At 55.3% G+C, this 57,671-nt stretch carries 51 protein-coding genes, 1 riboswitch and 1 other annotated feature (1 of these 53 running past the window's edge); of the genes, 31 read left to right on the forward strand and 20 right to left on the reverse strand.

What is annotated here, in order from left to right:
- Window positions 1–144: 144 nt before the first annotated feature.
- The 4 genes from ACI7RC_RS19995 to ACI7RC_RS20010 all read right to left on the reverse strand — a co-directional run bounded on the left by ACI7RC_RS19995 (window position 145) and on the right by ACI7RC_RS20010 (window position 4,486).
- The gene (locus ACI7RC_RS19995) at window positions 145–378 is read right to left on the reverse strand and encodes a S1C family serine protease (protein WP_408109970.1); all 234 of its coding nucleotides are present in this window, start codon (window positions 376–378) and stop codon (window positions 145–147) included.
- A gap of 62 nt (window positions 379–440) precedes the next feature.
- Window positions 441–2,048, reverse strand: coding sequence for a recombinase family protein (locus tag ACI7RC_RS20000; protein WP_408109971.1), 1,608 nt, complete (start codon window positions 2,046–2,048; stop codon window positions 441–443).
- A gap of 164 nt (window positions 2,049–2,212) precedes the next feature.
- A complete protein-coding gene (locus ACI7RC_RS20005) occupies window positions 2,213–3,184 on the reverse strand; it encodes a C40 family peptidase (RefSeq protein WP_408109972.1) in 972 nt (323 codons plus the stop codon).
- A 195-nt stretch (window positions 3,185–3,379) separates the two neighbouring features.
- Window positions 3,380–4,486 (reverse strand): YheC/YheD family endospore coat-associated protein, encoded by a 1,107-nt coding sequence (locus ACI7RC_RS20010; protein ID WP_408109973.1) that lies wholly within the window; start codon window positions 4,484–4,486, stop codon window positions 3,380–3,382.
- Window positions 4,487–4,628: 142 nt separating this feature from the next.
- Between ACI7RC_RS20010 and ACI7RC_RS20015 the strand changes: the two genes are divergently transcribed.
- Window positions 4,629–4,781, forward strand: a complete 153-nt coding sequence (locus tag ACI7RC_RS20015) for a hypothetical protein (protein WP_408109974.1) — start codon at window positions 4,629–4,631, stop codon at window positions 4,779–4,781.
- A gap of 26 nt (window positions 4,782–4,807) precedes the next feature.
- Here the strand turns inward: ACI7RC_RS20015 and ACI7RC_RS20020 are convergent, their stop codons facing one another.
- Window positions 4,808–5,305: a trypsin-like peptidase domain-containing protein gene (locus tag ACI7RC_RS20020; RefSeq protein ID WP_408109975.1), complete on the reverse strand. Its 498-nt coding sequence runs from the start codon at window positions 5,303–5,305 to the stop codon at window positions 4,808–4,810.
- A 186-nt stretch (window positions 5,306–5,491) separates the two neighbouring features.
- Between ACI7RC_RS20020 and ACI7RC_RS20025 the strand changes: the two genes are divergently transcribed.
- Complete coding sequence (locus ACI7RC_RS20025) at window positions 5,492–5,953, forward strand: MFS transporter (protein WP_408109976.1); 462 nt, start codon at window positions 5,492–5,494, stop codon at window positions 5,951–5,953.
- A gap of 28 nt (window positions 5,954–5,981) precedes the next feature.
- On the opposite strand, the gene ACI7RC_RS20030 is transcribed toward ACI7RC_RS20025, so the two are convergent.
- Window positions 5,982–7,094, reverse strand: a complete 1,113-nt coding sequence (locus tag ACI7RC_RS20030) for an aminopeptidase (RefSeq protein ID WP_408109977.1) — start codon at window positions 7,092–7,094, stop codon at window positions 5,982–5,984.
- 229 nt (window positions 7,095–7,323) lie between these two features.
- Window positions 7,324–7,572 carry a hypothetical protein gene (locus ACI7RC_RS20035; RefSeq protein ID WP_408109978.1) on the reverse strand — a complete coding sequence of 83 codons (249 nt, stop codon included), beginning with the start codon at window positions 7,570–7,572 and terminating at the stop codon, window positions 7,324–7,326.
- A gap of 266 nt (window positions 7,573–7,838) precedes the next feature.
- Between ACI7RC_RS20035 and ACI7RC_RS20040 the strand changes: the two genes are divergently transcribed.
- The 9 genes from ACI7RC_RS20040 to ACI7RC_RS20085 all read left to right on the forward strand — a co-directional run bounded on the left by ACI7RC_RS20040 (window position 7,839) and on the right by ACI7RC_RS20085 (window position 19,789).
- Window positions 7,839–8,174: a hypothetical protein gene (locus tag ACI7RC_RS20040; RefSeq protein WP_408109979.1), complete on the forward strand. Its 336-nt coding sequence runs from the start codon at window positions 7,839–7,841 to the stop codon at window positions 8,172–8,174.
- Window positions 8,175–8,554: 380 nt separating this feature from the next.
- Window positions 8,555–9,721, forward strand: coding sequence for an ROK family transcriptional regulator (locus ACI7RC_RS20050; RefSeq protein WP_408109980.1), 1,167 nt, complete (start codon window positions 8,555–8,557; stop codon window positions 9,719–9,721).
- Between the two features lie 29 nt (window positions 9,722–9,750).
- Window positions 9,751–10,854: an extracellular solute-binding protein gene (locus tag ACI7RC_RS20055; RefSeq protein ID WP_408109981.1), complete on the forward strand. Its 1,104-nt coding sequence runs from the start codon at window positions 9,751–9,753 to the stop codon at window positions 10,852–10,854.
- Window positions 10,855–10,910: 56 nt separating this feature from the next.
- Complete coding sequence (locus tag ACI7RC_RS20060) at window positions 10,911–11,993, forward strand: ABC transporter ATP-binding protein (RefSeq protein ID WP_408109982.1); 1,083 nt, start codon at window positions 10,911–10,913, stop codon at window positions 11,991–11,993.
- Window positions 11,994–12,008: 15 nt separating this feature from the next.
- Complete coding sequence (locus ACI7RC_RS20065; RefSeq protein WP_408109983.1) at window positions 12,009–13,739, forward strand: ABC transporter permease; 1,731 nt, start codon at window positions 12,009–12,011, stop codon at window positions 13,737–13,739.
- Between the two features lie 108 nt (window positions 13,740–13,847).
- Window positions 13,848–16,388, forward strand: a complete 2,541-nt coding sequence (locus ACI7RC_RS20070) for an NEW3 domain-containing protein (protein ID WP_408109984.1) — start codon at window positions 13,848–13,850, stop codon at window positions 16,386–16,388.
- A gap of 129 nt (window positions 16,389–16,517) precedes the next feature.
- The gene (gene argH / locus ACI7RC_RS20075; protein ID WP_408109985.1) at window positions 16,518–18,026 is read left to right on the forward strand and encodes an argininosuccinate lyase; all 1,509 of its coding nucleotides are present in this window, start codon (window positions 16,518–16,520) and stop codon (window positions 18,024–18,026) included.
- A complete protein-coding gene (locus tag ACI7RC_RS20080; protein WP_408109986.1) occupies window positions 18,027–19,025 on the forward strand; it encodes an N-acetylglucosamine kinase in 999 nt (332 codons plus the stop codon).
- Between the two features lie 23 nt (window positions 19,026–19,048).
- The gene (locus tag ACI7RC_RS20085) at window positions 19,049–19,789 is read left to right on the forward strand and encodes a PIG-L deacetylase family protein (protein ID WP_408109987.1); all 741 of its coding nucleotides are present in this window, start codon (window positions 19,049–19,051) and stop codon (window positions 19,787–19,789) included.
- 74 nt (window positions 19,790–19,863) lie between these two features.
- Here the strand turns inward: ACI7RC_RS20085 and ACI7RC_RS20090 are convergent, their stop codons facing one another.
- Window positions 19,864–19,959 (reverse strand): YjcZ family sporulation protein, encoded by a 96-nt coding sequence (locus ACI7RC_RS20090; RefSeq protein ID WP_408109988.1) that lies wholly within the window; start codon window positions 19,957–19,959, stop codon window positions 19,864–19,866.
- A gap of 406 nt (window positions 19,960–20,365) precedes the next feature.
- Here ACI7RC_RS20090 and ACI7RC_RS20095 point away from each other — a divergent pair, with 406 nt between their 5' ends.
- From ACI7RC_RS20095 to ytxJ, 3 genes are all read left to right on the forward strand, one after another.
- Entirely contained in the window at window positions 20,366–20,602 is a 237-nt protein-coding gene (locus tag ACI7RC_RS20095; protein ID WP_408109989.1) for a hypothetical protein, read from the forward strand.
- A 157-nt stretch (window positions 20,603–20,759) separates the two neighbouring features.
- On the forward strand, window positions 20,760–21,164 hold the full coding sequence (locus ACI7RC_RS20100; protein ID WP_408109990.1) for a hypothetical protein: 405 nt from the start codon (window positions 20,760–20,762) through the stop codon (window positions 21,162–21,164).
- Between the two features lie 141 nt (window positions 21,165–21,305).
- Window positions 21,306–21,635, forward strand: a complete 330-nt coding sequence (gene ytxJ / locus ACI7RC_RS20105; protein ID WP_408109991.1) for a bacillithiol system redox-active protein YtxJ — start codon at window positions 21,306–21,308, stop codon at window positions 21,633–21,635.
- Between the two features lie 111 nt (window positions 21,636–21,746).
- On the opposite strand, the gene ACI7RC_RS20110 is transcribed toward ytxJ, so the two are convergent.
- Entirely contained in the window at window positions 21,747–23,918 is a 2,172-nt protein-coding gene (locus ACI7RC_RS20110; protein WP_408109992.1) for a cell division FtsA domain-containing protein, read from the reverse strand.
- Between the two features lie 276 nt (window positions 23,919–24,194).
- Between ACI7RC_RS20110 and ACI7RC_RS20115 the strand changes: the two genes are divergently transcribed.
- Together ACI7RC_RS20115 and ACI7RC_RS20120 are read left to right on the forward strand one after the other, a co-directional pair.
- A complete protein-coding gene (locus tag ACI7RC_RS20115) occupies window positions 24,195–25,289 on the forward strand; it encodes a bifunctional 3-deoxy-7-phosphoheptulonate synthase/chorismate mutase (protein WP_408109993.1) in 1,095 nt (364 codons plus the stop codon).
- Window positions 25,290–25,529: 240 nt separating this feature from the next.
- A complete protein-coding gene (locus tag ACI7RC_RS20120; RefSeq protein ID WP_408109994.1) occupies window positions 25,530–26,015 on the forward strand; it encodes a SurA N-terminal domain-containing protein in 486 nt (161 codons plus the stop codon).
- 40 nt (window positions 26,016–26,055) lie between these two features.
- On the opposite strand, the gene ACI7RC_RS20125 is transcribed toward ACI7RC_RS20120, so the two are convergent.
- The 3 genes from ACI7RC_RS20125 to ACI7RC_RS20135 are packed head-to-tail and all read right to left on the reverse strand — an operon-like array spanning window position 26,056 to window position 28,927.
- On the reverse strand, window positions 26,056–26,721 hold the full coding sequence (locus ACI7RC_RS20125; RefSeq protein ID WP_019122051.1) for a YcnI family copper-binding membrane protein: 666 nt from the start codon (window positions 26,719–26,721) through the stop codon (window positions 26,056–26,058).
- Between the two features lie 26 nt (window positions 26,722–26,747).
- Window positions 26,748–28,346, reverse strand: a complete 1,599-nt coding sequence (locus ACI7RC_RS20130; protein ID WP_408109995.1) for a copper resistance CopC/CopD family protein — start codon at window positions 28,344–28,346, stop codon at window positions 26,748–26,750.
- The gene (locus tag ACI7RC_RS20135; RefSeq protein WP_245552998.1) at window positions 28,337–28,927 is read right to left on the reverse strand and encodes a DeoR family transcriptional regulator; all 591 of its coding nucleotides are present in this window, start codon (window positions 28,925–28,927) and stop codon (window positions 28,337–28,339) included. The genes ACI7RC_RS20130 and ACI7RC_RS20135 overlap by 10 nt, the downstream gene beginning before the upstream one ends.
- Before the next feature lie 287 nt (window positions 28,928–29,214).
- Here ACI7RC_RS20135 and ccpA point away from each other — a divergent pair, with 287 nt between their 5' ends.
- Window positions 29,215–30,225 carry a catabolite control protein A gene (ccpA, locus tag ACI7RC_RS20140; protein WP_019122048.1) on the forward strand — a complete coding sequence of 337 codons (1,011 nt, stop codon included), beginning with the start codon at window positions 29,215–29,217 and terminating at the stop codon, window positions 30,223–30,225.
- A gap of 20 nt (window positions 30,226–30,245) precedes the next feature.
- A complete protein-coding gene (locus tag ACI7RC_RS20145; protein ID WP_019122047.1) occupies window positions 30,246–31,190 on the forward strand; it encodes a 5'-methylthioadenosine/adenosylhomocysteine nucleosidase in 945 nt (314 codons plus the stop codon).
- A gap of 103 nt (window positions 31,191–31,293) precedes the next feature.
- Here the strand turns inward: ACI7RC_RS20145 and ACI7RC_RS20150 are convergent, their stop codons facing one another.
- From ACI7RC_RS20150 to ACI7RC_RS20165, 4 genes are all read right to left on the reverse strand, one after another.
- A complete protein-coding gene (locus ACI7RC_RS20150) occupies window positions 31,294–32,448 on the reverse strand; it encodes an acetoin utilization protein AcuC (protein WP_019122046.1) in 1,155 nt (384 codons plus the stop codon).
- Window positions 32,445–33,089: a CBS and ACT domain-containing protein gene (locus ACI7RC_RS20155; protein WP_019122045.1), complete on the reverse strand. Its 645-nt coding sequence runs from the start codon at window positions 33,087–33,089 to the stop codon at window positions 32,445–32,447. The genes ACI7RC_RS20150 and ACI7RC_RS20155 overlap by 4 nt, the downstream gene beginning before the upstream one ends.
- Before the next feature lie 17 nt (window positions 33,090–33,106).
- On the reverse strand, window positions 33,107–33,739 hold the full coding sequence (locus tag ACI7RC_RS20160; RefSeq protein WP_408109996.1) for an N-acetyltransferase: 633 nt from the start codon (window positions 33,737–33,739) through the stop codon (window positions 33,107–33,109).
- Window positions 33,740–33,890: 151 nt separating this feature from the next.
- A complete protein-coding gene (locus ACI7RC_RS20165; protein ID WP_408109997.1) occupies window positions 33,891–37,007 on the reverse strand; it encodes a PBP1A family penicillin-binding protein in 3,117 nt (1,038 codons plus the stop codon).
- 201 nt (window positions 37,008–37,208) lie between these two features.
- Window positions 37,209–37,430, forward strand: a binding site (T-box leader).
- A 58-nt stretch (window positions 37,431–37,488) separates the two neighbouring features.
- On the opposite strand from ACI7RC_RS20165, the gene tyrS reads away from it, so the two are divergent.
- From tyrS to ACI7RC_RS20190, 5 genes are all read left to right on the forward strand, one after another.
- Window positions 37,489–38,751 (forward strand): tyrosine--tRNA ligase, encoded by a 1,263-nt coding sequence (gene tyrS / locus ACI7RC_RS20170; RefSeq protein ID WP_408109998.1) that lies wholly within the window; start codon window positions 37,489–37,491, stop codon window positions 38,749–38,751.
- A gap of 78 nt (window positions 38,752–38,829) precedes the next feature.
- Window positions 38,830–38,935: riboswitch (TPP riboswitch) on the forward strand.
- Window positions 38,936–39,038: 103 nt separating this feature from the next.
- On the forward strand, window positions 39,039–39,647 hold the full coding sequence (locus tag ACI7RC_RS20175) for a YkoF family thiamine/hydroxymethylpyrimidine-binding protein (protein WP_408109999.1): 609 nt from the start codon (window positions 39,039–39,041) through the stop codon (window positions 39,645–39,647).
- 1 nt (window position 39,648) lies between these two features.
- Complete coding sequence (locus ACI7RC_RS20180; RefSeq protein WP_408110000.1) at window positions 39,649–40,248, forward strand: ECF transporter S component; 600 nt, start codon at window positions 39,649–39,651, stop codon at window positions 40,246–40,248.
- Complete coding sequence (locus tag ACI7RC_RS20185) at window positions 40,245–41,972, forward strand: ABC transporter ATP-binding protein (protein WP_408110001.1); 1,728 nt, start codon at window positions 40,245–40,247, stop codon at window positions 41,970–41,972. Before ACI7RC_RS20180 ends, ACI7RC_RS20185 begins: the two co-directional genes overlap by 4 nt.
- A complete protein-coding gene (locus tag ACI7RC_RS20190; protein ID WP_408110002.1) occupies window positions 41,953–42,738 on the forward strand; it encodes an energy-coupling factor transporter transmembrane component T family protein in 786 nt (261 codons plus the stop codon). The genes ACI7RC_RS20185 and ACI7RC_RS20190 overlap by 20 nt, the downstream gene beginning before the upstream one ends.
- A gap of 59 nt (window positions 42,739–42,797) precedes the next feature.
- Here ACI7RC_RS20190 and ACI7RC_RS20195 read toward each other — a convergent pair whose 3' ends face one another.
- The 3 genes from ACI7RC_RS20195 to ACI7RC_RS20205 form a co-directional block, all read right to left on the reverse strand.
- Entirely contained in the window at window positions 42,798–43,208 is a 411-nt protein-coding gene (locus ACI7RC_RS20195; protein WP_408110003.1) for a GNAT family N-acetyltransferase, read from the reverse strand.
- Between the two features lie 102 nt (window positions 43,209–43,310).
- Complete coding sequence (rpsD, locus tag ACI7RC_RS20200) at window positions 43,311–43,907, reverse strand: 30S ribosomal protein S4 (RefSeq protein ID WP_408110004.1); 597 nt, start codon at window positions 43,905–43,907, stop codon at window positions 43,311–43,313.
- A gap of 256 nt (window positions 43,908–44,163) precedes the next feature.
- On the reverse strand, window positions 44,164–46,446 hold the full coding sequence (locus tag ACI7RC_RS20205; protein WP_408110005.1) for a YcdB/YcdC domain-containing protein: 2,283 nt from the start codon (window positions 46,444–46,446) through the stop codon (window positions 44,164–44,166).
- A 185-nt stretch (window positions 46,447–46,631) separates the two neighbouring features.
- Here ACI7RC_RS20205 and ACI7RC_RS20210 point away from each other — a divergent pair, with 185 nt between their 5' ends.
- The 5 genes from ACI7RC_RS20210 (at window position 46,632) to ACI7RC_RS20230 (ending at window position 53,537) form a co-directional block, all read left to right on the forward strand.
- A complete protein-coding gene (locus tag ACI7RC_RS20210; protein ID WP_408110006.1) occupies window positions 46,632–47,225 on the forward strand; it encodes a histidine phosphatase family protein in 594 nt (197 codons plus the stop codon).
- Between the two features lie 43 nt (window positions 47,226–47,268).
- Window positions 47,269–49,515, forward strand: coding sequence for a GGDEF domain-containing protein (locus ACI7RC_RS20215; protein ID WP_408110007.1), 2,247 nt, complete (start codon window positions 47,269–47,271; stop codon window positions 49,513–49,515).
- An 82-nt stretch (window positions 49,516–49,597) separates the two neighbouring features.
- Window positions 49,598–50,473: a hypothetical protein gene (locus ACI7RC_RS20220; RefSeq protein WP_408110008.1), complete on the forward strand. Its 876-nt coding sequence runs from the start codon at window positions 49,598–49,600 to the stop codon at window positions 50,471–50,473.
- Between the two features lie 353 nt (window positions 50,474–50,826).
- Window positions 50,827–53,331 (forward strand): septation ring formation regulator EzrA, encoded by a 2,505-nt coding sequence (locus tag ACI7RC_RS20225; protein WP_408110009.1) that lies wholly within the window; start codon window positions 50,827–50,829, stop codon window positions 53,329–53,331.
- A complete protein-coding gene (locus tag ACI7RC_RS20230) occupies window positions 53,331–53,537 on the forward strand; it encodes a hypothetical protein (RefSeq protein WP_408110010.1) in 207 nt (68 codons plus the stop codon). Before ACI7RC_RS20225 ends, ACI7RC_RS20230 begins: the two co-directional genes overlap by 1 nt.
- Before the next feature lie 31 nt (window positions 53,538–53,568).
- Here the strand turns inward: ACI7RC_RS20230 and ACI7RC_RS20235 are convergent, their stop codons facing one another.
- The gene (locus ACI7RC_RS20235) at window positions 53,569–54,864 is read right to left on the reverse strand and encodes a BaiN/RdsA family NAD(P)/FAD-dependent oxidoreductase (RefSeq protein ID WP_408110011.1); all 1,296 of its coding nucleotides are present in this window, start codon (window positions 54,862–54,864) and stop codon (window positions 53,569–53,571) included.
- Between the two features lie 141 nt (window positions 54,865–55,005).
- Here ACI7RC_RS20235 and ACI7RC_RS20240 point away from each other — a divergent pair, with 141 nt between their 5' ends.
- The 3 genes from ACI7RC_RS20240 to ACI7RC_RS20250 all read left to right on the forward strand — a co-directional run.
- The gene (locus ACI7RC_RS20240; protein ID WP_408110012.1) at window positions 55,006–56,214 is read left to right on the forward strand and encodes a polysaccharide deacetylase family protein; all 1,209 of its coding nucleotides are present in this window, start codon (window positions 55,006–55,008) and stop codon (window positions 56,212–56,214) included.
- A 137-nt stretch (window positions 56,215–56,351) separates the two neighbouring features.
- The gene (locus tag ACI7RC_RS20245) at window positions 56,352–57,428 is read left to right on the forward strand and encodes a M42 family metallopeptidase (RefSeq protein ID WP_486303982.1); all 1,077 of its coding nucleotides are present in this window, start codon (window positions 56,352–56,354) and stop codon (window positions 57,426–57,428) included.
- Between the two features lie 14 nt (window positions 57,429–57,442).
- Window positions 57,443–57,671: the 5' end (the start) of a hypothetical protein gene (locus ACI7RC_RS20250; protein ID WP_408110013.1), read on the forward strand. The gene runs 278 nt beyond the window's last position; the window shows 229 of its 507 coding nt (coding positions 1–229); the start codon lies at window positions 57,443–57,445; the stop codon falls past the right edge of the window.

Genomic DNA, 57,671 nt, shown 5'->3' on the forward strand with positions numbered 1-57,671 from the left:
GATTGGAAATCCTTGTTAGATAATTGGTCAGTCGTAGAAAAAAAATGCTCGAGCAAAAGGCGAGCGGCGTCCAACTCGCAATCTAGACTGGACACGTGTCGAAACGCTTCCCGCGCGATCGAAGGGAAGCGTTTCAATGCTTCCTCACTCGCGAAAAAATTTGTGCAAATAAGGCTTAAGGGAATCTATGCCAATCGCAAAGCCGAGCGATTGGCTTGATTGAATAATAAACGCGTTTACCCCGATGACTTCACCGTACAGGTTGATCAAAGGTCCACCGCTGTTGCCAGGATTGATCGCCGCATCTGTCTGCAGGATTTCCTCGTAGGCGCGGCGGGAAACTTGCAGCCGGCGGTTTTTTGCACTGATAATTCCCACTGTGGCAAAGTCAACACGTACCTGCCAAAGGCAGAAGAGACTTGCCGTGCAAACAGCGGCCGCTACAAGGAGTCGCCGAATAATCCCGCCAGGCGAAAGGCGATCTCAAGCTGAAAGGCAGACGGCTTTCTCCCGCTTCCCTTTGCGGAAACACGCAGGGTGGCCGACTCGATCAATCCGCGCAGCAGTTGGTTTTTTGCTGACGCAGTATGCTGCGACTGATACAGCTCATGCAGGAAGACAGGCTTTGCTGAACGCTCCGGTTCACCACAGGCTTCCGCTGCAGCCGGGTCAACAGACTGCCGCAGCCGGGAGATCAGCTGATCGATCTGCCGGATTTGGCTGCAGACTTCCTCCCGGCGGGAGATGAATTCAGGCTCCGAATACGTGCCTGATTCGTAATTTCGGTACACAAAGGTGAGCCGTTTCTTCCACTCCGAGCGCTGCCGCAGGAGCATGCCCAACTCATCCTCAGCGGTTGCCTGGCCACCTGCCAGGTCCGGGGCGGACAGGTGCTTGCGCAGCTCGGACGGGGAAAGCGGCGGAAGCTGCTGAAGAAAACCAAAGATGGCCTCTTCAACGGCCCGGTAGGAAACATAGGTGCAGCCGACTGTCGTACACCAGAGCATCTCTTTATGGTAGCGGCTGATGGATCCATCCTTTTTTTGGTAACTGCTTTTGGCAGCCTGCTTGACCAGGCCGCGTTGGCATTTGCCGCAGCGGATCAGCCCGGACAGTTCGCTCGTCTCGCGATCAAACGGGGTAGCAGGCTTGCGAGACTGCCGGGCTTTGGCTTGTGCCCGCGCAAAGACTTCCGGGCTGACAATCGGCTCGTGGGCGGAGGTGACGATGATCTGTTCGTCTTCCGCCCTGACGGAAGGCCCGCTCTTGTGCGCGGAGCCGGTCCGGTAGCGAATCTCTCCCACGTAGACGGGATTCTGCAGGATTTTTCTCACCGTGGTCGGGTTCCAGCGGGCGTGCCCCCGCGGCGAGGGCACACCGGAACGGGTGAGAAAGGTAGCGATGGCACGGTAGCCCATCTCTTTTCCTCCCAGGCCGTTGATGTAGAGGGCAAAGATCCGCCTGACCAGTTCCGCCTCCCGGGAAGCGATCTCCAGGTGCTGTGTTTTGGGATTGAACTGGTATCCGAGGGCGGGCGTAGAGCCCATAAACTTCCCCGCCATCGCATAGGCGTATTTGGCCCCCTGCATCCGTTCGCGGATGACTTCAAACTCCTCCCGCGACAAAAACAGCTCAAAGCGGATTTGCCTGAGGTCGTTTGCGTTTCCCGGGTCGTAGAGGCGGTAAGGCGTGAGTATGTAGATCCGCCTGCTGCAAATCAGGTCGTAAACGGTGCCGTAATCCGAAAAATCCCCGCGCGTCAGACGGGAAATATCCTTGACGGCGATACTGTCGTACAGGCCGCTGCGCAAATCACGCAGCACCTGCTGAAAAATCGGCCGGGCTGCGATCTTGTCGCCGCTGCCGATCTCCACCTTCAGGTCGTACGGCAGGCCGTACTCCCGCAAGACCCGTTCCATGACTTCCCGCTGCATGGCCAGCGTGTCCTCTCCGGTACGGACTTCTCGCTCCGCATCTTCCCGTGACCTTCGCAGGTAGACGACAGGATGCTTGATGCAGGCCTGGGGACTAAACTGCCGGTTATACACGTATGCCACCTCCCACATGTGTTTCGAATCCGTCACTGGGCTGTGCCGCTTCATACTGTATCGGCCAGAACATAAAAAAGGAGATCCCTTTATGGTAAAGGTATCTCCTTTTTCTGAGAGTATTCGCAAGAGAGCGTTTTTTCCGTTTTGGCAGCCAAATTGGATCAGAAGTAGCGGGCAGCCGTTACGTAGTGGTCGTTCCACCAGCCTTTTTCAATGCTGCTGTATCTGACTCCGCCGCTTCCATACGTGTGCAGGACTTTTCCGTTGCCGGCGTAAATCCCCACATGGCCGATGCGGTTGATCGAACCAGCTGGGTACTTTTTGATGTTGTTCTCGGTGGAGAAGAAGATCAGGTCGCCGACACGCAGGTCTTTGCGGTCTACCTTTTTCCCGTCTTTAAATTGGGCGCGGGCTCCACGGCTGATCTTGATGCCGTTTTGCTGCATGACGTACTGGGTGAACGAGGAGCAGTCAAAGGAGCTGGTATTGCCTGTCTTGGCCCCGAATTTATACGGTGTCCCCAGGTACTTTTCACCCGTTTTGATAATCTTTTGCCCCAAGGTCGAGGCTTCGCTGTTCTTGTCCGGTTTTGCCACTCCGGAGTCTTTCGGCGGATCGGCTGGTTTTTCTGCCGGCGGCTGTTCTGTCTCCAGGTCTATGTATCGGCGTACACCGGCCAGTTTATCCTTCACTGTTGAGAGACTTTGCTCAATTACTTTTTGTTGGCCTACAGAAGCGTAGAGGAATGTGTCATTGCCGACGTAGATGCCGGCGTAATTCAAGAGGCTGGAGCTTGGGCTTGTCTTGATAAAGACGACATCTCCCGGCTTCAGGTTAGCGGTATTGATCTTGGTTCCCTTGTTGTACATATCGCGAATGTTGTCCGGCAGCTTCACTCCTTGTTGGGAGAAAACGTACTGGATGTAACCGGCGGTGTCGAAGGCGGAAGGCCCTTCGGCATTTTTCTTGAACGGTTTGCCGACGAGGTCGTACGCCGTCTCTACGGTGTCAGTCAAATCGGCTTTTTGGGCGGTTGCAGCGAAAACAGCTTGTCCGCCGTCAGCGAACATCAATAGGGATGCGCTCAGCATGATCGCCATCGTTGATCGTGTTACCCAATCTCGTTTTGTCATGTTGTCCCTCCTAGATGTAGGTGTTGCCCTTGCTTCTGGGCACATTCCCATCTTAAAGCAGCACTTCCAGAGAATTAAGTGCCAAAAATTTTCCATCCAGGAATTTGAACACATAGTCCCAACGAGAAAATAGCGCAAAAGGCCTATTAAAAAAGCTCTTTCCGAAGAAAGAGCAAAAGTGCCTGGAAGTTATTGTTAACCAGTGTTTTCCCGGTTCAGCGGGGGGTGTTTGGACGCCTGCAAAAGGTGCAGGGCGTACTGAAGGGGGCGTTGAATCGAGCGGCGATATAGGTCCATTCTCCCTATACGCTTGAAAATTTCCCGGCCTGGCTTGGGGTTGACTTCGATCAGCCAGACGCGGCCATTTACATCAACGCCGATATCCAAGCCGAATTCCATCATCGGGCCAAAGTGGCGTTCGATCGTATGGACGACTTGTCGGGCCAACTCGTGGCATTCCAGGAGGATGGATTTGGTTTGTTCCGGACCGAAGCGCTCTGCCATTAAGCTTTCGAAGGGGACGGCTTTGCCGCCGCCGTGCAGATTGGAGGTTGAGCTGTTTTTTCCGCCGATGCGGATGCCAAGTCCGGTGATGTCCCATTCGCCCAGCTCGTTTTTCTGGATGAGCAGGCGGATGTCGGTAGCGCGGCCCGGAACGAGTGAAAGGTCGAGGCCTTGTTGAATCATAAAGTTGCCTTCCCGGATCCGCTCGGTTTTTACCCACCGGTTCAGCCATTGAATCAGCGGCGGAAGGGTTTGAAAACGGGCAGTTTTCTTGACCAGCCTGTTGTCTCGGCCAAGCACGGTGTATCCCTCGGCCGTGCGCGTCAGCTTGAGGATGCTGCGGCCGCCTGTCCCATTGCCCGGCTTGATGTAGAGCAGGCGGTATTTTTTCAGCATTTGCCTGAGATGCTCCGGTGAATAGGCCACGGTGTCCGGCATCCAGCGCTGCACAGCATCGTCTTTCAAAAAGAGCTGTGTGGCGTTCCATTTGTTGGTGTACGTGTTGTTGGCGTAGAGGAACAACTTTTTTCTGCGAAATTGGCGATAGCCCGGCGATCCTTTGCGGCAGCGGTCAATCACCACATCCGGCCACGGAAACAGCTTGCTCTCCCAGCCCCCTTTTGCCGAGGGGGTAAAGCCGCGAATGACCCGTCTGCGCTCAAAGGCATCCTCGTGGGAGAATAAAAAGACGGTGGCGCCAAGCTTTTGTCCTTCGGATATCAGCCGCCGAAAATATCCGGGCTCTTGAAATCTGTGACCGTTGCGGTAGGTTAGAATCCCGATGTGAGGCTTCCCCATTTGTCCAACATCCTCTCTGTTCTTTCTCGAACAACTCCCTACTTGCTAATGTATAAATGATACGGGAGATTGGTGCCCCGCAGCTTGCATAGGACGAGTGCGGGGATCATAAAGTGGGGGAAAACGATGGGAGGGGAAGCACGTGGAACAAAGGCGCGTCCTCAAGGTGCTCGCAGGAAAGTACGGTGAAATCCGCATCGTTTCGCCGACGAAGCAGCCAACCCGGGAGGAAGTGGAGGAGTTTTACCGGCTGGTCGCCCGGTTGCTCGGGAAAAGCCGATCGGCAAAAACATAACGGCAGTCCCGGCCGCTTTGCTCTGATCATGTGCACTCCGCTGTGACGGAGTTTTCCAGACCCATAGGAGCACCGATGCTCAGCACCCATTCTCCTACTCTCGTCTCGGCGGAGCTGCCCAAGGGAAGGGGTTGAATCCGAGGGCCGGCGTTTATTTTCAAGACGGCATAATCCCTTGTTTCATTTGTGTAGACAGGCTTTGCTTGAAAGACACGGCCATCGCATAGCTTTACCAGGATCGTTTCACTGTTCGCTACGACGTGTTCACTGGTCAGGATATACCCTTTGGGATGGAAGATAAATCCGGAACCGAAATTGCGCTGCGTCACATCCTCCAATTCATCCCCCAGGAATTCGTGGATGAGGCGCTTCAGGTCGGACGAACTGGTTTTTCCGGCTGTAACGATTGACACGACACCGTTCTTTACCTGTTCTACCAGCGGGACAAAAAAATTCAACGGATGCAGGCTGCTGTTTGCCGGGTACACATGATTGACAAGGGTCGATAATTTCTTTCGCTTCACGTATTCATCCCCTCGCAACTAGGTATATATCAATGTATGGCACAGGGCCAGCGAAGGAACGCCCAAATCTGTACCAGTGCCTGCCGGAAATACGCGGAGGAAAAATCTTGATCTGGCTAAAAGCACCGTCCATCACCATCTCCTGACGGTTCGCTTTGCCGGATTGATCCGCTCGTCACGGCCCTGTTGATCGGAAACACTTTCGTGATGATGGCAAAAGCGATGACCATGCCTTTTTTGGCGATATACCTGAGCGATCGGACCAGGATGACTCCCGCTGTGATCGGCCTGATCATCGGAGCAGGACCGCTGGCTAGTACATGCAGCGGCTTTCTTGGGGGGACCCTGTCCGATCTCGTCGGCAGGAAAAAAGTTATGATCGGCTCTCTGCTAACCACCGCGCTCGTCTTTTTCGGCTTCGCCATTGCGGAGGAACCCCTGCTGCTGACTCTGCTCAGCGCTGCCGGAGGCGTTGCCGCGGCTTTCGGTTTTGCCCTGTCGCAAAACGCCGCTTGGCTGATCGTCTCCATGATGGTATTACGCTGGGAGCGATCCTGTTCTACTGGCAGGGTCAACAGGTGTATGTGCGGCGGCACCAAGGAAAGTCAGCGGCGATATCAAGCTGAAAGGAAGAGGGCAGATCGATAGGAGATCCGCCCTCTGTTCGTCAAACAGTTTATTTCAGGTTTTCCGGGTTGAGCGGTTCCAGCTCCGGTACGACAAAACGTCCATCCTTGCGGATCAGCCTGTCGTCGAAGTAGATTTCGCCGCCGCCCCACTCCGGACGCTGGATGCAGACCAGGTCCCAGTGAATCGACGATTTGTTGCCGTTCGGCGCCTCTTCGTAGCATTGCCCCGGGGTGAAGTGGAAGCTGCCGTCGATCTTTTCGTCGAAGAGGATGTCCTTCATCGGATTCTGGATAAACGGGTTGACCCCGATGGCAAACTCGCCGACGTAACGGGCACCTTCATCGGTGTCGAACACTTTGTTGATCTTCTCGGTGTCGTTGGCGGTCGCCTCAATAATTTTTCCATCCCGGAAGGTCAGCTTCACGTTGTCGTACGTAAAGCCGTTGTAGGGCGAAGGCGTATTGTAGGAAATCACGCCGTTGACCGAATCCTTCACCGGTGCGGTAAATACTTCGCCGTCTGGAATGTTGTTGCTGCCGGCGCACTTGATCGCCGGAATCCCCTTAATCGAGAAGGTAAGGTCGGTACCCGGACCGGTAATCCGCACCTTATCCGTCTTGTTCATGAGGGACACCAGATTTTCCATCGCTTTGGACATCTTGCTGTAGTCGAGGTTGCAGACCTTGAAGTAAAAGTCTTCGAACGCATCCGTGCTCATGTTGGCCAGCTGGGCCATGGAAGCGTTGGGATAGCGGAGGATGACCCACTTGGTTTCCGGTACGCGTACGTCGAGCACCGGGCGCTGGAACAGCCGGTTGTACATGCTCATTTTTTCGTCAGGTACGTCGGAGAGTTCATTGATGTTGTCGCCGCTGCGAATTCCTATGTAACAGTCCATTTTTTTCATGAAGCTGACGTCTGCTTCCCGCATGACCGCCAATTGCTCTTCTTTCAAGCCCAACATCAGCTCGCGGTTGATCGTCTGGTCGATCAGCTGCACGTACGGATGGCCGCCCGCTTCGTACACCTTACGGATCACTGCTCGGACCAGTTCCGGCACCTGGCCGATGGCGTAAATTAAAACGTTTTCACCCGGCTGCACACGGGTCGAGTAGTTGACCAGGTTGTCGGCAAGCTGATCAAGGCGTGGATCTTTCATCGACTGTCCCTCCATTTCATGGTTATTACGTTCATATTGTACACAAAAGCCGGGAAAAAACGAATAGCAGGAGGATCCTATAGATAAAATTTTTTTTACTAAATCCTCCGTTCGGCGAAAAAAAGAACTACTCATCGATGAGTAGCCCCAATGACGAAACGCGCTGTATAAAAACAGGATCCGGTACTATCAGTATACGCAACAGCCCGTTAAAAAGTTCCAAAAATCCTTACGGCCCGGCGTGATGAATCACGGAATGGGCTTGATGAACAGCCTCGGCGGGCACGTAGATGTGGTACGTCGTGGCAAAGCCGTATCCGCCCCCCTGGCCGCCGCCACCGCTGAATGACTCCGTTTTTACCCGAATGCCGTGATTCCTCAGCCTGCCTGTAATCTCCGCGTATGTCTGCACCTCCTGGGTCGAGTAGACGAGCTCCCATTTTTTCCGGAAGAACCTTGCAAACGGGTTACTGACCATCTCACTACCTCCAAAATGTGGTTCTTACTGATTAGTATAGGAGATCCTGATACAAAGGGACAGAGTATTGGGAAAATAACGACTAGTAATTATTCCTGTTATAAACATAATAAATCCATTAGAATGTATGGTGACTGGCACACAGACACTTATGGCTATCTGTACAGCTATTAAGCCAAATTTGACAGTTTCCATTACCTGGGAAATATGATATAATGTGTAGCAGGGTATTCGCTTTGCTACCCTTTTTTAAGGGGGGTTCTTCCATGATTGCAAAAAGAATACTTGTCATGATAGGGCTTATTCCCATAATGACATTCAACTTTTTAGGTTTGGAGTACTTTTTATATTCGATTTACATAACTAACAGCAAAATGTTTTACCTGTTTTTCATGTTATTCCTTGCTGTATTCGCTTTACTGGGTGATGCTTTAAATCGGTTCGGTTGGTACGGGAATTTGTCTAATAGGCTCATGGTATTTATTTCTGTTTTTCTCGGTATGGGCGCATTGAAAATGCTTCTCACTTATGGCGTGATAGCAGACCCGTCTGCCGTAGCTTCCACTCTCACTTTACATTTACAACAAATTTTCAATCCATGAAACCGTTAAATAACTCAATTATCGTATAAAGCGCCGTAAATGTTACGGCGTTTTTCTATTTATCTCTCTGTATCTCCAATGTTTTAGACGTTAGCACCTGGCAGTATTTCGCGTGGAGAAAACGTAGCATGATACTAATGAGTAATCACCACTTGCCCAACAAAGCTCTATCACTTAAAGCTAACGGGCTTTTATCGTTATGTCGAGTTTTCCGGAAAATTGGGACTACCGTAAAGACCCTTGCCGCTATCGGCAAGGAGCGATCGCGCTAGTAAAAGACAAAGTATTAAGAAAATATTGACTGGTTAAATATTCCTGTCTTATAATTCGAAGCAAGAACTTTGTTAGTCATTTTAACTAATAAAGGTGGTGAGCACTCTTTGCTAGGCCGCGGTCGAACCGGTAACGCCAAGTTCGTTAAGCAAATCAACAGGCAGGGGATCCTCTACCAACTGAAAAAGCGGGGCCAGATGTCACGGGCGGATTTGGCGAAGCATACCGAGTTGAGCCGCCCTTGTGTCTCTGCGCTGGTCGATGAGCTGATACAAGAAGGGCTGATCAACGAAGTCGGGGTTGGCGAGTCGAAAGGCGGGCGCAGGCCGATTTTGCTGGAGTACAATTCACAGGCCCAATTGGTGGTTGGCGCCGTATTTGACGGCAGCACGCTGCATATGGCGATCGCTGACCTGCACGGCGATCTGCTGGCCCGCTACCACACCCGGCTGGTTCAGCCGACAGACGGGGAGACGGCGACGCAAAGCCTGGAAGCGGGCCTTGCTGTGCTGCTTGCCGAAACCGGGTTTGAAAAAGACAGGCTGCTGGGAATGGGCCTCGGACTGCCGGGGATCACGCGAAAGCGGAACGGCACTGTCAGCTACGCTCCCAGTACCGGATGGATGGGACTGCCCGTGCAGCAGGAGATGGAGGCCCGCCTGGGAGTACCCGTCACGATCGACAACGACGTCAACATGATGACGCTGGGCGAGTACTACCGGGGTGTCGGCAGAGGGGTGGCCAATCTGGTCTACATGTACGTGGGGACCGGGATCGGTGCGGGAATTGTCATCGACGGCCAGTTTTACCGGGGCAGCACCGAGGCGGCAGGTGAAATCGGGTACATGATGATCGGCCCGGCCCGCAAGTGTTCTCCCGGGGGATACGGCGTCTTTGAACAAAATTACGCTGTCTCCGGGGTCCTGGACAGTGCGCTGGCGATCATGCCGGAAACGGATCCGGCGGCGAGCGTCATCAAGCAGTTGGTGCAGGCTTCGGAGACAAACGCGGCGGCACGTCGGCTGCTGGAGGATGTGTACCGGCACTGGACGCTCGGCATGGCCAACCTGGTCAGTGTGCTCGATCCGGAGCTGCTCGTCTTGAGCGGCGAGATGATCCACGTCGGCGAAGCCGGAAAGAACCGGATGGAGACGCTGCTTCGTCAGTGGGTGCCCGTCGTGCCGCAAATCACCTTCGCCACACTGGGGGAGCAGGCGGGATTGTTCGGGGCCGTATTCAGCGTTTTGGAACCGTTTCCAAAACAGGTGAGATGAACGATACGAAAAAAAGGGGGTCATTCAAAATGAGGAAATCTGCAAAATGGCTGAGCGGTTTGCTCGCCGGTTCGTTGTTTCTGCTGCTGACGGCATGCGGCGGTGCGCCAGCAGAGAAGCCGCAGGAAAATGCCGCGGGAAGCGGCCAGGAGCCGGCGGCGGAGGCGCCAAAGCCGGAATCGCAAAAGCTGGTGATCTACACGGCTCGCGACAAAAACGTCGTGGAGGAAATCGTCGGAAAGTTTAAAGCAAAATATCCGGAAATCGATGTGGAGCCGCTGACGATGGGCGCTCAGCAGATCCTGGAGCGGGTTCGCGGCGAAAAGGCCAATCCGCAGGCGGACTTCTGGTGGGGCGGAACCCAGTCCGCGCTGATGACGGCTGCTGACGAAGGGCTTTTGGAGAGCTTCAAACCCAGTTTTGGCGATAAGATTCCCGATCTGTACAAGGACGCCCAGGATCGCTGGTACGGGGAAATGCTGCTCCCGGAAGTCATCATGTACAATCCGGAGGCGCTCAAGAAAGAAGATGCGCCGAAGGATTGGGACGACCTGCTCGACCCGAAGTACAAAGACAAGGTGATCATCCGCGGCGTTCTGGCGTCGGGGACGATGCGGACGATCTACTCCGCGATGATCTACCGGCAGGGCGCGGACGATCCGCAGAAAGGGTATGAATGGCTGAAGAAGCTGGATGCCAACACGAAGGAGTACGCCCAGGATCCGACCAATCTGTACCTGAAGCTGGCCCGCCAGGAAGGTTCCCTCTCGCTGTGGAACCTTCAGGACATCATGATTCAAAAAGAACAGAAAAACCAGCCGTTCGACTACATCTATCCGGCGAGCGGCGCGCCGATCCTGGTCGATGGGGTCGGGATCGTCAAAGGGGCCAAAAACCTGGATGCCGCCAAGAAATTTTACGAGTTTTTATTTGAGGAAAACCAGGTCGTGGAATTTTCGGAGAAGCTCTTCCAGATTCCGACGCGGACCGATATCAGCAAGGATAAACTGCCCGCCTGGCTCCAGGGCGTGGAACTAAAGCCGCTGGATCTCGACTGGTCAGTGATGGCCGCAAAGGAAAAAGACTGGATGCAGTATTGGGACGAGAACATAAAAGGCAAAGGAGCCAAGTAATCATGTAGTAATTGGGCGGAGTTGACCTCCGCCCCGCACGTTAAGGAGGTAGCCCCTTGATTGATGTAACTTTAGACCACGTGAGCAAAAGATTTGGCAGCGTTACCGGGGTTGAAGACGTCCACATCCAGATCAGGCCGGGAGAGTTTTTTACCTTTCTCGGGCCGAGCGGCTGCGGCAAGACGACAACGCTGCGCATGATCGCAGGTTTTTACTACCCGAGTGCCGGACGCATCCGCTTTGGCAGTCAGGATGTGACCACCCTGCCTCCGAACAAGCGGAACACGGGCATGGTCTTTCAAAATTACGCGCTGTTTCCCCATCTGACCGTGTTTGAGAACATCGCTTTCGGCCTGCAGGTGCGGAAAAAGCCAAAAGCGGAGATCATCCAAAAAGTGGAGCGTGCACAGGAGCAAGTCCATTTGCAAGGGCTCGGAGGCCGGCGGATCGACCAGCTTTCCGGGGGACAGCAGCAGCGGGTGGCACTGGCCCGGGCGCTGGTCATCGAGCCCCGGATTCTGCTGCTGGACGAACCCCTGTCCAACCTGGACGCCAAATTGCGGGAAGAGACGAGGTTGGAAATCAAGCGGCTCCAATTGGACCTGGGCATCACGACAATATACGTCACCCATGATCAGGCGGAGGCGATGGCCATGTCAGATCGGATCATGGTCATGCAGGGGGGCGTCGTACAGCAGATCGGCAGTCCGGAGGAGATTTACAACCAGCCGGTAAACCGCTTTGTCGCATCGTTCATCGGCGAGACCAACCTGTGGGACGGCATCGTCGAAAGTGTAGACAGGGAGGAAGCAGTGGTTCGCTTTGACGGGGGTGTCGTGCTTCGCGGCTTGCGAAAAAACTGCTCACCCGGATGCGAATTGAAAGCTGGATCGGCGGTAACCACATCGATCCGTCCGGAATCGGTTCGTCTGATCGCCAGTGAAGGACAGCCGGATCACAATGTGCTCGCGGGAAAGGTGGCCTTGTCGGAGTTTACCGGCGTCAGCGTCAACTATGTCACAGAGGTGGGGTCCCTCCAGTTAAAGGCGATGTTCGTCAATGAAGGGCGGCGGGTCAGACAGCGCGGCGAGGAAATTCAATTTTACATCCCGAAAGAGGGCGTCTACTTTGTGGGGTAAGGGAGTGGTAGACCGATGAAAGCAGAACTACAGCCGACCGCCGCTCCTGTCAACCGCCGGTTTTCGCTTGCCTCATCCCGTTCCTTCGTCTACATCCTGGTGGCGCCGCTGTTTTTGGTCCTGCTGGCATATGTCATCTACCCGATGTACCAGACCTTCCTGGAAAGCGTCAAGATCGACGGTCAGCTCTCATTGGCGAATTATGCGAGGTTCTTCAGCCTGGAGCACACCGCCAACCTGGAAGCGCTCTGGACCAGTTTGTACATCTCTGTCCTCAGCGTCATCTGCTGCGGCATCGTCGGCGTCGGCATGGCTTTCTTGCTGGAGCGGTACGAATTTCCCGGCCGGAAAATCCTCTCGGTGCTGGCGATGGTGCCGATGGCCCTGCCGCCGCTGATCGGTGTGCTGTCGTTCACGTTTCTCTACGGGGAGAGCGGGATTATCCCGCGGGCGTTGAAAGCCCTGCTTCACCTGGAGCAGGTTCCGTTTTCGCTGAAAGGGATTTGGGGAGTCGTCGTCGTCCACACTTTTACCATGTACACCTATTTTTACATGACGGCTTCCGCGGCAATAAAAGGATTAGACCCGTCTCTTGAAGAGGCAGCAGCGAGCCTCGGCGCAGGCAGGCTGTACATCTGGCGCCGGGTCATCCTGCCGATGCTGACGCCGGCGATCGTCGCCTCGTCCCTCTTGGTCTTCATGATCTCGATGGCATCCTATACGGCGCCGCTGATTTTCGGCATCGACCGGACGATGACGATGCAAATCTACCTGTCGCGCACAAACGGCAGTCTGGACATGGCGGCGACACAGTCGACGATCTTGTCGATCGTTTCCATTTTATTCCTGATCCTGATGCGCTGGTACCAAGGCGTCCGCAACTATCAGAATATGAGCAAGGGAGTAAGCGTCCACCGCACCGAGGTAAAAAGCGCTTGGGGCAGGTACGTCTCGATGGTTCTCTCCTTCATCGGGGTCGTGATCCTGCTGCTGCCGATTCTCGTGCTGGTATTGATCTCTCTGTCCGAGGACGGGACGTGGACGGTGCAGATCCTCCCGCCCAAGTACACGCTCAGCCACTACATGGAATTGTTCACAGACGGCAAGACCTGGCGGCCGATCGCCAACAGCTTTGAGATGAGTCTGATCGCCACCCTTGGCAACATCATCTTCGGGGTGGCGGCCGCTTACGCGATGGTGCGGCTGAGGTTTAAAGGAAAGACGTTGCTCGACGTCCTGATCATGCTGCCGTGGGCGCTGCCCGGCACCGTAGTGGGGATCAACCTGATCGCGGCGTTCAACCAGCAGACGATTTTCAGTTTCAACCAGATTCTCGTCGGCACCTTCTGGATCCTGCCGCTCGCCTACTTTGTGCGCCACCTGCCCCTGGTATTCCGCTCCACCTCGGCTACGCTGATGCAGATGGACAGCTCGGTCGAGGAAGCGGCCCGCAATCTCGGGGCAACCTGGTGGTACAGTTTCCGCCGTGTCGTCTTTCCGATGGCGCTGGGCGGGATTCTCGCCGGGACGCTGCTGGCGCTGGTGCAGGGAATTGGCGAATTCGTCGCTTCTATCCTGCTGTTTACGCCCAGGACGACGCCGATTTCGGTGGAAATTTTCCAGCGCATGTACGCGTTCGAATTTGGCACAGCTTGTGCTTATGGTGTGCTGCAGGTGATTCTAATCATTATCGTGCTGTTCATCACCCGAAAATTTACCGGGGATCAGGCGGGGACTGCGGTGTAGGACGGTTCATTTCGCGGCAGGTCCGCGTGATGATAGATGGCCAAAGACATGCTCTGGCCGTGCTTTAAGCTGGAAGCAGGAAAACATTTTGTGAATGGAGGGACTGATTTGAAGCGAGGAAGCTGGATTTCAAAATCTCTTTCACTTGTCAGCAGTCTGGCGATTGCGGGCGTCCTGTTTTTTCCCGCCGCCGCGCAGCCGGCTTTGGCAGACCGTGGAGTCGTTGATCTGTGGAAGGCGATCAAGCCGCTTACGACCATTGCCAGCGCGATGAACACCGGCGCACACCCGGATGACGAGCACAGCGCTACCCTTGCCTACCTTTCGCTGGGGCTGGGCGTAGACACAGCCAGTATCATCGCCAACCGCGGGGAAGGCGGACAAAACGAGATTGGCAGCGAGCTCGGCAACGCCCTGGGGATTATCCGCACCCGTGAATTGCAGGAGGCCTCCAAAATCACCAACATCCACTTAGGGTTGTTAAGTCAGGAACTGAACGATCCGATCTACGATTTCGGCTTCTCCAAGAGCCCGGACGAAACACTGGAAAAGTGGGGAGAAGAGGTGGTCTACGAGCGGCTGATCAAGAGTATTCGCGAACAGCGGCCCGATGTGTTGATCCCCGCCTTCCTGAACGAGCCGTCGACGCACGGGCACCATCGGGCGATCAGCATCATAACGGTCCGGGCCTATAAAGATGCCGCCGATCCCAATGTGTTCCCTGAACATTTGAAGGAAGGACTGCGCCCTTGGCAGGTGAAAAAGCTGTATCTGCCGGCCGATGAAAAGGATTATACCGTCGCGGTTCCCGTCGGCAATTACGACGAGGTGTACGGTGCCTCGTATGTGCAGCTTGGCGAAGAGTCCCGCTTCATGCACAAGAGCCAGGGGATGGGACGCCAGTACGATGAGGGACCGAAAAACGCCTATTACAAGCTGGCAGAATCGGCGGTGAAGACAAAGGAGAAAGAGGCCAGTCTGTTTGAAGGCATCGCCTATACGTTTACCGACCTGGCGAAGGAGGTCGAGACGAAAGCCAAGGGCCAAGACCACAATGTGGCTAAAGATCTGCGCAAGCTGCAGGAAGACGCCGACAAGGTGATGGCGGTCTATCCGAAATTCGCCGAGGTGGCGCGTCAGGTCCACGCCATGAAAGCGGACGTCACGGCCGCGATCGCTGACGTGAACAAGTCCCGGCTCGACGAAGCGGTCAAAACGGACCTGCTGCACCGTCTGCAGGTGAAAGCGGGACAGCTGGATCGGGCGAGCGCAGAAGCAGCTTCGCTGGTGGTCAAGGTGAAGCCGGATACCGGTGAATGGGTCGCCGGGCAGACCACGAAAGTCACCGTCACCGCGTACAACGGTGGAACGGTAGAGCTGAAAAAGCTCAAGGCCAAGCTGAATCTGCCGGACGGCTGGACAGCCAGGGCTGTAGGCCCGGATTCGTTTGACCAGCTTCGGAACAGCCAGACGGCTGCCGTCACCTACGAGGTTAAAGTGCCGGCCAACACGGAGGAGTTTCACCCTTACAAACCGTCCATTGTCAGCGCCGACGTCACGTATGAAGCCTTTGGCACTTCGGCTGCCGTCCATGTGACCCCGGATAATGCCGTTGGCGTTCTGCCGCCATACGCCATGAGCCTGAGTCCAAATGCGACGATCCTCAATACGCTCAAAACGGATCAGCCGATTTCGGTAAAAGTGAGCGTTCGCAATTACGCGCCTGGCACGTCTCAGGCGACAATTTCCTTGTCAGTGCCGAACGGCTGGAAGGCGGAACCGGCGTCCCAGCAATTGCAGTTTACATCCAAAGGGGAGACGAAATCGCTCTCTTTCACTGTGACACCCGCCCCGCAGGTAGCCAACGGCAAGTACGAGATTCAAGCCGTGGCAAAAGGCGGGCAAGGACAAAGCACGGAGAACGTACAGGTGATTTCGTATCCGCACATTGGCAAGACCTACTACATTCAGCCGGCCAAGGTTGACATTCAGGCATTCGACTTGAAGCTGCCCGAGAAGATCAAGATCGGCTACGTCTCCAGCGGCTTTGACAACATCGATCAATACCTGCGTGAAGTGGGCCTTGACGTTGTCAATCTGGAGGAAAAGGACATCCAGTTTGGCGATCTCTCCCAATACGACACGATTGTACTGGGCATTCGCGCCTACGCTTTCCGGCCGGAGCTGATCCCGAGCAACCAGCGCCTGCTCGACTACGTGAAAAACGGCGGCAATCTCGTGGTGCAGTACCACAAGCCGGAAGACAAGTGGTCGCCTTCACTGGCGCCTTACCCGATCAAGATCGGCGAGCCGCTGATCGAGTGGCGGGTCACCGACGAAAATTCCAAAGTGACGATGCTGGCACCGGATCACAAGATCTTCAACCAGCCCAACAAGATTGCCGAGGCGGATTGGGACAACTGGATTCAGGACCGGGCGGCGTACAACCCTGCAGAGTGGGGACGCGAGTACACGGCCCTGATCTCGACCGGTGATCCCGGCGAAGAGGAATTCACCGGCACCTTCTTGACCGCACCGTACGGCAAGGGAACGTACACCTACAGTTCGCTGGTCTGGTACCGTGAAATCCCCAGCCTGGTGCCGGGGGCGATCCGGATGTTTGTCAACATGGTCAGCCTGAAACAGTAGACTAAAAAAAGGAAGAGATACGGAGACTGGCGCGGGCGGCGGTGCTTCTCATGAGCTTTTGACCGGGGAGGCGCCGCTGCCATCAGGCCGTCACCTGCAGAGAATCAGCAACGGGAAAGGAATGACAGGATGGATTACCGTCAACGATTGTTTGACAGCGAAGGAGCCGTTTTTCCGGGGAAAACGTATGCCGAAACCGTGTTGGAACCGGCCTATAACGAAGCGAAGCAGCAGTTGCTCGGGCCGATGATGGCGATCAACAAGGCACATTTGATCATGCTGTGCGAACAGAACCTGGTTGCCAAAGACGAGGCGGTACAGCTTGCCAAGGCGCTGCGTGAGCTGGATGTGGTGAGTTTGCAGAGCGGTGTCTACACTGGAGAATTTGAAGATTTATTCTTTCAGGTGGAGAGGGGACTGCTGGAGGCTGCGGGGGAGATCGCCGGGAATCTTCACCTGGCGAGAAGCCGCAACGACATGGGGATCGCGATCTACCGCATGGTGCTGAGGGAGAGATTGCTGACGGTGCTGGCCTCGGCTCTGTATTTGCAGGAACACCTGCTGTCGTTTGCTGAGGAGCATGTCGATACGCTGATGATCGGCTATACCCACACGCAGCAGGCCCAGCCTACTACCCTTGCTCATTACGTCATGGCGGCGGCGGATTCGCTCTTCAGAGATATTCGCCGCATGCGGGCCGCTTACGGCAACTGTAACCGCAGCAGCATGGGAGCGGCGGCTCTCACCACGACCGGCTTTGCCATCAGCAGGGAAAGAATGATGGATTTGCTCGGGTTCGACGAGCTGATCGAGAATTCCTACGACGCGATCGCAGGGGCGGACTACATCGGAGAGATCGCTTCGACCCTCCAGCTGGCTGCGGTCAATCTCGGACGGGTGGTACAAGATTTGCTGCTCTGGTGCACGCAGGAATTCGGAGCGCTGAAAGTGGCCGATCCCTATGTGCAAATCAGCTCGATCATGCCGCAAAAACGGAATCCGGTCTCATTGGAACACATCCGCGCCCTCCTGTCGAGCTGCGCCGGGAGTGCCCATACGGTATTGACGATGCTGCATAATACGCCTTTCGGTGATATTGTAGATACGGAAGATGACATGCAGCCATATGCCTGGAAGGGACTGGACCAGATGGACAGGATTTACCGCTTGCTGGCTGCGGTGATCGGCACGATCGAAGTGGACAGGGAAGTGCTGCGCAGGCGGGCGCTCGGCAGCTTTGCAACCGTCACGGAGCTGGCCGACACATTGGTGAGAACGGACGGCCTCTCCTTTCGCAAAGCCCATCAGATCGCCAGCGCAGTGGTGAAAAAAGCGCTGGCCGAGGGACTGCAGGCCGATCAGGTGACGCTGGCCCTGGTCAACGAAGCCGCCGGGGAGATCATTGGCCGGAATCTGCTGCTGGATGGGGAGACGCTGAAAAAATCGCTTGACCCGGTTCACTTCGTCGCGATCCGGTCCCTTCCGGGAGGTCCCAGCCCGGGTGAGATCAAGCGGGTGATCCAGCTTCGGCAAGCCCAGTTGGCTGACAGCAGGCAGTGGCTGCAAGCGGCGCGGGAGAAATGCCGCGGTGTCTTGCAGCATCTTGACGACGTGTTAGCAGGATGGAGTGAAACGTAGATGAATGACAGAAAGATCCCTCTGCTCGCAGTAGATGGGGGCGGAACCAAATGCCTCGCCGTATTCGTCGATGAACAGGACGTCATCGTAGGCCAGGGAAGGGCTGGTTCCTGCAACTATCAGGGGATCGGCAAGGAAGCGGCCGCCAGAGAGCTGGTGCAGGCGATCAGGGCGGCGATGGAGGATGCGGCATTAAATCGGGACGATGCTGATTGGCCGGCGGGCCTTGGCATTGTAGTGGAATGCGCTGTTTTCGGCCTGGCCGGACTGGATACAGAACACGACCGGAAAAAGGTCCGCGGCATCGTAGAGGAAGTGCTGCAGCGTTTACATATTCAGGTCAATCATCTCATCGTGGAAAACGACGGCTTTGCCGCCCTGCTCGGCGCGGTCGAAGCCGGCCCCGGCATTCTCGCGATCGCGGGTACCGGCTCGATCGTATACGGCATCGACGAGCACGGCCGCTCCGTGCGAGCCGGCGGGTGGGGCCACCGCATCGGCGATGAAGGCAGCGGATACTGGATTGGCAAGCAGGCGATTGCCGCTGTCTTGAAGGCACATGACGGCCGGGGCGTGCGGACGCGGCTCGGGGAATGGATTTTGTCCCATCTGGGATTGCCTGATGTGGAGGCTTTGTTTATCTGGATCTACAGCAGTGAGTACTCCGTTGAGAAAGTCGCAGAACTGTCCCGCTTTGTCACCATGGCTGCCCTAGCGGGTGATCGGGAGGCAAGGAGCATTTTGACTTGTGCCGGCGATGAACTGTTTCTCGCAGTAAGCGCTGTTGCTGGCAGACTTGACTTGCAAAATCGGCGGTTTAAGCTGGTTTTGCAAGGCGGGGTGCTGCAAAACGACGGTTATGTCCGGCAGAGGCTGATCGACCGGATCAGGAAGTACGCCCCGTTTGTCCAGGTGGACAAGGCAAAGCGCGAACCGATATACGGCATCATTGCGAAGGGACATGCCTACTTGAAGGGAGAAGGAGCGGCAGGCTCCTAAAACCGTAAGTGAGGTGAACGAATTTGGGGAAAAAGCTGTTGTTTGTGTTTGCCCATCCGGATGATGAATCGTTTGCCAGTGCCGGGACGATGGCCAAGTACCGCGCCCAAGGGCATGAGGTATTTTTGATCTGCGCCACCTCTGGCTGCAGGGGCAGGACTGGCGGGTTTGAGCTGTCATCGCGCGAGGAGCTGGCAAACCACCGGGAACAGGAGCTGCGTGCGGCCTGCGATATTTTAGGCGTCACCCGGATTTTTTTCTACCGGTATCCGGATGGAAGCCTGAAGGAACAGGATCGGGGACAGATGGCTCAGCGAATTGCGGGGACGATATCCGAAGCGGAGCCGGACGCAGTGATTACGTTTCCGCCTGACGGGGTGACGAGGCACCCGGATCACATCGCCGTCTCCAAGGCGACAGAGCAGGCGGTGATTCTGGCAGAAGAAACGTCCGGAATCAATCCGGCGCTCTATTACGTGTCCATTCCTCACTACTACGACTACTGCCGGGATAGCGGCCCAGAGGAACCGTTCCCGATCACCGGCAAAGTAGACATCGCCTCCTATCGCCAATACAAAGGACGGGCGCTGCAGGCCCACAAGAGTCAGGTGTACTCGGTCGACCGCGCCTATCCGGGCGTGATGGAAGGCGACTTCGGCGTCATCGGCAACTACGAATACTACTCGCTGGTTCGTTCCGGAGGGAGACAGATTGGCTGCCGAAAGAAGCCGCCGGAAGCAATCCCGATCATTGAGTTGATCTGATCGATTCGACGTGACGCAAGGAAAACGGTAAAAAGCTACTCGACGCGAGTAGCTTTTTCGCCGTTCAATCATCATTAATTGTCGGACATTCCGATGATAACCAGCAAAATAAACAGAACCAAAACGATATCGAAGCATTCAAAGAAGCTCCCTTTAAACATGCTACTCATACGTACAGTCATCCTCCTTAAGTGATTTCTCTAGCCTTACACCCATAAGATATGGGTCTAGGCAAAAGAACGGCACGGCATATGCCCATTTTTCGAAATCCTTTTCGCTTACATTTTTTGTATTTTCGGAAAGTTTATTTTCGCTAAGGCTTTCGCTATTTGACTTGGCGATAAGCCAAGTTTTTCTAAAAGGACAAGGTTTATTATTCAGAAAACAAGGAAAAGCTAAAGGATACAAAATGAGTTGAGATTGCAAGAGGAAAGGATGAAAATGTATGAGAAGGACGCCTTCCCTTTCGGAGGCAGAAAACAGCCTCTCNAAGGACAAGGTTTATTATTCAGAAAACAAGGAAAAGCTAAAGGATACAAAATGAGTTGAGATTGCAAGAGGAAAGGATGAAAATGTATGAGAAGGACGCCTTCCCTTTCGGAGGCAGAAAACAGCCTCTCCATAGAAATCAGCGTGGGCGAAGGATTTAAATCCATCGTATGGAAAGCGCAGTACGACATGGACTTTAACACAGAGTGCCTCTTCTGCTTTTCCGACCGGATCACCGGTTATCGCGTGGAAGACGAACAGGGGCATTCGGGCAAAGTAGCAGTCTGCCCCCGCTGTGAAAAGGTCAACGCAGTCTATTCGTAAAGAGCCGTTTTCCAGATTCACGGGAATGACGTCCGATGTTTTCATCGGACGTTTTTTCTTGGAACTGCATCCACCAAGTACCACAAGGATTCCGCAGCCCACGGCCGAAATACAAAAAGGGTAGAACAGAGATTGTTTTGGCAGAGAGGGGATTGACATGTCGAAGAAATGCAGCCGTTGCGGAGGGAATATGCGCCTGATGCTTCGCAGCGTCGTGTATCGCAACCGGGTCAAGATACGCAATGTGCCGGTTCACGTATGTATGTCGGAGGACTGCACTAACTCGCAGGTGGTTGAAGCGATAAAAGAGGACCTGAAAAAACTGATGAATGACCTGGGACAGTCGCCGATACGGCAGGTGATCGGATTTGATGAGGTTTCCGAATTTTCCCAAATCCTGGTGAGCGTTGCAGACCAGACAGAAGAAGTAGATGTAACCCGCTTGATGGAGCAGCGGATCAACGATCTTTTGGACCTGTTCCTTCTTGCGCAGTCACTGGGCGACCAACAGTGGATGCATGATATCAGGAATCGTTTGACAAAATTGTACGGAAATGTGTAAGTGAGTACGCCATTACATAACCGATTGATTCCAGAAACTGAGCATCGCTTTCTGGCAGCTGTCTTGTCCGCTGGCTTAAACCGTAAATTTTGCCTATAATACAGGTATTGCATCAGTTCACCGAGGAAGGGGAAACAGGTTATGGAAGAAACGGGATATCTGCATTCCATCGAAGAATTAGACCAATTTGTCAGCCAGCAGGGGAAGCGCCTGCTGTTCAAACACAGCACCGTCTGTCCGATCAGTACGGCCGCGTTTGATGAATTTCAGTCGTACGTCAAGCAGTCGGATCTGCCGGCGGCGATTATCCTGGTCCGGGAAGACCGCCCCGTGTCCAACGAGGTGGCCGACCGTTACGGGATCAAACACGAGTCACCGCAGATTTTCCTCTTGGAAGACGGCGTTGTCAAGTGGCACACTTCCCACTGGAAAATTACCAAACAGGCGATTAGCGAAGCCGTAGGGGCGTAACATACACCTGACGAAGGCCGGCGCTGCACGTGGAGCGCTGAACAAAGAAAAAGTTGTCCACTCCATTGCCATGATCGAGCGGACAACTTTTTTATTTACAGGCAGCTATTTTTACTCCCAGTACAGCTCCAGTTCGTCGCCGCTGACGATCGGAGATTGAAAGGAGGCGGGACTGCCGTTGATCAAGGTGCAGAGCTTCGTCCTTCCTTCCCCTTCCTTCGCCTCCAGCGAGACGTCTACATAGCGAAACACGTCGCTGAACACCGGGGCAGGGCCGGGGGTCACCTTTACTAAAATAACAGCACCATGCCGGACCTTCTCCTCCAGTGACACCGTCTCCCCATCCATCATGACGGTGAGCCGGCTCGTATGGATCCTGACCGGTTGGCCGTTAAATCTTACCCGGATCTCTTCCTGGACCCAATCTTCCACCGAAATCAACTCGCGGATGGAAGGAATCGACATCGGTTCGCTGCGGTACGTCAGCTCGTCGCCGGACTTGATCCGGTCATCGGGAGAAACCGGTCTGCCATTTAGCAGCAGTTGGCTTTGCTGGTCGCGTATCGTATGGGTCTGTCCGTTCATGCTGAATCGGATCTCGTGTTCTGCACGGCCAGCCGGCAATGCCAATCCGATTTCCCGTGAGACTTCCCGAATGGTCCGAGGCAGCCGAATCTCGACCTGGTCGCGATCGTTCAACGGAGTATCGAGGGAGACCTGCTGTCCGCCGACAAAGGCCAGCGGGCCGAGGGAAACGGGTTCTCCATTGCAGAGGAAATCGAGCGTGTCCAATTCTTCTACCAGGTCGACGACAGCGGCTTTCGCCTCTTCTCCGTCCGCCCCCGGCACGACGGTAATCACGTCGCCGCTTGCGAGCGGCTCGTCAATCCCGGCCGGTTGGCCGTTTAAGGTAATCAGCGGCGCCGTGCCGTGCCCTCCGGGGATGATCCGCATCCGCCCGTTTACGGTCAGCGTCATGGCCAGGCCGGGTCGTCCGTACAGGCGCTTGATGTCCATTCCCAGTGAGATCAGCGCGTCGCCGATGGTCATCGTCCGCAGGTCGAAAATGCGCAGGGTCTGTTCGTTTACGGTAATGGTGATGTACTTCAGCGGGTGGCGCCGCGCCGCGACGGCAATCCCGACCGGAGTGACGAATTCCGGGCCAGACAGCTCGTCCAGCTCTCCGATGTACTGGCGAAGCGCATCGGCTCCTCGTACGGCGACGCGGGCGGCGGGCAGACGGAGGCGAGCCGCTACTTTTTCCGGCAGCAGAGGGGTGAGGCTGCCGCCGCCGATCAGCATGACCGCTTGCGGGGGCTTGCCGTTGAGCTCAATGATTTTTTCCGCGATCTTACCCGCCAGCTGATCGACGTCATTCTCGATAGCCGACACGACTTCGTCTCCTGTCAAGCTATGCTGGGTTCCGAGAATGTCCTGGAATTGCACCCCTTCGCCGGAAGTCAGCTGCCGCTTGACTGATTCGGCGACGGGAAAGTCGAGCAGGAACGCGTTCATCAAGGCGTCGGTGATCTCGTCGCCAGCGACCGGGACCATCCCGTATGCGGTAATGGCTCCCTCCGCCGTCAGTGCGACGTCCGATGTACCGGCACCGATGTCCACCAGGGCAATATTGAGGCGCCGCATGGTGGGGGGGATCAAAACGTTAATCGCCGCGATCGGCTCCAGGGTCAGCGCCTGCATTTCCAAATCGCAGCGCTTCAGCGCAGCGAACAGCGAGTCGACGACGATGCGCGGCAGAAAGGTGGCGATCACTTCGACACTGGCAGTTTCGCCGCGCTGGTCGATCAGGCTGCCGATCGGCTCGCCGTCCAGAAAGTAGCTGACCACGCTGTATCCGACGCAGTAGTAGCGGGTCGCATCCGATTCATTCAGCTCTTGCGCCAGCAACTTTTGCGCTTCCTGTACGGCAGTAAATTCCAGCATGACGGCATCTTCTTTGGTCAGCAGTGTATGTCTGTGAACCTCTCGGTCGACGCGGAGGCGGCGCGTCCGCAGCGTTCGCCCGGCGGCGGCGATCGCCACTTGCTGCAGCGGACCGTGTTTTTCCTCCAGTTGGACTTTTATCTGATCAATCACCCTGGCGACGGCAGGGACATCGTGAATCTGACCGTCCAGCATCGATCGTTCTGTATGCTCTTGAATCGCGTAATCGAGGACGCGAAACTGCTCTCCGGACACTTCCACGATCAGGCCGACGACACTGCGGGTGCCAATATCCAAAGCAAATATTTTCTCTTGTGCGGCAACTGCTTCTTTTGACAACCCTTTCGACTCTCCTTTTACAGGACGCACCTGTGCTATCTCTTCTAAAATAATATTAGACATATTTCTCCTGAAATGAAACCTATTTCATGGAGAAGCGGGAAGATTCGACCATAATGAAAGCGGTTTATATTTCTTTACAAACACTTTCGCGCTTTTTGGCGCTAAAATGCTGACAAATGAGTTCACATCCCTTATAATAAACCCTAACTTTTTATAAAACGCCACGTACTTATAGTACAATAGGAAAATAGCGACGGAGAGGTGTAGAGACACATGAGCAAGGAAGTAGATTTGCTGCGGCAGCAGTTGGACGATATCAACCTGCAGATCCTGGGGTTGATCAACAAGCGCGCTCAATTGGTACAGGATATCGGCAAGGAGAAGCTGAAACAGGGGATTAACCGTTTTGATCCCGAGCGGGAGAGACAGATGCTGAATCTGCTCGTAGAAAACAACGACGGCCCGTTCAGCGACGATACCATTCGTCACCTGTTCAAACAAATTTTCAAAGCGTCCCTCGATTTGCAAAAGGATGACAACAAGAAAGTGCTGTTGGTCAGCCGCAAGAAAAAAATGGAAGATACTGTCTTGACCGTAAAAGGTGTGGAATTCGGCGGAAAAGCTCCAATCCTGATCGCAGGACCGTGCTCCGTGGAGAGCTACGAGCAGGTGCGGGCCGTTGCCGAAAACCATGCGAAGCGCGGTTTGCGGGTTATCCGCGGCGGCGCTTACAAGCCCCGCACTTCGCCGTATGACTTCCAGGGTCTCGGCGTTGAAGGATTGGAAATTTTAAAGCGAATCGGTGACGAATTCAACCTGGTCACCATCAGTGAGATCGTCACTCCTGCCGATGTTGAGATGGCGACGCAGTACATCGACGTCATTCAAATCGGCGCACGCAACATGCAAAACTTCGAACTGCTCAAAGCAGTAGGCCGGATCAACCACCCTGTCCTGTTGAAACGGGGATTGTCGGCCACGATCGAAGAGTTCATTTACGCGGCAGAGTACATCCTCTCCGAAGGGAATCAGCAGGTCATGCTTTGTGAGCGGGGAATCCGCACGTACGAAAAGGCGACCCGCAATACGCTGGACATCTCTGCTGTGCCCCTGTTGAAGCAGGAGACCCACCTGCCCGTGTTCGTCGATGTGACTCACTCGACCGGACGCCGCGATCTGCTCCTTCCGACCGCGAAAGCAGGGTTTGCCGTAGGCGCTGACGGTGTGATGGTCGAAGTCCATCCTGATCCGGATGTGGCCCTGTCCGACGCCAAACAGCAGCTGAACATCCCGCAATTTAACGAGTTTTTGGATGAATTGCTCGCATCCGGCTTGTACAAATTGGAAGCTCCTGCAGCCAGCCGCTAATCCCGCTGTCTGTGTGAGAAGAAGCCATTCCCGAACCTTCTCGGGAATGGCTTGTTTTTTTGGTCGATAAGGACTACAATTTTACCTTATCGACATAAGTGCAACTAAGGCTCCGCCTAAAAGCTTGGCGGAGCCAAGTTTTCTAACCGGACAACATAGATTACATACAAATTACACATTTTCCGTGTATAATTGATTCTGTTTGCAGACGCGGACAAGAAGTAAACATCGGAGGTACTCATGAAAAAATTCGATCTGTCTATGCTTGCTTTGGCCATTTTGATTATCGCCCTGGTGCTGCTGCACATGTCGCCGTTGATGCACAAAGAGACAGCTGCCGCCAAGGTAAACGGAACGGTGATCACCGAGGAACAATTGACATCAGAACTGAAAAATCTGTATGGCAAAAGGGTCCTCGACAACATCATCTCCGACACGCTTGTCAAACAGGAAGCGAAAAGACAAGGGGTGACTGTAACCGACGAGGAGGTAATCAAGGAGGTCGACTCGATCAAAGCGCAGCTTGGCGGCAACTTCTCGGAGTTCCTGAAGATGCGCGGTATGACCGAGCAGCAGATGAAGGAGCAGATGTACATGCTTCTGCTGGCCAACAAAACGTATGAAAAGGCAAAACCGGGAGCCGATAAAAGTCAAATTAACAGTTGGGTGGATGATTTGAAGAAAAATGCCGACATTCAAATTCTCGATCCCGCTTTTCAAAAATAGCAAAAAACATCCCGTCAGTTGAGACGGGACGTTTTTTCATTTACTGCCGCTTTCTCAGCAAGCTGATGATAGAGAGGAGAAGCGCAAGACCGGACAGTACGAGCGGAAGCGTGCTGCCTGTGCCGTTTTTGTCTGCTGCCGGGGCAGGAGCGGCCGCATTAGCCGGTGTGTCCGAAGCAGCCGGATTTTGCGGCTCGGCAGCCTTCTCGGTCCCGTGATCGTGGCCGTCGCCTTCCGCTTGCCCGGCTTCGATGGTTGTCACAGAGGCCGGAGTCTCTGTGCCGGGGGCGCCTGTCCACTCGACGACAGAGCCGTCAGCGTAGGTTTGGTAGGCCTTCCAGGCCAGCGAGCCGGCAGTCTTGGGATTGGCGCCGACGAACGAGAATTCCATAAATTCATGGGGCTTGATCCCCCCGTTTTCAGCCTTCCAGACCAGCGCCTTGGGGCGTCCTTCCGAATCGTTTTCAAACGCGTACGACCAGCCGGGGGTCGGCATGACCGTCCCCACCTTTACGCCCTCGGGGAATTCAAGGCGGACCTCTGTCGTATTGCTCTCTTTTTCGACAGGGACGCGAACGGTGTATTTTTCATAAGCCCCCGTTGTGGAGGTTTTCGGCCAGACAGTCACGTGAGCGCTGGCGATGCCGGCGGTTGAACACAAGACGCCGGTCAAAACGAATATACTGATCCACTTTTTCAACTTCATATATAAGACCTCCTATTCGGTAATCATCAGCGGGAGAACCGGACTAACACGGTATCCCGCCACTGCTGCCGGGTCCCGTCAGGATAGCGGGCGTCAATGGTAAAGCGCCAGTAGCCCGTCATGCTGAAGAGAAGCTCGGCCTGGTACGTTCCGCTGCCTGTGGCTGTTGCCGGTATTTCAATGTTCCCCATGTCCATGTCAGCCATCTCCAGATGAACAACGACCTGTTCAGGCAGTTCGCCAGGCATGTCCGCCAAGCGCATCTGCATTGTCTGCTTGCCGACCTGCAGTCTGGGGATGTCGACTTGAACCTGAACGTGACCGCTGCCCAGACTCTCGCTGTACCCTTTTGCCGGAAGGGGATAAGCTGTCTGGCTCATCAACACGCCCGCCAGCAGCGCAGCAATGCCGGCGGTCAGCTCGCCGTACAGCAGGGACCGCGAGAGACGTTTGCTGCTGCTGCGCCAACGGACAGTTTGCAGCAAAGCAAGGAGCAGCATGGCGAGCATGAGCACGATTTTCAGCAGCAGGAGCAGGTTCCACAGCTGCAAGCTGCCCAGCAGAGCGGCCCAGTCCGTCTGCAGCATGACCATCCCCGCACCGCTGACGGTGACAAAGCCGGCCGCGACGGCGGCGAGGCGGACGAAGAAGGGGCGGAATCCGTCCAGCTGTTCCCTGTCTCCTGTCACTTTGCGGCAAGCGAGAACAAACGCAAGGCAGGCCAGAGCCGAAAGCCAGATGGCGATGCCGATCAGGTGCAGCATGCGGGCGGCGATCGCAGGCAAGACATGCTCTGTGCCCCAGACGTGGCCGCCGATGGCGAGGTTGCAGACGAGCAGCAGCCAGACGGCCGGGTACCATCCTGACACCATATTCGGCAGGGCAGCCAGCAGCAGGAGCAGCAGCTGGATCAGCGCCATGCGGATAAAAGGCGGCTGCAAGAGCAGTTCCCACTTTCCTGATGACAGCAGCGAAAGCGGATTGGCTCCAGGCAGGCTGGCAAGGGAAAGGGCGCATTCGCCAATGGTTCCGATCAGCAGCAGAACCCATATGAACTGCCGCGGCTTTTTGCAGCGGTGCCAGAGGTCAGGCAGCCCTCGCCGGCGGATGGGCCAAACCAGCCAGGAAAGACCGCCGCCCAGCAACAGCAGGCTTTCGACGGGAAAGCGAAGATAGGGGAGCAGCGCTTCCGATGCCGGCCGTTCGGCAGGGAGCGGCGAAACGGAGCCGTTTGACGGCTGTCCGACAAAAAAGGAGAACACGCCGTGAACGGGATGTCCGTCTGCTGAAAGCACATTCCAGCGCACCGTATAGGTACCCTGCGGCAGGTCGGGCAGGAGCGCCGTCACCTTGGAGGCGTTGCCCGGGGTCAAGCCGACGCTGGGCAATTCGACCAGCCGGGCGTTCCAATCGTACAGCTGTACCTCGTACAACCCCTGTTCCAAGGGTTCGCTGAAGGAGAGCGCAAGCAGTGCCGGGCTGTTTTCCATGACCTCCCCGTTGGCGGGAGTGCTGCTGATCAGGTAGGCGTGTGCCGACGCCGGCGTATATCCCAGGCAAAAGACGAGCAGCAGACTGCAGCAGCAAAGAAACAGCCGTCTGGCAGCCGCCGCGTTTACGAGCATCCCGGACACTCTCTTCCCATGCTTTTGTCGATGTAGGCGAGCGCCTCTTCAAAAGACATGACGATGCCGCCAAATCCTTTCACGATGCCTTCGGCGTGATTCCGACGTTCAAACGTCAGCACCTGAGGCTGACAGCAGCGGATGTCGATAGAGGTTTCCAGCACGTACCAGGCAGTCCGTGCGCTTACCGTCGTATGGGACAGGAAGTCGTAGCAGATCGCCTGGATGACCTGATCTCCCCATTGTTTTTGCCGCAAAAGTCCGCAGTGAGCGCAGCAAGTGCTCTCGATTCGGTTGCCTTCGAGGATCAGCCGATAGGCCAGCCGCTGCTCAATTTTGCGCTGGCACAGAGCGCATTCGTCTGCTGCCGGCGGCTGTTCTGCCGACCCTGGTTTTGGCCTGGCCAGTGCTATGCCGCCGAACACCTTTTCAGCCACTCCCGATTCAATCAACGGTTTGAGGTCGCGGTGGACGGTCATCTCGGAAACGCCGAGCCATTTGCTCAATTCGGAGATTTTCAGGCTGTGTTTGCTTTCCAGCCATTCGCGTATCTTCGCCTGCCGCTCTTTGGGCAGCATCATGGGATTCACCTCGCTTTTTATCATATTCCAACAAAATATAACAATCCGTAACTATCAAGAATTGTAGTGGGTTTATCCCTTTGTTTCAATCACTCGGATGTTGGAATGTGTGACGATCTGTTGAATGTTCCCGAGGGTATAGAAAAAAACTGATAAGATCGCGCCGATTTGTTACAATAACTTCAAAGAAAACGATTGCAACTGCTTCCAGCATGTCGTATGATATGCCTATAATTTTTGAAAATAGTATTGAAAGCCAAATTTTGGGTGAAAGCGAGTGGTTCGCGATGCCAATTACAATCTATGATGTAGCGCGGGAAGCCGGCGTCTCGATGGCTACCGTCTCCCGTGTCGTAAACGGAAATCCCAACGTCAAGCCGACTACGCGGAAAAAAGTGATGGCTGCCATTGAACGGCTGGGGTATCGTCCCAACGCAGTGGCGAGGGGACTGGCCAGCAAAAAAACGACGACAGTGGGCGTCATCATCCCCGACATCGCCAGCATGTTCTTCTCGGAATTGGCCAGGGGGATCGAGGATATCGCCACGATGTATAAATACAACATCATTCTGTGCAACTCCGATCAGCGCCTTGACAAAGAACTGCAGCTGATCAATACGATGTTGGAAAAACAGGTGGACGGACTGTTGTTCATGGGCGCGGAGATCAAGGAAGACCACATGCAGGTGTTCTCCACCGCTTCCGTACCGGTCGTTCTGGCTGCTACCAGGGACGCCGACAATATCCTGCCGTCCGTCACGATCGATCACTATCAGGCGGGGTACGATGCGACCGAGGCCCTGTTGTCGAGAGGCCACAAACGCATTGCGATGATAACCGGACCGCTGGACGATCCGCTGGGCGGGCTGCTCCGCTTTGAGGGGTACAAAAAAGCGCTGGCGGACGCAGGGATTTCGTTTGATGAGTCGTTGGCGATGAATGGAAACTACCGGCACGACGCGGCACTGCGGGCCATGACTCAGTTCTTGTCCTTGAAAAATCCGCCGACCGCCGTGTTCGCCGCCAGTGACGAGATGGCCATCGGCGCCATTCACGCCGTACAGGACGCAGGGCTGTCTGTTCCGGAGGACATCGAAGTGATCGGGTTTGACAACACCCGACTGGCCGAGATGGTTCGCCCCCGCCTGACGACGGTGGTGCAGCCCATGTACGATATCGGGGCAGTTGCCATGCGCCTGTTGACCAAGTACATGAACAATGAACACGTGGAGGAACACGTCGTACTTCTGCCTCACCGCATCGAGTACCGGCAAAGCACACGCCCCCTTGAGGGCTGAACGAGAGAGGAGGAAACGATATGCGCACAGGCATCATCGGGGCGATGGATGAAGAAATCGTCCTGTTTCTGGAAGCGATGGAAGAGACGAAAAAGACCGTAAAAGCGGGAATCACCTATTATCAGGGGAAGCTTGAGTCAAGGGAAGTCGTGCTGTGCAAATCAGGCGTGGGAAAGGTAAACGCCGGAGTCTGCACACAAATTCTGATCGACCGGTTTGGCGTCGACCAGGTGATCTTCACCGGCGTGGCGGGAGCGGTCCATCCCGACCTCGAAATCGGGGATATCGTCATCTCTACAACTTGTTTGCAGCACGATGTGGACGCCACTGCCCTCGGATTTCAACCGGGAGAGATCCCTTATGCTAAAATTTGGGAGTGGCAAGCGGATCCCCGCCTCATCGAGCTGGCTATGAAGTCGGGGGAAGCCATCGGGGATGACGTAAATATCGTCAAAGGGAAGGTGCTTTCCGGCGACCAGTTTATCGCTGACAGGGACAAGGTGAGGAGGCTTTATGAGCGCTTTGACGCCTACTGTACGGAGATGGAGGGAGCGGCGGCTGCCCAGGTGTGCACGATGAACGACGTGCCGTTCGTCATCGTCCGCTCCATGTCGGACAAGGCCGACGGCTCGGCTGACGTCAACTTCGCCGAATTTACGAAGCTGGCTTCCCGCCGTTCGTTCGAGATCGTCAGCAGCATGCTGAAACACGAGTCCCCTGCCGCGGGAGCGGGTGTCATTGTCTACTCCACGGCTGGCTGCATTGAATGCGATATGGTGAAAAAGCTGCTGACGGAACAGGGCATCCCGTTTGAAGTGAGGGATGTAATGACCAGTCAACAGTACCGCGACGAGGTGGAGAAGTTCGGCTTCCTCGGCGTGCCGGTCACCGTTGTCGGCGGCAAGGCGGTAAAAGGATTTCAACCGGAAGAACTGCAGGCGCTGCTTGACGGTTTGAAAAAGTAAACGCAAAACCACCAGGCCTTCTGAACTGCACCTCCAATTGTTCGTTGTGTCTAACAATCGGGGTGCAGTTCAAAGCTGGTGGTTTTTTTCGGTCCGGGATGTTTTACCCCAAAGGAGCGTACATCATCGCTCGCTCCAGGATCAGACGGTTTTTCTGGGTAATTTCCCCCCGGCGGGGAATCGGCGGGAACGGCTGGACATCGTCAAACAGATGCGTCGGCAGCGGCAGTTTGCTCTTATCCCTCCAGCGCTTTCCCCAATTTTCCGGCAATGGCGAATCTTCCAGGCACTGGTCGGTCATTTCGCTCCAAAGCAGCGTCCAGGCGCGGGGAACGACCCGCCAGATATCGTAGCCTCCGCCGCCGACGGCGATCCAGCGGCCGCCGCACAGCTCATGGGCCAGGCGGTGAGCGAGCCGGGGGATCTCCTGGTAGATTCTCATGCTGCAGGAGAGGTGGGTGAGCGGGTCGTAAGCGTGGGCATCACAGCCGTTTTGCGTCACGATCACATCCGGCTTGAAAGCTCTTGCCAGTTTGGGAACCAGGGTCTGATACACTTCCAGGAACGACTCGTCTTCTGTAAACGCATCCAATGGAACGTTGACGGAAAAGCCGTAGCCGCTGCCCTCGCCGCGTTCGGACACATTGCCGGTTCCGGGGAAGAGATACTTGCCCGTCTCGTGCAGGGAGATCGTCAAGACGTCGGGATCGTCGTAGAACGACCACTGAACGCCGTCGCCGTGGTGGGCGTCGGTGTCGATGTACAGGACGCGCGCCTTCCAGCGTTTGCGCAAGTAAGCGATTGCAACCGAACAGTCATTGTAGATGCAGAAACCGGATGCCCGCGCCCGCAGAGCGTGATGCAATCCGCCGGCCGGATTAAAGGCGTGATCGGCTTCGCCGTTCATGACCAGATCGACCGCCTGCAGGGTTCCGCCGACGATCAGCGCGCTGGCTTCATGCATGCGCGGGAAGCAGGGGACGTCTTCTGTGCCAAGGCCGTAGCTGGCTGCCTGCGGCAGCTCCGTCTCGCTATGCCCTTGGGCCCGAACCGTTTCGATGTAGCCTGGATCGTGAACCAGCGCCAGTTCTTCATCGGTAGCGGGGCGCGGCGGGACGATATCCTGTTCGGACAAAAGCCCGTAGGACGTCATCAAGTCGTGCGTCAGCAGCAGGCGATGCTGGTTGAATGGATGCTCATCGTGAAAGTAGTACTTCGTATAGTCAGGTGAATAGATCAGGCGCGAACGGCGGCTCAAGAGCGATGCCTCCCTTCGATTGGGTCGGGTACGGTGTAGCCCTTTGCCTGAAGCAGCTCAATCACGGTACGCGGGTCGATCGTCTGCGCGCGAAAAATCAGTTTTTTCTTGCCAGGCGTCTTGCCGGGATAGACGATCACGCTGACCACATTTACCCCGGCAGCCTGGAATGCCTGGCTTACTTCTGCCAACATGCCGACCCGGTCGTCTACCTCCACCTCGAAACAGGAGCTGGGCCCCGCCACCCCAAACAGCTCGATTAGTTTGTACAGCAGATCCGATTCAGTGACGATCCCTCTCAGTTGACCGTCCGAGACGACAGGCAGGGCGCCGATTTTATGATCGTAGACGGTTTTGGCCGCGTCCTCGATAAAATCCAGGGGATGGGCCGTAATCACATTTCGCTGCATGATGTCTTCCACCGGCTTGGTCAGTATGGCATTGCCGCCCTCATGCGGAGAAAAACGGGAGGGGAGGGCATCGCGCAAATCGCGGTCGGAGACGATGCCGACCAGTTTTTCTCCTTCGATCACCGGCAAGTGGCGAATCCGGTTGTGCCTGATCAAGGTGAGCGCTTCGCCAATACTGGTGGCAGGAGTCACCGTGATGAGCTGTTTTTTCATCATATCCTCTAGCCGCATCGGCAAATCCCCTTTCCCTAGTACATAAATCGGTTCTGGAACCGAATGCTGTCAAACTTTTCAATGCTCTCCTGCGGTACGCGCTTGCCGATGCGAACCATCAGGCAGTTGGCAGGATGAGAGCAGATTTCGGGGTCATCCGTGGCCATCCATACCATCCCGACACTGCCCATGACTTTTTCCATCACTTTGCGGTACTGCCAGACATTGAGCCCTGTTCCTTTTAAATCCCAGTGCCAGTAATACTCCGTGGTAATGACGATGAAGTCTTCCAGCGCATCGTCAGAAAAGGCCACACCCAGCATCGCTTTGCTGACCCCGCATCCCCGCACCTGGTGACTCACTTCGATGGCGCCCAGCTCCAGCAAGTCGTCCATCTTCGCCTCAGACCATCTCTCCAATGGATCCGGGTAGAGAATGGTTACATAAGCCAAGACGAGATCATCTTCGCGGGCGATGATGATCCGCCCTTCCGGCAGCGCGGCAATTTCCACCAGCGCTTTTTGTTGTTCCGCGGGTACGCGAAAGGCCCGCAGGCCCTCGTCAAACCGCAAAGCCGCCAGACGCTCCGGTTCTACCGGACCTTCGATGACAAGTCTATGACCCCGTACATCCATCTCGCAAGCCGCGTATCTTTTCATGTGGAGCACTCAGTCCACCTCTGCTTCCCTTTTGCTTCTCCTTCTATTATACCTGAAGGACACAAGCCTGAACCCTCGGCAAAGCGAATATTCAGAAAAACGTCACCACATGGAAAAACAGGCTGCCACGTATGCCTGGCAGCCTGAACGAGATGTGGATTTAGCGAGCGCTGACGTTTCCGCTTTGCGGGGACTCCCCGTAACTGTTGATGGCAGTGATGCGGTAAACGCCGGCATTTGCCGATTTATGCAGGTAAGTCGTGGACGATACCGTATCCAGCAGCTGGAATCCTGCAGCCGGATCGGTCGCGTAGTAAATGTTGTAAGCGACGACGTGGTCGCTGGACGGATTGGCCTTCCAGGAAAGCTGGAACCCGCCGTTCGCTTTGCTTACCGCGATCTGCTTCGGCGTTTCAGGAGCACGTGCAGGAGCGCCCGGATTGGACGGTTCCGTCTCCCCGGGAGTCAGATCGGTGATGTCCGGGATATCGGGCACCTCCTGGCCTGGCTGCGACGTGCCCGGTTCTTCTGTTGACGGAGAAACAGGGACTTCCCAGGTTCCCGCACTGGTAGAAGCGACAGCGGAAGGCGAAGATTCATAGCCCTCTACGTCGACCGAGGTGACGTAGTAGCCGAACGGACCGGTTCCGCCAGAAGCATCCTGATAGGTCGTCACTTTTGGGTCTTTTACTGTGGCCAACTTGGTAAAAACACCGCTGGCATCGGCGCGATAGATGCGGTAACCCAGCAGATCCGCTTCACCGCCTGACTTCCAGTTGAGCGTCAACTGCTTGTCGCCTGCCGCAACGGTAAGGCCGCTCGGCGCGCTTGGCACACTTCCGTCGCCTGTTCGCGGATCTTCCTTGTCCGGCAAGCGGCGCTCCCAGTCTGCGGGGCGCGCCGCCTTGGGATTCTTCGCCAAAACCTCGTCAAGGTTGGCAGCCGCTTTGTCCGGGCTCTTGAAGAACACGCCTTCCGTGACAAAGTCATCAGGTGTTCCTTCCTTCGCCAGATAGCGCTTGTTGTCATATTGGACCACTTTTGCCTTCTGATGCGAATCATCCGCTTTTGTCGGGACGAATTGGCGGTTGAACAAGTCGGTGATCAAATCGCCGCTCTCCTTGGACAGCTCGCTCGGCAAGAGCCCTGACTTGCTGTCTACCGTTGCGCTGACGATGCCGCTTGGCTTCTCAAACTTGTCGGTCGGCGACGCGAGGTCAGGTTTCTTTTCCAAAACCTGCTTCATCACTTTTCCCCAGATCTCCATTGGCCGTCTTGACGCCGAACTCGGCAGCTTATAGGGATCGTCATACCCCGTCCATACTCCCATCGACAGTTCCGGAGTGTAGCCGACAAACCACAAATCGTAATCGCTGTTGGTCGTTCCCGTCTTACCGGCCACATCGACGCTGCGCGGGACAAAATTGCGGATGCTGGCGCCCGTCCCGGAATTGACAACCGTTCGCATCATATCTGTAATGAGGTAGGCTGTCTGCGGGCTGTATACGGGCACAGGCTGCGGATTGTGCTGATAGACCACCCGCCCCTGGCTGTCTTCGATGCGTTCGATCATGTACGCGTCAATAAATGTGCCGCCATTGGCAAACGTCGCATAGGCATTGGTGATCTCTTCCGCGGTCAGCCCGTAGGCAAGGCCGCCGATCGCACCGGTCGCCGCGTAATTGTCGCTTTCGGCAAGCGTGGTCACGCCCATTTTTTTGACGTATTCCAGCGCGGTCGGGATGCCTACCTGCAGATAGGTCTTGATTGCAGGCACGTTCCACGATTGGCGCAAGGCTTCCCGGGCACTGATGACTCCGCGGAACTTGTTGTCCCAGTTCATCGGCATATGGCTGCCCTTGGTGCCGTCGGAGAGCACCAGCGGAGAATCGTCGATGGGCGATCCGGGCTGCAGGTACCCCAGCTCGAAGGCGGGAGCGTAAGCGGCAAGCGGCTTCATCGCCGATCCCGGCTGACGGGGGGCAGTCGCGTGGTTGGTCTGCTCCACCTGGAAGTCGCGGCCTCCCATCATGCCGAGGATCCTGCCCGTCTTGTTCTGGATCAGCATGGAACCTACTTCTTCCAGAGCGTTTTCGATTTTCTCGGTCTTGCCATTGGAGCGGCGCACCGTATAGCTGATGTTCTTGCCGAAGTTTTTCGGATCGGACGCAGTCTGCTCCATGATGTCGTTTACGTCTTTGTCAATCGTGGTATATACATGGTATCCGTTCCTAAGGATTTCCCTGCGCTTGTCCTCTTTCATTTGGCGGTATTCGTTGCTGCCGACTTCGGACTTGTCCCGGCCTTCCTGGGCCAATTGGGTATCGACCAGAGCCTTTGCAGCCCGCTCCTCGATCTCCATCATCAGGAAGGGGTGTTGGCTGTAGGCTTGAGCCTCGGGCTTGGCCAAGCTTGCCTTGAGATCGGTTTCTAGTGCCTGATCATACTGCGCTTGGGTGATATATCCGTTCTCCAGCATGCGGTCAAGCACCGTTTTTTGCCGTTTTTTCCCGTTGGCATAGCCCTCGCTGGTAAAAGGCGAGTAGCCGATCGGATTCTGCGGAATTCCGGCGATGTAACTGGCCTCGGCCAAAGTAAGGTCCTTGACGTCCTTGTTAAAAATTCCCTTTGCGGCTGCTTGGACGCCGTATATGTTGCCGTTCGCACCTTTTCCAAAGTAAATCTCGTTTATGTACGCTTCTAAAATTTGGTCCTTGGAAAACATTTGTTCAATTCGCAAGGCGTAAAAAATCTCCGTTGCTTTTCGCTTGTGGCTTACCTCCTGAGAAAGGATGGTATTTTTAATCAATTGCTGGGTCAGGGTGCTGCCCCCGGTCACAACGGGCTGGTGGGTGATTTCCTGTAATGCGGCCCGAAGCGTTGATTGAAAGACGATGCCGTGATGCTCGTAAAAGTATTTATCCTCGGTAGCGATAATCGCATTGATCAAATAGGGCGATACCTCTGATTTTTTTACGACGCGGCGGTCTTCTCCTCCTGCCCGCAACTGCCCGATAAGCGTACCGTCGTTGTAGTAGGCAAAGCCGGTCTGGTAGACGTTGAAAATCTTCTGCTGAATCTCTTCGCGGCTCAGCACAGGTTCGTCTTTCACCAGCGATGCCACGTAGCCTGCGACTACTCCTCCCGCGGCGACCCCGCCCATGCAGCCGAGCAGAAGGATTACTTTCAGGACGGTAAAGATCGGGTGTCCCTGTCTGTTTCCCCTGCGTCGCTTGCGCTTGGTCTTCTCTGCGGCAGGCGCTTGGTTTTTCTCCATATATGTACGTCCCCTCCTAGGCAATCACATGAATTATACCATACACTGGCAGTCGCCAAAATACCGTATTGGGGTGGTTTTTTGTACATTCTAAAAAGTTGAATTTGGCTGATACGCGGTCTGCATCGGTTCTCGGATCGATGCCGCGCTTGTTGACACTGCAAATCGTCGGTGGTAAGATCGTAGGTAACTTCATTAACCACAGACGCGTTGAACGGCGACAGTAGCGAGAGGGCTGACGATCCAAGAGAGCTGGTGGCAGGTGCGAACCAGCATCGTTCCTTTGGCGAAGTACACGCCGGGAGCGATTCGGCAGTCGCCGAACGGAAGCAGGCCGTTATTCTGTCTAAGCGGGAAGTCGGCACAGGCAAGCGTACCGATTTCCAATTAGGGTGGTACCGCGAGTCCAATCTCGTCCCTATGGGGGCGGGATTTTTTGTGTTTAAAACCAATGATTCTGCAAGCAGGGAGCGATAGGAAAATGGCAAACAACGAGCAAGTGAAATTGACAGAGGAACAACGCCTGGAGGTGGAGCGGCAGCTTGAGGTGATTCGCCGCGGGGCAGCCGAGATCATCCCGGAAGAGGATTTGCGAAAGAAGCTGGAGCGCTTTGTCACGACCGGCGAACCGCTGCGGGTCAAATTGGGACTAGACCCTTCCGCGCCTGACATCCACGTCGGGCACACCGTCGTCCTGCAAAAACTGCGCCAGTTCCAGGAGCTGGGCCATACGGTGCAGTTGGTAATCGGCGATTTTACCGGCCGCATCGGCGATCCGACGGGCAAGTCGGAGACCCGCAAGCAGCTGACGGAGGAACAGGTGAAAGCCAACGCCGCGTCCTATGTGGAGCAGTTCGGCAAAGTGCTGGATGCGAGCAAAATGGAGGTAAACTACAACTCCACCTGGCTGTCCCCGCTTACCTTTGCCGATGTCGTCGAACTGGCGGCGAAGACGACGGTGGCCCGGATGCTGGAGCGTGACGACTTTGAGAAACGCTACCAGAGCGGACAGCCGATCTCCATCCACGAATTTTTCTACCCGCTAATGCAGGGATATGATTCCATCGCGCTGAAGAGCGACGTGGAACTGGGGGGAACGGATCAGAAGTTCAACCTGTTGATGGGACGCCACCTGCAAAAAGAGTTCGGGCAGGAACAGCAGGTAATCCTGACGATGCCGATTCTCGAAGGCCTCGACGGGGTGCAAAAGATGTCCAAGAGTCTCGGCAACTACATCGGAATCAACGAGCCGGCCAACGAAATCTACGGGAAGACCATGTCCGTGCCGGACGAGCTGATGGTGAAGTACTACGAACTGGCGACCGATATTCCGATGGAGGAAGTGGCAGCGATTCGCAGCGCTCTGGCGGACGGCACTCTGCACCCGCGCGACGCCAAGATGCGGCTGGCCCGGACTTTTGTCCGCATGTTCCACGGCGAGCAGGCCGCAGAAGAAGCGGAAAACCACTTCAAGACGGTATTCCAGCAAGGAGCTCTGCCGACCGACATCCCGGAGGTCACAGTTGAAGTCGCTAACTACGAAGGCGGGGAGGCTAACATCGTCAATCTGTTGTTCGACATCAAGCTGGCCGCCAGCAAAGGCGAGGCGCGCCGCAGCGTCCAACAGGGGGCGGTTAAGGTGAACGAACAGAAAGTGACGGATATCGATGCGTTGATCGAGCTGACGGAGGGCATGGTGGTTCAGGTGGGCAAGCGGAAGTTTGCCCGGATCGTGCTGGCGTAAAAATCACGGCCGTGCCCTCTTGAACTTTTCTGACAGGTTTGTTAAAGTCTACGGTAGCAATAAAAAAACTGCATACGTGAATTACACTAGGGGTGCTCTTACGGGCTGAGATGGAACGCTTTGTTCCGATCCCTTACTACCCGATCTAGATAATACTAGCGTGGGGAAGTGTAGTGATCTGTCAAAAAAGTTGGCATTTGCCATACAATCTCGTCTGATCGACTGCACCTACCCGGGTGCAGTTTTTTTATTGCCAAATCAATATATTTGGCAGGGAGATGTGAGGAATGGCTGTAGAATGTTGTGGAACAAGCAGGATTGTCGGGTGCAGATTTTCCCTGTATCCGATGTGCGATCAATTCGTCGAGGTCATCCTGGAGACGCTGCAGGAGGTGGACACGTCAAAAGTGTGGATGATGACGGACGATGTCAGCACCTGCATCCGCGGCCGGGCTGAACACGTGTTTGACACGGCCAAGGCGATGTTTGTCCTGGCTGCCAGCAGGGGGATTCACGTGGTCTGGAACGGGACGTTTTCGATTGGCTGCCCCGGGGATACTCAGCAAGACGCGTATCTGGAGGTGGATGACGTCCGGCTGAACGAACCCAAGCTGGCGGATCGCCCAGTCACTGCTGCCGCGCAGTTCGCTCTGTATCCGCTCGGTACGGCTGACTACATGTCGGTCATCTACGATCAGGTCGAGCACTGCAAAGAGCTCGGTACCTATACCAAGGGGATTCACTACGCAACCCGCCTGGACGGGGATGCCCGGCAGGTGTTTAAAAGCCTGGAGGAATCCTTTGCCCGGGCGCAGGAGAGCGGCGCTTCCCATGTGGTGATGACAGCGGCCGTGTCTGCAAACAGCCCTTCGCGCAAAGGACAGGAGGCGGAGTAGGGTGAAGAGCTGGAAGCTGAAAGAGATCGTCATGATGTCAGTCCTGTCGGTGGTATTCGCCGTCATCTACCTTCTGTTTTTGCAGCTTGGCAATGTTTTGACCGGCTTTATGGGTCCGATGGGATATGAGGTCATCTTCGGAATCTGGTTTATCGTGTCGGTGATCGCGGCCAACATCATTCGCAAGCCGGGAGCTGCGGTGCTGGCGGAAGTGGTCGCTTCCATCGTGGAGCTTTTGATCGGCAACGCCGTGGGGCCGCGCCTGATCCTGTCCGGATTCATTCAGGGACTGGGTGCCGAACTGGTATTTGCCGCCTCCCGCTACAAGCGATTTGGCACGCCGGTTCTGATGGCGGCCGGAATGGGGTCTGCCGTAACCAGTTTTATCTGGGGATACTTTATATCCGGCTTTGCCGCCCTCGCCCCCGGCTATGTGGCGGCCATGTTTGCGGTTCGTTTGGTAAGCGGTGCTTTGCTGGCCGGACTGCTGGGCAAGTGGATCTGCGGGGCCCTGCTGAAGACAGGGGTACTGCGCGGCTTCGCCATCGCTTCGGCCGAGCGGAACCAAGGACGGGCAGGACGGGGAGAGAGCCTGGCATGATCGGCGTCCGCGATCTGACCTTTCGCTTTGCGGAAGAGGAGGCCCCCGTATTGCACGGGGTCAATCTGGATATTCAGCGGGGAGATGTGCTGCTTTTGCTCGGCCCGAGCGGTTCGGGCAAAAGCACGCTTGCCCTCTGCCTGAACGGGTTGTATCCCGAGGCGGTTGACGGCGTTCTGACCGGCAGCATCACGCTGTCGGGGCGAAGCCTGAGCGACTATCGCCACGGAGAAGTTTGCCGAGAGATCGGCGTCGTGTTCCAGGACCCGGACAGCCAATTTTGCATGATCAGCGTCGAGGAAGAAATCGTTTTTGGCCTGGAAAACCTCGGTATGCCGCCGGAGGAGATCGAGAAGGTGGCAGGGGAGACGCTTGAATTGTTCGGCCTGACGCCTTGGCGCCGCGCCCCGATCCATTCGCTGTCCGGCGGGATGAAGCAAAAACTGGCGCTCGCTTGTGTCATCGCGATGAAGCCGCGGATTCTCATTCTCGATGAGCCGACAGCCAGTCTGGACCCCTATTCGGCACGGGAGTTTGTCCGGCTGGTAAAGCGGCTCCATCGCGAGGAAAAACTAACCGTCATCATTATCGAGCACCGTTTGGACGAATGGATGGATGCGGCAAACCGCTGCGCACTGCTCGACCGAAGCGGATCACTGGTGTACGAAGGAGACCCGCGCTCTGCTTTCGCTTTTTTGCAAGGGCGCCCATATGCAGGGGAAGTCTGCTTGCCGGAGGCATATAAGCTGGGACGGGAGTGGATGGCCAGCGGCATGTACCGGGGAGCTCTGCCGCCGCTTACGGAGGGCGAGCTGGTCTTCGGAGTGAGTCATCCCGCCAGTGCGGAAGCGTTGTTGGATCAGCAGGAAGCTGACTGGAGAGCGGAACGCAGGCGTTCCCGCGCCGGAATGAAGCCTGCAGGTCCGCCGCTGCTTGCGGCGGAGCAGCTCGCGTATGCCAGAGGCGGTGTCCAGGTGCTGGAAGCGGTGGACCTGTGCCTGTATCCCGAGGAGTTGGTGATGCTGGCCGGGCGCAACGGAGCGGGCAAGACGACACTAGCCGGGCTGTTGGCAAACGTCTTGCCGCTGCAACGAGGGCGAATCACTTATGCGGGGAAGGAGCTGGAGCACTGGACTGAATCTGCGCTGCGGCGGCGGATCGGCTTTGTGTTTCAAAATCCCGAACACCAGTTTGTAACGGACAGCGTCTACGAAGAGATTGCCTTTGCCCTGCGGCTGCTGAAGTGGCCGCAGGAGCAGATCGACCGCCGAGTAGCCGAACTGCTCAAGTGCTGCCGCTTGACGGAGGCGGCCGATGCCCATCCATTCGCATTAAGCTTTGGTCAAAAGCGCAGACTGAGTATCGCTGCCATGCTGGCGAGCCACCAGGATTTGCTGATCCTTGATGAGCCGACAGCCGGCCAGGATGCGCGCTCGACCGAGATGTTAATGTCGCTGCTGCAAGAGGTGACGGGCCAAGGCGGCAGCGTCTGTATGATAACGCACGACATGAATCTGGCGGACCGCTACGCCGACCGGATTGTCGTTTTGGATGAGGGCCGGATCGCCTTCGACGGACCGCCGAACGAGCTTTGGTCGCGGCCGGATGAGCCCTGGAAGGCGGCACAGCTGCTCCCGCCGTTTCGCTGGTCGCTGCGCAAACAGTTCCAGGCTTCAACTCGGGCAATGACAGGGAGGGAATGCCATGCGGCTGCAGGAGATTAACCCGAGCGTCAAAGCGGGCGCAGTCGTCATCGCCATTATCCTGCTGGCTTTTGCCTTTGATCCGGTCACGCCGCTGTTGGTCCTGCTGGGAAGCAGTGCAGCCGCATGCTGCTTCGGAGGCGTTTCGGTCAGAAAGTGGCTGCTCTGTCTCAGCCCGTTTCTGCTCATCGCCATCGGCTACGTCTGGTCAGCGATGCTGTTCGGGCGCGTCCCGTCCGGTGCAAATGCCCAGATCCTGTGGAGCTTTGGACCTCTGCAGGTGACCGCTGCCGGGGTGTCCCGGGGGATCTCCCTGGGGCTGAGAGTGTTGTCGTTTGCGGCGCTGTCCCTGCTGTTCGTACTGACCACAAGCCCGAGCCGCTTTATGTTCAGTCTGATGCAGCAATGCCGCGTTTCTCCGAAAATCGCATACGGAATTTTGGCAGGGTACCGTTTTCTGCCTTTGCTGAAGGAGGAGCTGGCCTTGATTCGCACGGCTCATCGTATCCGCAGAATGGGGGTGACAGGAAGCTGGGCCGATCAGGTGAAGCAGCTTGGCGGTTATGTCATCCCATTGCTGGCGAGTGCGATCCGCAAGGCAGAACGGACGGCGATGGCGATGGAGTCCAAGGGATTTACCGGCAGCAGACAGCGGGCATTTTACCAGCGCCTGTCTGTTACGGCAAAAGACTGGCTGTTCCTCGCGGCGGTTGTCGCCTTTGTACTAGCCGGTTTTTTCGTCTCGGATCGATTGGGCCAATTACATTGGTACAGCGGGGAGTTGTAGCCAGGTCACCCCCTGATGCTGGCCGTTATGCGGGAGCATCGGGGGGTGAAGTATGATCTTTACCTTCGATTGATACTTCTTGTCATCCCAATGGTAAATTTCTTAAATCCCAGCGTTTCATAATAGGATTCCAGGCTTTCCACACACATCAGTTGAGGAATGACTCGATTCTGCTCGCAATGATCTACAAGCCGCTTCACGATTTCTTTGCCGATTCCTTTTGACTGGTGACTTGGCCGTACACCCACTCCGCATACAATTCCAGTGATCACACCATCAGAAACAACGCGTCCCATCCCTACTAATGTTTGTTCATCGAAAGCGTAGATGGCATACCAGCTTTGCTTGCACATCTGCTCCAAATCTTTTACGGTCAATTTGAGTGAGTTCCATCCCAAAGAGTCATATAGGGTTAGTAACTGGTTAAAATCTTCAGGCGGTTCTGTCGTAAAGTGAATCGATCTTTCCATAGAGGCACCTCCTTAAAATTGGCTGCATATCACGCTATAAAAAAAGACCTCAAAATCGCCTGCGGGCAATTCTGAGGTCTTTCGTGTCGGATTACACAGCGATTAACGGCTGTAAAACTCGACGATCAGTGTTTCATTGATTTCTGCCGGCATCTCTTCACGTGCAGGCAGGCGGGTGTAAGTACCCTCCAGTGCATTGTCGTTGAAGGTGATGTAATTCGGCAGGAAGTTGCGGTTTTCCACAGAGTCTTTGACGATCGCCAGATTGCGGGATTTTTCGCGCAGGCTGATGACGTCACCAGGTTGTACGCGGTAGGAAGGGATGTCTACCTTCTTGCCGTTCACCAGGAAGTGTCCGTGGTTGACCAATTGGCGAGCTGCCGGACGGGTAGGGGCGAAGCCCATGCGGTATACCACGTTGTCCAGGCGGGACTCGAGCAATTTCATGAAGTTTTCGCCGACGACGCCAGCCATTTTGGAGGCATGCTCAAACGTGCGGCGGAATTGTTTTTCGTTCATGCCAAACATATGGCGCAGTTTTTGCTTTTCTTGCAGCTGGATCCCGTACTCGCTCAACTTGCGGCGGCTGTGGCCGTGTTGTCCGGGCGGGAAGTTGCGCTTAATGTCTTTTCCGGTTCCGTCGAGGGAGATCCCCAGGCGGCGAGCCAGCTTGTGGCGAGGTCCTGTGTAACGAGCCATGAATTCAGTCTCCTTTAATATGGGATTCGCAGGTGTTTACTTCCGAAAGGTTAGTTCCATCTTTAGCTACACGAACGTCGGACGGTAGCGTTTCCGCATCGTGCTCCGTTTAGGGGAGTCAGCCGCTGCCTAAAGGGATGAAACTAAGAGGGTTCCTCCCGTTTTTACCTACAATCAATGCTACCCTGACACATACACTCAATAGTATACGCTTGCCCCCCGGAAAGTCAAGGAGAATTTGGGTTGGGCACTGTCATTAGTACGCGATAAAGGGAGGTCTTTGGCTTGACAGTTCGTTCTTCTTATCCAGGAAGCGGGAGAAGGCTACGGCCGCATCGGCACGGGAGACGACACCTTGCGGATTGAATTTCTGATCTTGCGGCTTCATGATGCCCAGTGTTGTGACGATCGCAATCGGCCCGCGGTACTTGGAATCCTTCACGTCCTGCAGGTCGGTTTTGAACATGGAATCGTATGTTGCCAGCTTGGAGTACCCGAGCGCCCGCACCAGCATCTCTGCCAGCTCTTCACGGGTAATCTGTTCATCCGGTTTCAATTCTTTTTGCGACTTGTCGATCAGTCCGCTGTCTACTGCCGCCTCAACGGATGCGAAATAAGGCGAACCTGCGGCCACGTCGCTAAATGTCGCTTTGCGGTTGGCATACTGAGCTCTGTAGAAGGAACCTTGATTCATGCTGATGATCAGCATCTCGATCATTTCACCGCGGCTGATCGGCCTCTGAGGCATCAGCTTGCCGTCGATCAGGGAAATGGCGTCGTATTCGTACATCAGCATCAGCTCTTGTTCGGCAGGATGGCCTTTGATGTCAGTCGGCATCTCTTTGTGCAGGACAATCGGCTTGCCGGTTTGTTCACTGACCCATTCGCCCGATTGCGCATCGTAGAGGTACGGTTCCTCTGATGGCGTCACATTCACCCGGTAGACCAGTTTGGCCTGCCGCGGGGTATTGGGATCGATCGTTTCACCTTTTTTCATCCGATTTATCGTATTTTGATCCGAGTAGAACACGTAAACCGGTTCCACCTGGCCTTCTTTCAACCACGCTTCTGCCGCTTCGTCCGGCTGCTTGTGGGCAGGCAGGCTGCTCGGGTAAGTTTCGTTCCCCCAGTTGATGTCATAAGAGTTGATTTCGCCAGTCCGCACGTCAAAGTCGATATACGCGCCGCCTGTGGCTGCTTGGATGCCGTTCACATAGCGTTGGAATTGAACAGAGGCCCAATCAGAGCGCAGGTCGAACATTCTATCATTTTGGTTATCGGTGTAGAACAGCTGCGAGGCAACGGATGGGGACCACTTGCGGATGGCTTCCATCGCCTTTTCTTTGGCCTGCTCGGCGGTCAATTTGCTTGTTGACTCCTTGCCTTCAAGGGGGCGCATGCTGCCGACCGAATAGGACATAAGGTCACCGGTAGTTGCCGAGATAGACACGTACAGGGTTGTCTTTTCCTGCGGATCCTTTCCTTTGGCAAACTGCAGACTCCAAACGGGTGTGCCGCGGTAATCGTTTTCCGAGTAATTGGCCCCCTCCAATTGGTAACCGGACAATCCGAGTACAGCTTCAGCCATCTTTGCCGCTTCCGTCTGGTTGAGCTCTCCCCCTCTGTTCCGCTGACTGAGCGGGTTCTTGCTGACCGCCTCCGGGGCAGCAGCTTTTTTCAATGGCTGCATCGATTGGTTCAGCGCTTCTCCGGTTTCAGCATTCACGTAAAAGGTAAAGGGGTTGCGATAGGCGAGACGGGCTGTCTGTTTGCCGGACGCAGACGGCCGATCCCACGGAATGAAGAAAATCGGCTTGGCTTCGGCATTTTTCGTAAACTGTTCCAGTGCCGCATCCGTGCTGATCGTGTCGGCAGGTTTGGCAAACTGTGCCCGATCATCCCAGCTCAGCCCGTAGCTGGTCACCTTGCCGGCACCGTTGACCGTTATGTCGATACCGTTGTCCATGACAGCGATCCCGTCGATCATCCGAACGTAATGGAACCCGTGATAGACGTTGGGGCCAAGCGGAGTTTTCGGTGCAGGACCCGCGGTATCCAGTTTGACCTGGCTTGCACGCTCGGACGCAACCTGCTGCAGGTACTTCTCCGCCACCTGCTGGGCCTCTTGCCGGGAGATGCGTTTGCCGGCAGAAGATTGATTGTCGTCGTCATCATACGTATAATAACTCGTCAATTCGCCTGTGTCGGCATTGACGCTGACACTGATCGAACCGTTGCCCCGCTCCCCTTTGTCATTTACCTTGGTCCATTGAAAAGACCACTCGGGGAAAGGACGCCAGGGATCGGCGGAACGCAGGTAAGTGTCTGTCAGTTTGTAATCATTTGGCGGTTGGCCAAAGCGGGTGGCTGCTGCCAGTGCTTGAGCTTTGTTCAGTTTGACATCGTTCACTGAAACAGAAGTCCCCGATGAAGCCGAGGTTGAGGCGGATGAGGCAGATGAGGCAAAGGCTGTCGTGGCGGGAAGCGCCAAAGATGCCGACAGCAAGATGAAGCAGGATTGTTTCAAGAGTTTTCTCATGAATGTTCCTCCCTAACAGCAGAGTGTTTTCTACTCCTTTGGACGTGGAAAGAGTTCGTTTGTTTCAACAGAGGGAATTTTCTTTTTCCCTCCAGACCTCTTTTTTCGACAAAAAGAGGTTATAGCAGTGCCCGAGCCAATCCCTTATAATAGTAATGATATGTTTTACATCGGGGGACTTGCACGTGAGTACAACGATCTACTTTATCAGACATGGAGAAACTGAGTGGAACAAAGCGCGGCGAATTCAGGGACATAGCGACATCGCCCTGACACCTGCCGGCATCGAACAGGCAGAACGACTGGCTGAGCACCTTGCCGGACAGGCGTTTTCTGCTGTTTATTGCAGTGATTTGCAGCGTGCATACGAAACGGCCAAACGGGTAGCTGAAAAAGTCAGTTGCCCCTTGTTTACGCTGCCTGTCCTGCGCGAACGCTGTTACGGCAAACTGGAAGGCCTATCTTATGAAGAAATCAGGAAGAAGCTGAAAAATCCGCAGCAAGACGAAGCGCGCTTTGGCATAGAGCCGTTCGAAGCCATGCAAAAACGCGCCTATGAATGTTTGACCTCATTGGCAGTTGCTCATCCGGGCGAAACGCTGGCGGTAGTCAGTCACGGCGGTCTGATCAATTCGTTTCTTCATTACGTCTCGAACGGTGCATGCGGGACGGGAGTTACGCGGCTTGAGAATACTTCGATTAACGTACTGCGCTACGACCAAAAGAAATGGGAAGTGGTAAAGGTAAATGACATACAGCATTTGCGAAAATCTGGCTGATCGGGTCTTCGCGGGAAGGGCGGAATAGGAGAGGGGGGATTATGTGACCATCAACCGAAAAATAGTTGGAAAAATAGAAATAGCCTTTACATATATGAGCCGCTTTTTCCTGCGTGCCTGGCAGGAACGCCGCTCAGGCTTCCTCTTCCTGACCGACGGAAACGGCTGCGTGCTGGAAGTGACGCCGCTTACAACCAGCCAAGCCGGGATACCCTTTTTGCCGACGATAGCCGTCGGAGAAAATCTTGCCGAAGGCGGCGATACAGCCGTAGCTCAGGCGATCTGCAGCAATCAGGCTGCCGTAATGGCTGCTGACAGCCATCTCTGCTGGGGCGCGGTGCCGCTGCTCGGAGATGACGGACAGTTGTGTGCGACGATTGGCATGGTGCTTCCGTCTGGAGGGAACCAATGCGACATCGCCGCTTATCTGCTCGGAGTCGAATCGCTCCTGCACCTGGGGTATGAAGCTTACCTGGATCAGGCAGCAGCCGAGATCGTGATGAACGCCAGCCAGTGCGACCGGGAACGGGATATGGTCAGGTATGTGATCGAGCAAGTACAGGAAAAAATCGGGAAGGGGTACTGCTCAGCAGCAAAATTGGATGAAAACGGATTTGTCATGCCAGGCGAATTGGTCTGTACGGACCAGCAGCCGCATGATTTGCTGAGCGAGTACCTCCTCCAAAACAACATCAAGTGTACTGAGCAGGTAAACGAGAAAAATGGTCACTTGGTTTTAATACCCGTTTTCTGTGAGGATAAACCCCTTTACGCATTTTTTCTGCACAAATCTTCTGAGCAATCGATCAGTAGCTTTGATGAGCAGGATGCCGCTTTTCTGGCGAACGTCGGTGAAAAATTGAAAAATGTGCTGCTGCGGGCAGTCATTTCTGACGACATCGTGAAGAAGGCCAAGCAGAAGGATTTGCTGTACAGCTTGACGAGAAAGATGCTCGCATCCATTGACGTCAACGATGTCCTGACCGAGATCATGGAGAGTGTCGACCAGCTCTACCCTGACTTCGACCTGGATATCTACTTGACAGTCGATACCAATACGGCATTGCCGGTAAAACAGCTTTCCTTTCAGGACGAGGCCTGCAAACTCAGCAGCAAGGCGTACATGCAGGGCAGCTTGATCGTCGGCAGCAAACCCGTCTCAGGCAAGCAGACGACCATTGTGGCAGCGCCGCTGATGGGAAAACAGGGCATATACGGCGTGCTGCAGTTGACCGCCGAAAAGCGGGTTGAGATCGATAACAACGGGACGGAGCAGATCAGCATTTTGGCTGAAACGGCGGGAACAGCCTTTGAAAATGCCCAGTTATACCAGCAATCACGCAATCTCATCCGCGAGCTTCGCCTGATTAACGAAATGGCCAAACAGCTCAATCGCAGTCTGGATGTCCAGGAGATCCTGCGGTTCGTCACCTCGCTGATGTTGGACAACTTTGCGGCCGAGTACTGTGCGATTCTGGAAAAATCGGATGATTGCTTCACTGTTTTGTCCAGCTCTTTGCCGGAACAGATCGGCAGGACGGTTTCTGCAGAGGAAGCGCTGCTCTCCGAGATCGTCCGGGACAAAGAGCCGATTATTTTGGCCAGTCCCCGCCCGGAGTCGGGGGAGTTTTCGCTCATGCCATACGCTTCTTTAATGGCTGTTCCACTGCTGCATGAAGCAGAAGTGGTCGGTCTTTTGCTCGTTCTGGATTCGCGCCGGAATTTATTTGGCTTTGACGATTTCAAACTGCTGCAGATCTTCGGCCAGCACACCAGTCTGGCGATGACCAATGCGCTGCTGCACAGCGAGGTAGAGCGGATGGCCATAACGGACAACCTGACCGGGTTGTACGTTCGCCGCTATCTGGACGAGCAGATAGCCGCATCCTTGGAACAGGACAGTTTTGGCTCGCTGATCCTCGTCGATATCGACCTGTTTAAAGAGGTAAACGACACCTACGGCCACCAGAGGGGTGACGAGGTGTTGATTCAGGTAGCGGGCCTGATCAAACAAAATATCAGGGAGGCCGACATCGCCGCGCGCTGGGGAGGAGAGGAGATGGCCATCTACCTGCCGGGCGTGGATTTGTTGACTGCACTCAATATAGCCAATCGCATCCGCAGCCGTGTGGAGACCGAGACGAAGCCGCAGGTGACGGTTTCCAGCGGCGTCGTGCAATGGGATCGGACTGTCCGGCAAGAAATGACGGTGAGCAGGTTGTTTCACTTGGCCGACCTCGCTCTCTATGAAGCGAAAAACAAAGGCAGAAACCAAATCTGTCTGGCATGACTGGCAGCATTGGCGGACCATGACTTGGAATAACCCTCCTGTCCTACGGAAACCATAACAGCAGGACAAGGAGGGAGCCGCGATGAAACAGATGCGCAACGGCATATGTCTGGTTCTCGCCCTGGCTATTGCCGCGGGGTGTTCACAGGTGAAAACCGCGCAAAGTCCAGAGGCGGAATTCATGCAGGTGCGGAACCAGTTACTCTCGGAGAACAGCTATTCATTTTACGGGACGACAAGGGCGCTGACGGGTAATACGGCGGAAGCCAGCCCGGTTACCTTTTACGGGCACAAGCAAGGATCGGATATGGTGCTCAATGTCAACATAGCGGATCCTGACCGGAAGCACTCAAAAAACATGTCGCTTTTGTCTCAAGGCCGGACCATGTACGTCAAACAGAGTGATCAGCAGGAGTGGGAACCGGTTGGCGGCGATCATATCGGTCTGATCCAGGAGTTTGCTAACTGGAATCCAGTGACCAACTTCCTGCAAATGGATGGCATGAGGACGAAGGTGCTGCCTGTTCGCGATGGCGTGCGAACGGACAACGTACAAGCCATGCGGGTACTGCTCAACTCCGACAAGCTAAAGGAACTGCTCGCCAGGCAGTTGAAAGAGCAAGCAAGCAGTCGTGTGCAATCCGTTCATCTTCCTAAACAAAAATGGGCCTGGCAGCTGTCCGCGCGGGATTGGCGGAGGAATGAGAGCGGAGCCCATATCCAGGCAGAGCAATCTCACCGCGATATAGACGAGCTGCTGAACAACATGGTGCTGGATGCGGAGTGCACGCTCTATTACGACAAGCAGACCAAATTGCCCATCCACACATTGATGAGGATTCATTCCCGGTACGATCTGAACGGTCAACGAGTCTACGAGCACTCGGAAGTAGACACCTACCTGCAAAACTACGGCAAGACCTACAACTTGCCAAATCCAGCCGGAAAACAGAAGTGACACCAGGACAGTCAAGCGTCTTTCTCTCAACGGGAAGGCGCTTTTGTTGTTGCCGGGAGCGAAACTGTTAAAAACCGCTGTCGAATATGCTAGAACGGATGCTTTTTTTGGAGGGTAATCTGTACTATAATATATAGAATCTGGGAGTCTATTTTTGCCGGCATGAGAAAAAATGCAGTCGTTTCAAGGCTGCCGGCAGTTTAATCAAGTCGTATAACACCAAACAGTTACGTTTTTCCTATGACATGCAGAGGAACGTGACGCTTTATGCGAACGTCCGTCATACATAATTGCAGTACCCACTCATCCTTCCTGACGACAGGGAAGGCAAGTTGTCAAAGGGGTTGTCTATTGTGAAACAAAAGATACTACTGCTCGTCGCAGCGGGAATTCTCTGTTTTTCCCACGCTGTGGAAGCTGCACCTTTTCCAGAAAAGACTGACGCTGTCGTCCAGGACGCCACGGGCAGTTTTCAACAGCAGGATCGTCAGAATTTTGCCGACTACGTTTCACAGCTTACGGGGGAGTACAAGGTGGTCGTGGTCAAAAGCACCAAGCCGGAAGCCGATTCCCCTGACGCCTACGCAGGGCTGCTGTACGACAACTACAACGTAAGCGAAGATACGTTAATGATCGTTCTCGATATGGAAACACAAGAGCTGGGGGTACATCCAGGGCCCGCCTTTGAGGCGAAGGGCGCTACGATGGACATGCTTCACCAAATGGTCAAAGCCTACTATGAGCCGTATCGCAACCAAAAGAGGTATCTGCCCGGCATCGAGCTGTTCGTCACGGAGGTGAACCGCGAGCTTGACCAGATTGCTGCCGGAAAGGGAACGATGGGCACGCCGGGCAGCGAGGATCCGGCTGCTCCTCCGGAGGATGCAAAGAAGGCAGAGGACAAGCATTCTCTCTGGAGCATCATACCCTGGTGGGCCTATCTGATCGTTCTGTTGATCGTCGCGGGAATTGTGGCGATGATCTTCGCCTTTGCCCGCCGCCGACGCATCTATTTCCAGGTGGACGATGTGGAGGACTGGAAGGACGAGCTGGTAGAAAAAATCAACGCGATCGATTTGGAAAAATCACTCCGCCATGCCGCCGGATCGACCGAGGAATGGTACACGCTGCTGATCAACCGGAAGGAAAACCTGCTGCGCATCCGCATACCGGATGTGGAAATGATCATTTTGGACGCGGAGGAAGCATGTTATCGGATGCGCTTCGGCCAGGCTTTGGACTTGCTGGACGAAGGCAGAGAACTGCTCGAGACGATAGAAGCAGAACTGAACGAATTAAAAACCGAGACGGCAAAAGTGGCGACGGCGAAAAAAGAGAACAAGGCGGCCATACCGGAAATCGGCAAGCTGCTGGAGAGCGTGGAAAGAAAGCTGACCAATGTCCGCCTCGATTACGGGCTGTCGTTTCACGAGATGAAGGCGGCCATGGACGAAGCGGAAAAAAGGCGCTCGGAAGTGAAGCGGGCGCTGGCCAGCGGCGATGAACTGAAAGCGTATGAGATCAGCGTGAGCACGCAGCAGCAATTGACAGCCTTGTCGGAGGCGCTGGAAAAATTGCCGGAGCTGTATACGCGTGTGAACAAGGAACTGCCCGAGGATCTGAAGCAGTTGGAAAATGACATCATGGAACATGCCGGCAGCGGATACGATCTGGGCCGAAGTTACCTCGACGACTCCCTGCTGCAGGTGAAGCAGCTGCTCATCGCGGCGAAATCCGCTTTTGAAGAAGGAAATGTACAGCTTGTCGAAACGCATATCAAGGCATTTGAAATCAAGCGCGAGGCCGTCTACCGCAGCCTGGAGGAGAGTGCTCTCCAGCAGCGGGAGGCAGCTGCTGCGGCGGCAGTCCAAGCAGCCCCCGATCAGCCGGTGGAGAAAGTGGCGCCAGGGGCTTTAGAGGAAGTCCGGGAGGAGGCGACAGGCGAATCGGAGGTGGCTGAGCCGGTATCGGCAGACGAAGTCGAGGCCGAAGCTCCTCCGGTAGAACCCGCAGTCGACACACCGGCAGCCGATCTGCCGCATGTACCCGAAGAGCCAGCCATTGAAGAGCCGGCTGAAGAAGAAATGGCGGAGGAACCGGCGGAAGCGCCTGCCGTACTGCCTAGAGAGGAAGCTCCAGAGATCTTCGCGCCCGGGCCGGCAGTGGAGCGTGAGGCAGCTCCAGCAGATAGGCCGGCACCAAGGCAGGAGAAACAGCCTGTCGCCAGACCCGCCGAGACAACGGCCGGTGAAGCTGCAGACGAGTTTGAGTACGAACTGGTTATGCCGAAGGCCAGTGAGCCCGCGTTTGAACCTGAACCGCCGGCGGAGAAGCAGGCACTGTCCGTGTACCACTTGATTCTCGAATCAGAGGATGACGTTCTCGACGAGATGGAACGCATCTCCGGTTCATTGGTTCGGATTCGCCAGCAGATCAAGCGAAGCTATCTCCCGGGAGTCCCGGCCAGCGTGTTGATGCATTTTGACAGCGTGGTACAAGCGCTGGGCCGCGTGCAGATTGCCATGGAGCGGTACAACTACAGCATGGATGAGATCGCCATCCTGCTGCGCGAAGCCAATGAAGAACTCAGGCTGACGGAAAAGTCGGCAAAAGAGACGATCTCCTACTGCCAAAAGGCAGAGGGAGCGATTCAGTATACCAACCGCTACCGCAGGCACAACAGGAAGGTGGACGAGCTGCTGGGCAAGGCGGAGCTGGCTTTCCGCGATTTGCGCTTCCAGGAAGCGATGCAGCTGGCCGAGGAGGCGCGGCTGGTCGTCGAAGGAGAGCAAGAGGAAGAACCGGTTGCCGCAAGCCGATGGCTGCTTCGGAAAAAGCAGAAGGGAGCGGGGAACTAGTGCCCTTGTTCTACCCGGTATTCCTCATCCTGATCGGACTGCTTGTGATGTTGCAGCCGAAGACGAAAAGGTGGCAGCGGCGCATTTCCGCCCACGTAGGCGGGGATCAAAGGCGGGTGAAATCGCGCGCCAATACCTTCTTTTTACTCGGCTTTTGCTTTGTTCTCACAGGATTTGCCCTCTTGTATCGGGCGACAACCCAGTAGAATCGAAAAAAAGTCTCTCACCGCCAGCCGGTCAGAGACTTTTTTCTGTCTTTTCTTCGAGCGCCAAACGGGCGCTGTGGTATCCGGCCACGTAACCGGAGGAGAAGGCGATCGTGATATTGTAGCCCCCGGTGTGGGCGTGGACGTCCATCACTTCACCGGCGAAAAAGAGTCCCGGCATCAGCTTGGACTGCATCGTCCTAGGATCAATCTCTTTCACCGAAACGCCGCCGCCTGTAATGAAAGCTTCTGAGAGGGACAGCGTGCCGGTTATCGTCATGGGAAAGCGTTTGATGGCCGCGGCAAACTCCTGCCAATTTCGCTTGGACAGATGGTCAAAAGTCATTTCCTCGGGAATATCAGCCAGCTTTAGCAGGAGCGGAATCAAACGTTCCGGCAGAAACCCTTTCAAGACGTTTTTTACCGCCTTTTTCGGCTGATCCGCCATGCGGCTCCAGCTCTCGGCAAAGATCTCCTCCTGCGATTTGTCCGGCATCATGTCGACCGTGAGGGACAGCGGGACTTGTCCGACCGAACGCTGTGTAACCGAGACGTAATGGCCCATCCGCAGAGCAGCCGGACCGGACAGGCCAAAGTGGGTAAAAATCACGTCTCCTGTCTGGGAGCTCACTTTTTTGCCCTTGGGATGGTAGAGGGTCAGTTCCACCTCGCGCAGCGACAGCCCTTGCAGTACCTTGTCCCGGATAAAAGAGTCGCTGGCCACCAACGGCACCTCTGTCGGGTACAAATCTGTAATCGTATGTCCGGCGTCTTCGGCCCAGCTGTATCCATCTCCTGTGGAACCTGTCTGCGGGACGGAGCAGCCGCCGACGGCGACGATGACACAGGGAGCAAGCAGTGTTTCTCCTGATTTTAGCAGGATGCCGCGGACGCTGCCTTGTTCGTACAGTACCCGCTGGACCGGGCTGGCAAGGCGGAACGTCACCCCCTGCTGCCGTACCTTGTCGATCAGGGCGCCCGCGACGGTGGACGCCTTGTCCGTGACGGGAAACATCCGGCCGTGATCCTCTTCCTTTAAAGCAACTCCCAGCCCTTCGAAATAGCTGATGATGTCTTGGTTGCCAAACTGGGCAAAAGCGCTGTGCATAAACCGGCCGTTGCCAGGCATCATCTTGATCAGTTCGTCCAACTCTTTGGCATTGGTGACATTGCAGCGTCCGCCGCCGGAGATGATCAGCTTTCGCCCCAGCTTCGCTCCCTTTTCCACCAGACAGACAGACGCTCCCTGGGCCGATGCCGAGACTGCTGCCATTAATCCGGCCGGCCCGCCGCCGACGACGATCACATCGTAGTTGCTCGTATCCATTCTATTACCATCCTTTATGCCTCTGCATGCAATTGGTACTATCATAGCGCAAAAACAAAACGCTTTCCAAGGAGGACGAGCGAAAAAATTGTAACGGGGCACCGGTGCCTTTCGTCAAAAAAGAAAGAGAGGGTGAGGGACATGAGACATTTTGGAGCAACCTCCGTACTGATCGGGGTGCTTTCTTTTGTGTTAGTGACGGGATGTTCGGCAGTGAATGGGATGGGGACAGGCACTCCGCAGCAGGTGCCGGAGAAGCAAGAGCAGCAAGAGCAGCAGACGGTAAGCGTGCCGCCTGATCCTGCAAAGAGACCGGCAACTCCGACTGAGCCAGAGGCGCCACCAAAACAGCCGGAGAGGCCAGAACAAGCGGTGGAAAATACGGAAGATTTGGCCGTCTACAAAGGACCTGTGGAACACATCTTTTTTCATCCCTTGATCGCCTACCCGGAACTGGCGTTTGACGGGGATGCGATGTCCAAAGGTTATGACGATTGGTTTGTTACCGTTACGGAATTTGACCGGATCATCCAGGCGCTCTACGAACACGATTACATGCTGATCGACATTCACGCGCTGTACGAGGAAAAAATGGAGAACGGCAAAAAGGTGATCACCCCCAAGGAACTGCTTTTGCCAAAGAACAAGAAGCCGCTGATTCTTTCGATCGACGATCTCAACTACTACGATTACATGCTGGAGAATGGCAACGTGTTCAGATTGATTTTGGATGAAAATGGAAATATTGCGACGTATTCAAAGAACCCAAAAGGGGAAGAAGTCATCTCCCATGAAAACGAAATCATTCCGATCTTGGATGCATTTGTGAAGCAGCACCCTGACTTCTCTTTTCACGGAGCAAAAGGCGTGATTGCCTTGACCGGGTATCAAGGAGTGCTGGGCTACCGGACGAACGAGCTTGATTCGCCTGAGTACGAAAGCGTCAAAAAGCAGGCGCTGCAAGTCATCGCGCGCCTGAAGGAGACCGGGTGGACGTTTGCCTCGCACGGCTACGGCCATTTGGATGCCGTTCGCGTCAGCTACGATCGCTTGGTTGCAGATACCGAGCAGTGGAAAAAGGAAGTGGAACCGCTGATCGGACCTACTTCAGTTTACATCTATCCATACGGAAGCCGGGTCGAGACGGGTAGCCCCAAATACAACTATCTGGTCAAAGCGGGTTTTCCCATGCTCTGCTCGGTCGGACCGGCTCCCTATCTCAAATACACGCCCAATTCCGTCATGATGGACCGCCGGCACATCGACGGCATTTCGCTGAAGACCCAGCAGGATCGGTTAAAGCCGCTGTTTGACGCCGAAGAGGTGATTGACAGCGTCCGTCCCCGCTAGCGGCTGGACCTCGGTGCCATTTTGCCAGGGAAGCTGCCTGGTCTGCCAGCCGTATAGCCGGTTGCATTTGCCCTTCGGTTGGCAGATAATAAATGGTAGGTTTCACAAGCTGGATCGTATCGAAGGAGGTTGTTCGCTTGACCGCTGATTTTCAAATGGAATTGTGGAAGCGGCTTACGGAGGCGCCGGGCGTTCCCGGTTTTGAAGGACCCGTTCGCGTCATCATGCGGGAGTACATGGACAAATATACAGATGAAATTACATATGACAACCTGGGCAGCATCTTTGGCGTCAAACGGGGCGACGAGCAAGGGCCGCGGATCATGGTGGCGGGCCATATGGACGAAGTCGGCTTCATGGTGACCCGCATCTCCGAGAAAGGCTTCCTGTCTTTTCAACCGCTCGGCGGCTGGTGGAGCCAGGTGCTGCTCGCTCAGCGAGTGCAGGTGATCACGGACAAGGGACCGATCGATGGAGTGATCAGCTCCATTCCGCCGCACGTTCTGAGCGACGAGGTGCGGAACCGTCCGATGGACATCAAGAATATGTACATCGACATCGGGGTGGACAGCAAGGAAGCGGCGGAAAAAGCGGGCGTTCGCCCCGGCCAGCCAATCGTTCCCGTCTGTCCGTTTACGGTCATGGCAGATGAGCGGAAAATCATGGCCAAAGCGTGGGACAACCGCTATGGCTGTTCCCTGGCGATCGAGCTGCTCAAGGAACTGAGCGAGCATCCCGGCCACCCGAACGTCATTTACGCGGGTGCGACCGTGCAGGAAGAGGTGGGATTGCGCGGGGCCAAAACGGCGGCAAACATGATCGACCCCGAACTGTTCCTGGCGCTGGATGCCAGTCCGGCAGGCGACATTCCAGGGGTAAAGGACGGCATGGGCAAGCTTGGAGAAGGGCTGCTGATGCGCATTTTTGACCGGACCATGGTGACGCTGCCCGGCCTGCGCGACTTTTTGATCGACACCTGTGAGAGCGAAGGGATCAAGTACCAGTTTTTCATCAGTCAGGGCGGTACGGATGCCGGCGCAGTTCACCTGCATGGAAAAGGGGTGCCATCTGCCGTTATCGGCATTCCTGCCCGCTACATCCACAGCCATGCGGCGATTATGAACCGGGACGACTACGAAGCCGCCAAACGGCTGCTGATCGCCGTTGCGAAGAAAATGGACCGGGCTACGCTTGATGCGATTCGCGCTCGCTAGAGGGACCAGATCAGATGAACGGGATCTTCTTTTACCGCTGGGTGCAGGACGGCGAAGCCCGGCTGGAATACAACTTTTACGAGAATCAGTTCGCCCCGACCAATCTTGTTGTTCACAAAGTGTTCAGGGCGATGCTTGAATCAGTGCGGCAAAGAGTAGACCGCCTGGAGGTAGAGTACAATGACAGCCTGCTCGCCGAGAAACTCGGAAGGCAGGCTGGCGAGGTGCTCCGGTTTTTGGGGG

The organism is Brevibacillus sp. B_LB10_24, from assembly GCF_046036945.1.
Classification (GTDB): domain Bacteria; phylum Bacillota; class Bacilli; order Brevibacillales; family Brevibacillaceae; genus Brevibacillus_C.

Coding starts and splice junctions, on each gene's coding strand:
- ACI7RC_RS20005 (WP_408109972.1), bottom strand. CDS start 3,184: ATGACAAAACGAGATTGGGTAACACGATCAACGATGGCGATCATGCTG.
- ACI7RC_RS20010 (WP_408109973.1), bottom strand. CDS start 4,486: ATGGGGAAGCCTCACATCGGGATTCTAACCTACCGCAACGGTCACAGA.
- ACI7RC_RS20030 (WP_408109977.1), bottom strand. CDS start 7,094: ATGAAAGATCCACGCCTTGATCAGCTTGCCGACAACCTGGTCAACTAC.
- ACI7RC_RS20035 (WP_408109978.1), bottom strand. CDS start 7,572: ATGGTCAGTAACCCGTTTGCAAGGTTCTTCCGGAAAAAATGGGAGCTC.
- ACI7RC_RS20040 (WP_408109979.1), top strand. CDS start 7,839: ATGATTGCAAAAAGAATACTTGTCATGATAGGGCTTATTCCCATAATG.
- ACI7RC_RS20055 (WP_408109981.1), top strand. CDS start 9,751: ATGAGGAAATCTGCAAAATGGCTGAGCGGTTTGCTCGCCGGTTCGTTG.
- ACI7RC_RS20065 (WP_408109983.1), top strand. CDS start 12,009: ATGAAAGCAGAACTACAGCCGACCGCCGCTCCTGTCAACCGCCGGTTT.
- argH (WP_408109985.1), top strand. CDS start 16,518: ATGGATTACCGTCAACGATTGTTTGACAGCGAAGGAGCCGTTTTTCCG.
- ACI7RC_RS20080 (WP_408109986.1), top strand. CDS start 18,027: ATGAATGACAGAAAGATCCCTCTGCTCGCAGTAGATGGGGGCGGAACC.
- ACI7RC_RS20090 (WP_408109988.1), bottom strand. CDS start 19,959: ATGAGTAGCATGTTTAAAGGGAGCTTCTTTGAATGCTTCGATATCGTT.
- ACI7RC_RS20095 (WP_408109989.1), top strand. CDS start 20,366: ATGAGAAGGACGCCTTCCCTTTCGGAGGCAGAAAACAGCCTCTCCATA.
- ACI7RC_RS20100 (WP_408109990.1), top strand. CDS start 20,760: ATGTCGAAGAAATGCAGCCGTTGCGGAGGGAATATGCGCCTGATGCTT.
- ytxJ (WP_408109991.1), top strand. CDS start 21,306: ATGGAAGAAACGGGATATCTGCATTCCATCGAAGAATTAGACCAATTT.
- ACI7RC_RS20115 (WP_408109993.1), top strand. CDS start 24,195: ATGAGCAAGGAAGTAGATTTGCTGCGGCAGCAGTTGGACGATATCAAC.
- ACI7RC_RS20120 (WP_408109994.1), top strand. CDS start 25,530: ATGAAAAAATTCGATCTGTCTATGCTTGCTTTGGCCATTTTGATTATC.
- ACI7RC_RS20125 (WP_019122051.1), bottom strand. CDS start 26,721: ATGAAGTTGAAAAAGTGGATCAGTATATTCGTTTTGACCGGCGTCTTG.
- ACI7RC_RS20130 (WP_408109995.1), bottom strand. CDS start 28,346: ATGCTCGTAAACGCGGCGGCTGCCAGACGGCTGTTTCTTTGCTGCTGC.
- ACI7RC_RS20135 (WP_245552998.1), bottom strand. CDS start 28,927: ATGATGCTGCCCAAAGAGCGGCAGGCGAAGATACGCGAATGGCTGGAA.
- ccpA (WP_019122048.1), top strand. CDS start 29,215: ATGCCAATTACAATCTATGATGTAGCGCGGGAAGCCGGCGTCTCGATG.
- ACI7RC_RS20145 (WP_019122047.1), top strand. CDS start 30,246: ATGCGCACAGGCATCATCGGGGCGATGGATGAAGAAATCGTCCTGTTT.
- ACI7RC_RS20155 (WP_019122045.1), bottom strand. CDS start 33,089: ATGCGGCTAGAGGATATGATGAAAAAACAGCTCATCACGGTGACTCCT.
- ACI7RC_RS20165 (WP_408109997.1), bottom strand. CDS start 37,007: ATGGAGAAAAACCAAGCGCCTGCCGCAGAGAAGACCAAGCGCAAGCGA.
- tyrS (WP_408109998.1), top strand. CDS start 37,489: ATGGCAAACAACGAGCAAGTGAAATTGACAGAGGAACAACGCCTGGAG.
- ACI7RC_RS20175 (WP_408109999.1), top strand. CDS start 39,039: ATGGCTGTAGAATGTTGTGGAACAAGCAGGATTGTCGGGTGCAGATTT.
- ACI7RC_RS20185 (WP_408110001.1), top strand. CDS start 40,245: ATGATCGGCGTCCGCGATCTGACCTTTCGCTTTGCGGAAGAGGAGGCC.
- ACI7RC_RS20190 (WP_408110002.1), top strand. CDS start 41,953: ATGCGGCTGCAGGAGATTAACCCGAGCGTCAAAGCGGGCGCAGTCGTC.
- ACI7RC_RS20195 (WP_408110003.1), bottom strand. CDS start 43,208: ATGGAAAGATCGATTCACTTTACGACAGAACCGCCTGAAGATTTTAAC.
- rpsD (WP_408110004.1), bottom strand. CDS start 43,907: ATGGCTCGTTACACAGGACCTCGCCACAAGCTGGCTCGCCGCCTGGGG.
- ACI7RC_RS20205 (WP_408110005.1), bottom strand. CDS start 46,446: ATGAGAAAACTCTTGAAACAATCCTGCTTCATCTTGCTGTCGGCATCT.
- ACI7RC_RS20220 (WP_408110008.1), top strand. CDS start 49,598: ATGAAACAGATGCGCAACGGCATATGTCTGGTTCTCGCCCTGGCTATT.
- ACI7RC_RS20235 (WP_408110011.1), bottom strand. CDS start 54,864: ATGGATACGAGCAACTACGATGTGATCGTCGTCGGCGGCGGGCCGGCC.
- ACI7RC_RS20240 (WP_408110012.1), top strand. CDS start 55,006: ATGAGACATTTTGGAGCAACCTCCGTACTGATCGGGGTGCTTTCTTTT.